This window comes from Streptomyces sp. AJS327 (assembly GCF_013450295.1).
Taxonomy (GTDB): domain Bacteria; phylum Actinomycetota; class Actinomycetes; order Streptomycetales; family Streptomycetaceae; genus Streptomyces.
In genome coordinates this window covers 2,020,902-2,078,572 of record NZ_SKBR01000001.1, presented here as the reverse complement: position 1 = coordinate 2,078,572, position 57,671 = coordinate 2,020,902, and the positions used below count along the sequence as shown (strand labels likewise).

47 protein-coding genes and 1 CRISPR repeat array (2 of these 48 cut by a window edge) are annotated in these 57,671 nt (G+C 72.5%); of the genes, 30 read left to right on the top strand and 17 right to left on the bottom strand.

The window, feature by feature from the left end:
- The 6 genes from E0L36_RS08295 to E0L36_RS08270 form a co-directional block, all read right to left on the bottom strand.
- Nucleotides 1-223, bottom strand: the 5' portion of a protein-coding gene (locus E0L36_RS08295; protein ID WP_180928164.1) for a MazG-like family protein. It extends 86 nt beyond the left edge of the window; only the first 223 of its 309 coding nucleotides appear in the window; it begins with the start codon at nucleotides 221-223; its stop codon lies off the left edge, out of view.
- Between the two features lie 340 nt (nucleotides 224-563).
- Nucleotides 564-1,100 carry a MarR family winged helix-turn-helix transcriptional regulator gene (locus E0L36_RS08290; RefSeq protein ID WP_180928163.1) on the bottom strand — a complete coding sequence of 179 codons (537 nt, stop codon included), beginning with the start codon at nucleotides 1,098-1,100 and terminating at the stop codon, nucleotides 564-566.
- A gap of 55 nt (nucleotides 1,101-1,155) precedes the next feature.
- On the bottom strand, nucleotides 1,156-1,794 hold the full coding sequence (locus E0L36_RS08285; protein WP_180928162.1) for an SRPBCC family protein: 639 nt from the start codon (nucleotides 1,792-1,794) through the stop codon (nucleotides 1,156-1,158).
- A 37-nt stretch (nucleotides 1,795-1,831) separates the two neighbouring features.
- Nucleotides 1,832-4,243 (bottom strand): xanthine dehydrogenase family protein molybdopterin-binding subunit, encoded by a 2,412-nt coding sequence (locus tag E0L36_RS08280; protein ID WP_180928161.1) that lies wholly within the window; start codon nucleotides 4,241-4,243, stop codon nucleotides 1,832-1,834.
- Between the two features lie 5 nt (nucleotides 4,244-4,248).
- Nucleotides 4,249-4,812, bottom strand: coding sequence for a (2Fe-2S)-binding protein (locus E0L36_RS08275; protein WP_180928160.1), 564 nt, complete (start codon nucleotides 4,810-4,812; stop codon nucleotides 4,249-4,251).
- Entirely contained in the window at nucleotides 4,809-5,678 is an 870-nt protein-coding gene (locus E0L36_RS08270; RefSeq protein ID WP_180928159.1) for a xanthine dehydrogenase family protein subunit M, read from the bottom strand. The genes E0L36_RS08275 and E0L36_RS08270 overlap by 4 nt, the downstream gene beginning before the upstream one ends.
- 560 nt (nucleotides 5,679-6,238) lie before the next feature.
- Here E0L36_RS08270 and E0L36_RS08265 point away from each other — a divergent pair.
- Nucleotides 6,239-7,393, top strand: a complete 1,155-nt coding sequence (locus tag E0L36_RS08265; RefSeq protein WP_180928158.1) for a TetR family transcriptional regulator — start codon at nucleotides 6,239-6,241, stop codon at nucleotides 7,391-7,393.
- A gap of 65 nt (nucleotides 7,394-7,458) precedes the next feature.
- Here E0L36_RS08265 and E0L36_RS08260 read toward each other — a convergent pair whose 3' ends face one another.
- Nucleotides 7,459-8,823, bottom strand: coding sequence for an MFS transporter (locus tag E0L36_RS08260; protein ID WP_180928157.1), 1,365 nt, complete (start codon nucleotides 8,821-8,823; stop codon nucleotides 7,459-7,461).
- A gap of 285 nt (nucleotides 8,824-9,108) precedes the next feature.
- On the opposite strand from E0L36_RS08260, the gene E0L36_RS08255 reads away from it, so the two are divergent.
- Genes E0L36_RS08255 through E0L36_RS08205 form a run of 11 tightly spaced genes read left to right on the top strand, consistent with a single transcriptional unit; the run spans nucleotide 9,109 to nucleotide 19,129 of the window.
- Nucleotides 9,109-10,596: an aldehyde dehydrogenase family protein gene (locus E0L36_RS08255; RefSeq protein ID WP_180928156.1), complete on the top strand. Its 1,488-nt coding sequence runs from the start codon at nucleotides 9,109-9,111 to the stop codon at nucleotides 10,594-10,596.
- A 27-nt stretch (nucleotides 10,597-10,623) separates the two neighbouring features.
- Nucleotides 10,624-11,562, top strand: coding sequence for a VOC family protein (locus E0L36_RS08250; RefSeq protein WP_180928155.1), 939 nt, complete (start codon nucleotides 10,624-10,626; stop codon nucleotides 11,560-11,562).
- Nucleotides 11,559-12,356: an aspartate dehydrogenase domain-containing protein gene (locus E0L36_RS08245; protein WP_180928154.1), complete on the top strand. Its 798-nt coding sequence runs from the start codon at nucleotides 11,559-11,561 to the stop codon at nucleotides 12,354-12,356. Before E0L36_RS08250 ends, E0L36_RS08245 begins: the two co-directional genes overlap by 4 nt.
- Before the next feature lie 32 nt (nucleotides 12,357-12,388).
- A complete protein-coding gene (locus E0L36_RS08240; protein ID WP_308416669.1) occupies nucleotides 12,389-13,186 on the top strand; it encodes an alpha/beta fold hydrolase in 798 nt (265 codons plus the stop codon).
- The gene (locus E0L36_RS08235; protein ID WP_180928152.1) at nucleotides 13,177-13,698 is read left to right on the top strand and encodes a cupin domain-containing protein; all 522 of its coding nucleotides are present in this window, start codon (nucleotides 13,177-13,179) and stop codon (nucleotides 13,696-13,698) included. The genes E0L36_RS08240 and E0L36_RS08235 overlap by 10 nt, the downstream gene beginning before the upstream one ends.
- Complete coding sequence (locus E0L36_RS08230) at nucleotides 13,691-14,443, top strand: SDR family oxidoreductase (RefSeq protein ID WP_180928151.1); 753 nt, start codon at nucleotides 13,691-13,693, stop codon at nucleotides 14,441-14,443. Before E0L36_RS08235 ends, E0L36_RS08230 begins: the two co-directional genes overlap by 8 nt.
- Before the next feature lie 20 nt (nucleotides 14,444-14,463).
- The gene (locus E0L36_RS08225) at nucleotides 14,464-15,246 is read left to right on the top strand and encodes an SDR family oxidoreductase (protein ID WP_180928150.1); all 783 of its coding nucleotides are present in this window, start codon (nucleotides 14,464-14,466) and stop codon (nucleotides 15,244-15,246) included.
- A gap of 10 nt (nucleotides 15,247-15,256) precedes the next feature.
- Entirely contained in the window at nucleotides 15,257-16,882 is a 1,626-nt protein-coding gene (locus E0L36_RS08220; RefSeq protein WP_180928149.1) for a thiamine pyrophosphate-binding protein, read from the top strand.
- Between the two features lie 15 nt (nucleotides 16,883-16,897).
- Entirely contained in the window at nucleotides 16,898-17,842 is a 945-nt protein-coding gene (locus E0L36_RS08215; protein WP_180928148.1) for a PDR/VanB family oxidoreductase, read from the top strand.
- Between the two features lie 19 nt (nucleotides 17,843-17,861).
- Nucleotides 17,862-18,086 (top strand): recombinase-like helix-turn-helix domain-containing protein, encoded by a 225-nt coding sequence (locus tag E0L36_RS08210; protein WP_180928147.1) that lies wholly within the window; start codon nucleotides 17,862-17,864, stop codon nucleotides 18,084-18,086.
- A gap of 5 nt (nucleotides 18,087-18,091) precedes the next feature.
- Nucleotides 18,092-19,129, top strand: coding sequence for an aromatic ring-hydroxylating dioxygenase subunit alpha (locus tag E0L36_RS08205; RefSeq protein WP_180928146.1), 1,038 nt, complete (start codon nucleotides 18,092-18,094; stop codon nucleotides 19,127-19,129).
- 251 nt (nucleotides 19,130-19,380) lie between these two features.
- On the opposite strand, the gene E0L36_RS08200 is transcribed toward E0L36_RS08205, so the two are convergent.
- Complete coding sequence (locus E0L36_RS08200) at nucleotides 19,381-19,848, bottom strand: hypothetical protein (RefSeq protein ID WP_219636129.1); 468 nt, start codon at nucleotides 19,846-19,848, stop codon at nucleotides 19,381-19,383.
- 559 nt (nucleotides 19,849-20,407) lie between these two features.
- Here E0L36_RS08200 and E0L36_RS08195 point away from each other — a divergent pair.
- On the top strand, nucleotides 20,408-20,767 hold the full coding sequence (locus E0L36_RS08195; protein ID WP_180928145.1) for a hypothetical protein: 360 nt from the start codon (nucleotides 20,408-20,410) through the stop codon (nucleotides 20,765-20,767).
- Between the two features lie 58 nt (nucleotides 20,768-20,825).
- Here E0L36_RS08195 and E0L36_RS08190 read toward each other — a convergent pair whose 3' ends face one another.
- On the bottom strand, nucleotides 20,826-21,179 hold the full coding sequence (locus tag E0L36_RS08190; RefSeq protein ID WP_180928144.1) for a helix-turn-helix transcriptional regulator: 354 nt from the start codon (nucleotides 21,177-21,179) through the stop codon (nucleotides 20,826-20,828).
- Nucleotides 21,180-21,263: 84 nt separating this feature from the next.
- Here E0L36_RS08190 and E0L36_RS08185 point away from each other — a divergent pair, with 84 nt between their 5' ends.
- Nucleotides 21,264-22,040 carry an SDR family NAD(P)-dependent oxidoreductase gene (locus E0L36_RS08185; protein ID WP_180928143.1) on the top strand — a complete coding sequence of 259 codons (777 nt, stop codon included), beginning with the start codon at nucleotides 21,264-21,266 and terminating at the stop codon, nucleotides 22,038-22,040.
- Nucleotides 22,041-22,143: 103 nt separating this feature from the next.
- Here the strand turns inward: E0L36_RS08185 and E0L36_RS08180 are convergent, their stop codons facing one another.
- On the bottom strand, nucleotides 22,144-23,625 hold the full coding sequence (locus E0L36_RS08180) for an NAD(P)-binding domain-containing protein (protein ID WP_180928142.1): 1,482 nt from the start codon (nucleotides 23,623-23,625) through the stop codon (nucleotides 22,144-22,146).
- Between the two features lie 663 nt (nucleotides 23,626-24,288).
- On the opposite strand from E0L36_RS08180, the gene E0L36_RS08175 reads away from it, so the two are divergent.
- From E0L36_RS08175 to aepY, 4 genes are all read left to right on the top strand, one after another.
- Nucleotides 24,289-30,948, top strand: coding sequence for a type I polyketide synthase (locus tag E0L36_RS08175; RefSeq protein ID WP_180928141.1), 6,660 nt, complete (start codon nucleotides 24,289-24,291; stop codon nucleotides 30,946-30,948).
- A gap of 27 nt (nucleotides 30,949-30,975) precedes the next feature.
- On the top strand, nucleotides 30,976-32,016 hold the full coding sequence (locus E0L36_RS08170) for a ketoacyl-ACP synthase III family protein (RefSeq protein WP_180928140.1): 1,041 nt from the start codon (nucleotides 30,976-30,978) through the stop codon (nucleotides 32,014-32,016).
- Nucleotides 32,017-32,137: 121 nt separating this feature from the next.
- Nucleotides 32,138-32,845 carry a DedA family protein gene (locus E0L36_RS08165; RefSeq protein WP_308416710.1) on the top strand — a complete coding sequence of 236 codons (708 nt, stop codon included), beginning with the start codon at nucleotides 32,138-32,140 and terminating at the stop codon, nucleotides 32,843-32,845.
- A complete protein-coding gene (aepY, locus tag E0L36_RS08160) occupies nucleotides 32,842-33,945 on the top strand; it encodes a phosphonopyruvate decarboxylase (RefSeq protein ID WP_180928139.1) in 1,104 nt (367 codons plus the stop codon). The genes E0L36_RS08165 and aepY overlap by 4 nt, the downstream gene beginning before the upstream one ends.
- Before the next feature lie 82 nt (nucleotides 33,946-34,027).
- Here the strand turns inward: aepY and E0L36_RS08155 are convergent, their stop codons facing one another.
- Both E0L36_RS08155 and E0L36_RS08150 read right to left on the bottom strand, forming a co-directional pair.
- Nucleotides 34,028-34,429, bottom strand: coding sequence for a helix-turn-helix transcriptional regulator (locus tag E0L36_RS08155; RefSeq protein ID WP_180928138.1), 402 nt, complete (start codon nucleotides 34,427-34,429; stop codon nucleotides 34,028-34,030).
- A gap of 108 nt (nucleotides 34,430-34,537) precedes the next feature.
- A complete protein-coding gene (locus tag E0L36_RS08150) occupies nucleotides 34,538-36,100 on the bottom strand; it encodes an MFS transporter (protein WP_180928137.1) in 1,563 nt (520 codons plus the stop codon).
- A 720-nt stretch (nucleotides 36,101-36,820) separates the two neighbouring features.
- Here E0L36_RS08150 and E0L36_RS08145 point away from each other — a divergent pair.
- From E0L36_RS08145 to E0L36_RS08115, 7 genes are all read left to right on the top strand, one after another.
- Nucleotides 36,821-37,582, top strand: a complete 762-nt coding sequence (locus tag E0L36_RS08145) for a hypothetical protein (protein WP_308416668.1) — start codon at nucleotides 36,821-36,823, stop codon at nucleotides 37,580-37,582.
- Nucleotides 37,583-37,693: 111 nt separating this feature from the next.
- Nucleotides 37,694-40,216 carry a molybdopterin-dependent oxidoreductase gene (locus E0L36_RS08140; protein WP_180928135.1) on the top strand — a complete coding sequence of 841 codons (2,523 nt, stop codon included), beginning with the start codon at nucleotides 37,694-37,696 and terminating at the stop codon, nucleotides 40,214-40,216.
- 59 nt (nucleotides 40,217-40,275) lie between these two features.
- Nucleotides 40,276-41,598, top strand: coding sequence for a 3-phosphoshikimate 1-carboxyvinyltransferase (gene aroA / locus E0L36_RS08135; protein WP_180928134.1), 1,323 nt, complete (start codon nucleotides 40,276-40,278; stop codon nucleotides 41,596-41,598).
- Nucleotides 41,595-43,130: a 2,3-bisphosphoglycerate-independent phosphoglycerate mutase gene (gene gpmI / locus E0L36_RS08130; RefSeq protein ID WP_180928133.1), complete on the top strand. Its 1,536-nt coding sequence runs from the start codon at nucleotides 41,595-41,597 to the stop codon at nucleotides 43,128-43,130. The genes aroA and gpmI overlap by 4 nt, the downstream gene beginning before the upstream one ends.
- Before the next feature lie 459 nt (nucleotides 43,131-43,589).
- Nucleotides 43,590-44,465, top strand: coding sequence for a phosphate ABC transporter substrate-binding protein (locus E0L36_RS08125; RefSeq protein ID WP_180928132.1), 876 nt, complete (start codon nucleotides 43,590-43,592; stop codon nucleotides 44,463-44,465).
- A gap of 3 nt (nucleotides 44,466-44,468) precedes the next feature.
- Nucleotides 44,469-46,280 (top strand): phosphate ABC transporter permease subunit PstC, encoded by a 1,812-nt coding sequence (gene pstC, locus E0L36_RS08120; protein WP_180928131.1) that lies wholly within the window; start codon nucleotides 44,469-44,471, stop codon nucleotides 46,278-46,280.
- Nucleotides 46,268-46,954, top strand: coding sequence for an ATP-binding cassette domain-containing protein (locus tag E0L36_RS08115; RefSeq protein ID WP_180928130.1), 687 nt, complete (start codon nucleotides 46,268-46,270; stop codon nucleotides 46,952-46,954). The genes pstC and E0L36_RS08115 overlap by 13 nt, the downstream gene beginning before the upstream one ends.
- A 20-nt stretch (nucleotides 46,955-46,974) precedes the next feature.
- Here the strand turns inward: E0L36_RS08115 and E0L36_RS08110 are convergent, their stop codons facing one another.
- Together E0L36_RS08110 and E0L36_RS08105 are read right to left on the bottom strand one after the other, a co-directional pair.
- Nucleotides 46,975-47,391 carry a helix-turn-helix transcriptional regulator gene (locus tag E0L36_RS08110; protein ID WP_180928129.1) on the bottom strand — a complete coding sequence of 139 codons (417 nt, stop codon included), beginning with the start codon at nucleotides 47,389-47,391 and terminating at the stop codon, nucleotides 46,975-46,977.
- A gap of 124 nt (nucleotides 47,392-47,515) precedes the next feature.
- The gene (locus E0L36_RS08105; RefSeq protein WP_180928128.1) at nucleotides 47,516-47,875 is read right to left on the bottom strand and encodes a helix-turn-helix transcriptional regulator; all 360 of its coding nucleotides are present in this window, start codon (nucleotides 47,873-47,875) and stop codon (nucleotides 47,516-47,518) included.
- A gap of 271 nt (nucleotides 47,876-48,146) precedes the next feature.
- Here E0L36_RS08105 and E0L36_RS08100 point away from each other — a divergent pair, with 271 nt between their 5' ends.
- Nucleotides 48,147-48,539, top strand: a complete 393-nt coding sequence (locus E0L36_RS08100; protein ID WP_180928127.1) for a helix-turn-helix transcriptional regulator — start codon at nucleotides 48,147-48,149, stop codon at nucleotides 48,537-48,539.
- Between the two features lie 364 nt (nucleotides 48,540-48,903).
- Here the strand turns inward: E0L36_RS08100 and E0L36_RS08095 are convergent, their stop codons facing one another.
- Nucleotides 48,904-49,782, bottom strand: coding sequence for a helix-turn-helix domain-containing protein (locus tag E0L36_RS08095; protein WP_180928126.1), 879 nt, complete (start codon nucleotides 49,780-49,782; stop codon nucleotides 48,904-48,906).
- A gap of 159 nt (nucleotides 49,783-49,941) precedes the next feature.
- On the opposite strand from E0L36_RS08095, the gene E0L36_RS08090 reads away from it, so the two are divergent.
- The gene (locus tag E0L36_RS08090) at nucleotides 49,942-51,414 is read left to right on the top strand and encodes an MFS transporter (protein WP_180928125.1); all 1,473 of its coding nucleotides are present in this window, start codon (nucleotides 49,942-49,944) and stop codon (nucleotides 51,412-51,414) included.
- A 313-nt stretch (nucleotides 51,415-51,727) separates the two neighbouring features.
- Here E0L36_RS08090 and E0L36_RS08085 read toward each other — a convergent pair whose 3' ends face one another.
- A complete protein-coding gene (locus tag E0L36_RS08085) occupies nucleotides 51,728-52,180 on the bottom strand; it encodes a DUF397 domain-containing protein (protein ID WP_180928124.1) in 453 nt (150 codons plus the stop codon).
- 22 nt (nucleotides 52,181-52,202) lie between these two features.
- Nucleotides 52,203-52,353: direct repeats of the CRISPR family, unit length 28 nt; unit sequence GGGCCACCCCCGCGTGCGCGGGGAGTAC.
- A gap of 561 nt (nucleotides 52,354-52,914) precedes the next feature.
- Between E0L36_RS08085 and E0L36_RS08080 the strand changes: the two genes are divergently transcribed.
- On the top strand, nucleotides 52,915-53,670 hold the full coding sequence (locus E0L36_RS08080; RefSeq protein WP_180928123.1) for a bifunctional 2-polyprenyl-6-hydroxyphenol methylase/3-demethylubiquinol 3-O-methyltransferase UbiG: 756 nt from the start codon (nucleotides 52,915-52,917) through the stop codon (nucleotides 53,668-53,670).
- 473 nt (nucleotides 53,671-54,143) lie between these two features.
- Here the strand turns inward: E0L36_RS08080 and E0L36_RS08075 are convergent, their stop codons facing one another.
- Nucleotides 54,144-55,541, bottom strand: coding sequence for a peptidase C39 family protein (locus tag E0L36_RS08075; RefSeq protein WP_180928122.1), 1,398 nt, complete (start codon nucleotides 55,539-55,541; stop codon nucleotides 54,144-54,146).
- Between the two features lie 195 nt (nucleotides 55,542-55,736).
- On the opposite strand from E0L36_RS08075, the gene E0L36_RS08070 reads away from it, so the two are divergent.
- Complete coding sequence (locus tag E0L36_RS08070; protein ID WP_374705495.1) at nucleotides 55,737-56,603, top strand: uridine kinase; 867 nt, start codon at nucleotides 55,737-55,739, stop codon at nucleotides 56,601-56,603.
- 485 nt (nucleotides 56,604-57,088) lie between these two features.
- Nucleotides 57,089-57,671 carry the beginning of an AAA family ATPase gene (locus E0L36_RS08065; protein ID WP_180928121.1) on the top strand. It continues 1,427 nt past the right edge of the window, so the window shows 583 of its 2,010 coding nt (coding positions 1-583); its start codon is at nucleotides 57,089-57,091; the stop codon falls past the right edge of the window.

Sequence of the window (57,671 nt, the reverse complement as noted above, 5' to 3'; positions counted from 1 at the left end):
CGGTAACGATCACGTCACACACCTCAGCCTCCACATCCTGCCAGGTGTGGGAGCGACCCTTGCGGGGGTTCTGGCCGGTCGCCCCGATGACGGCCTCCGCGACCTCCCCGGCCTCCTCCTGGATCTTGAGGATTTGCAGGATCCGCCGCTGCTCGGCGGGGAGCGTGCTGTGCGCGTCGAGGCGAGCGGTGAGGCGGACGATGGTGTCCCACGGGTCGGTCACGAGTCCTCCAACGACGGGTTCCGGAACGGGAACCCTAGAACGACCTCGCCCAGCACCCGGCGCCCCGCACGGGGCCACGACACCACCTCGGGGGACAACGGTTCCCGGCCTGCGCGCCGGACCACGGCCGCGCTTCTCCCCTCCCGGGATCCGCCCCCGTCGGACCGGAACCCCCGGGCACGGCGTCAGATCGGCCCCAACCGCGGGCGGTTCGGGCGGAGGAGGCTGTCCCGGGCGGCGGCGTTCCCGGTCCGCCGGTGGCCGGGTGGCGCGGGGAACGCGGGGACACCCGATCGACGGCCACCGTCGGCCGGGGGCTCGGACAGCGGGAACGAGGGCGTCAGGAGGCCACGCCGTCCGGGGTGTCCGAGGAGAGGATGGAGTCCTCCAACTTGCGCAGGAGACGCGCGAGTTGACGGCGCTCCGCCGGGGAGAGCCCGCTGAGCATCCGGTGCTCGTTGTCGAGGTGCTCGGCGAACACCTCGTCGACCTTGGCGAGGCCCGCCTCCGTGAGGCGCGAGTAGACCACCCTGCGGTCGTCCGCGTCGCGCTCCCTGACGATCAGCCCGTCCTTCTCCAGGCGGTCCATGCGCAGGGTGACCCCGGCCGACGAGACGAGTCCCTGGTCGGCGAGTTGCCCGGCGGTCAGGCGGTACGGCTCGCCGGAGCGGCGCAGCGCGGTGAGCACGTCGAAGCCGGCGACGGAGAGTCCGTGCCGGTCTGTCGACGCGACCAGCTTGGCGTTGTACCGAAGGAACGAGCGGTGTAGCCGGGCGAGGACCTCCAGCGGAGAGGTGTCCAGTCCGGGCCGCTCCCGCGACCAGTCGTCGATGACCTGCGCCACGGCATCACGTCGCGCCGCCCTCCGTTCAGCCATCCCGTCCCCTCGACCGCTCCCCGAGTGGGCGCGACGTCCTACGCCCCTGAAAATCCTACTCCTGAAGCGGATTCTTTCCGAACACACGCCCACGGACGACACGGAGCACGGCGATCGTGACGAGCACGGCCACGGCCGGAACCGCGGCCTTCCGCAGGAGGACCGGCAGGGCGGCCGCCCCGAGGTCCGCCGCCTCGGGCTCCCGGTCCGGCGAGGAGAGGGGCGAGTGAGGCGCGGCGGGCGCGGCGACGGCCGGCTCCCTCAGCAGCTCCTCCAGGCGGTCGGCGAACTGGCGCACGAGGCGGTCGCCGACCTCGGTCATGATGCCGCGGCCGAACTGGGCCGGGCGGCCGGTGACGTCGAGGTCGGTGCTGACGCGGACCCGGGTGCCCGCCGGGTCGGCGGCGAGCGACGCGGTGACGGTGGCTGACGCGGTGCCCGCCCCGCGGGTCTCGCTGCCGGTGAGGTCGAGGACCATCGAGCGAGCGTCCTCGTCACGGGTCACGCGGCCCTCTCCCGCGTAGCTCATCTGCACCGCGCCGACCTTCACCCTGACGCGTCCGGTGAAGGCGTCGGCATCGAGCGTGTCGAGGACGGCGCCCGGCATACAGGGAGCCACCCGGCCGAGGTCGAGGAAGAGCCGCCACGCCTCGTCGGGTGTGGCCGGGACGGTGAAGGAGTGGTCGAGTCGCATGGGTGGGTGTCCAATCGTCGGGTGGTGCGGCACCGCGTCAGCGGCCGCTCGTGGGCTGGTCGGCCGCGCGGAGCAGGTCGCGTACGCGGCTCGGGGAGAGCGGGCCGCGCCGGACGACCACGCCGAAGGGGCGCAGCGCGTCCTCGACGGCGTTCGCGAGGACGGCCTGTGGGGCGATGGCACCGCCCTCGCCGAGGCCCTTGACCCCGAGGTCGTTCATCGGGCTCGGGGAGTGGATCTCGTCCAGGTCGGGATCGGGGATCTCGGACGAGGTCGGCACCAGGTAGTCCATGTAGGTGCCGGTGCGGGGCTGGCCGTCGGGGCCGTAGAGCATCTCCTCGTAGAGCGCGCCGCCGATGCCCTGGGCGATACCGCCGGTGACCTGGCCGTCGGCGATCATCGGGTTGACGATGACGCCCGCGTCGTGGACGGCCACGTAGTGCAGGATCTCGGTCTCTCCGGTGTGTTGGTCGACCTCGACGACCGCGGCGTGCGCCCCGCTGGAGACCGCGAAGCCGGGCGGACGGAAGTGCACGGTCTCGCTGAGTTCGGTGCCGTGCCGCCCGTCGGTGGGTTCGGGGGTGCCGGGGAGGGGGGCCCGGCCGGCGAGTTCGGCCAGGGTGAGGGCCGGTCCCTCCCCGGTCCCGGCCATGACGGCGCCCTCGCGCAGCTCCAGGCCGTCGGCGGGGACTCCGAGCCGTCGGGCCGCGGCTTCGATGATCTTCTCGCGGACGAGGCGGCCCGCCCGGTGCGTGGCGTTCCCCGCGTTGACGAGAGCGCGGCTGGCGATGGTGCCGACGCCGAAGGGGGTGGCGAAGGTGTCACCCCCCACCACGTCGACGGCGTCGAAGGGCACCCCGATCGCGTCGGCGGCTATCTGGGCCATGGAGGTGCGGTGCCCCTGGCCCTGCGAGGGCGTGCCGATCGCGAGCCTGACACGGCCACGGGGCGTGATGTCGACACGGGCGGTCTCGAACGGGCCGAGGCCGGTCGCCTCGATGTACATCGCGAAGCCGATCCCGATGTGCCTGCCATCGCGCGCGCCCTCGCGCTGCCGGGCGCGCACCCCTTCGACGTCGGCCTTCGCGACCGCGCGCCGCAGCAGCTCGGGAAAGTCCCCGGAGTCGTACGACTGCTGCTTGCCGGAACGGTCCACCAGGCCCGTGGCGTACGGCATCTCGTCGGGGCCGACGAGGTTGCGCGCCCTCAACTCAGCTGGCTCGATGCCGAGTTCGACGGCGAGACGGTCCATCGCGCGCTCCATCGCGAAGACGGTCTCAGGGCGGCCCGCTCCCCGGTACGGGGTGGCGAAGGTGGTGTTGGTGAGGACACCGACGACGTCGATGTCCACGTGCGGGATCCGGTAGGGGCCGAGGAGGTGGCACACCGAGTTGTAGGGCACCACCAGGCCGGTCATGTTGTACGCGCCGACGTTGACGGTGATGCGGTCGCGGACGGCGAGCAGACGGCCCTCCTCGTCCGCCGCGAGTTCGATGCGGTGGATCTGCTCGCGGGCGTGCGAGGCGGCCGTCAGGTTCTCGTTGCGGTCCTCGCGCCAGAGCACGGGGCGGCCGAGGACGCGTGCCGCGTGCGGGACGAGCATCTCCTCGACGTAGAGGATGCCCTTCTGGCCGAAGCCGCCGCCGACGTCGGTGGCGATGACGCGGACCCGCTCGGGGCCGAGGCCGAGCGTGTGCGCGATGGCCTCGCGTACCCGGTGCGGGGTCTGGGTGTTGGACCAGACGGTCAGCTCGCCGCTGTAGGGGTCGACCTGGGCCGAGATCGCGCGGGTCTCGATGGGCGAGGCGACGTAGCGGTGGGCCTGGAACTCCTCGCTGACCACGGTGTGGGCCGAGGCGAACGCGGCGTCGGGGTCGCCCACGCTGGTGGCCACCGCGACGGCGGTGTTGTCGCGGAGGTCCTCGTGGAGCAGCGGTGCGCCGTCGGTGACCGCGCGGTCCGGGTCGACGAGCACGGGCAGGGGCTCGTAGCGGACGTCGACGAGTTCGAGGGCGTCCTCGGCGAGGTAGCGGTTCTCCGCCAGGACGACCACGACGGGCTGGCCGACGTAGAGGACCTTGTCCGTGGCGAGGAGCGGCATCGGGGTCATCGCGACGTACGGGTCGAGCAGGGTGGCGAGGTCGGGCGGGGTGCGCAGCTCCTCCCTGTTGAGCATGTCGGGCAGTTCGGCCACGTCCTCTCCGGTCCAGACCGCGACGACGCCGGGAGCGGCGAGGGCCGCGGTGACGTCGATCGAGCGGACACGGGCGTGGGCGTGGGGGCTGCGCAGGAAGGCGGCCTCGGCCGCGCCCGGCAGGGCGACGTCGTCGACGTAGCGGCCGTTTCCCCGCAGGAGCCGGTCGTCCTCGACCCGTGGGACGGCGCGGCCGGACCAGGTGCCGCCGGACGGTGCCGGCTGGTGGGGCGCGAGGGGCGGTTGCTGGGACACGCGGGTCACTCCCCCCGCTCGGCGCTGTCGGCGAAGCGCTCGTCCAGCGCCTGGCACACGGCACGGCGAATGTTGCGGTAGCCGGTACAGCGGCAGAGGTGGCCGCTGAGGGCGTCAGCGACGTCCCCCGCGCCCGGCCGCTCGGGCTGTTCGGACAGGGCGGTGGCGGTCATCACGAATCCGGCGGTGCAGAAGCCGCACTGCATGCCGTGGCACTCGTGGAAGGCCCGCTGGACGGGGGTGAGCGGCGCGTCCCCGGGGGCGAGGCCCTCGACGGTACGCAGTTCGGTACCGCCGCACTGCACGGCCAGTGTCAGGCAGGAGCGCGCGGGGACACCGTCGACGAGGACGGTACAGGCGCCGCAGACACCGTGCTCGCAGCCGACGTGGGTGCCGGTGAGGCGGAGCCGGTCCCGCAGGAAGTCGCTGAGCAGCAGCCGGGACTCCACCTGGGCGGTGACGGGGGCACCGTTGACGGTCAGGGAGATCTCGTGCCAGCCGGAGGGTTCGGCGAGTGGCGGCGGCACGGTGTGGACGGCCGCCGGGGCGGTGGTGGGTTCGGGGGTCATGAACAGCGCTCCCAGGCGTGGGTACAGGCACGGACGAGGAGGTGGGCGGCGGCCTCGCGGCGGTAGGCGGCCGTGGCGTGGACGTCGCCGGCGGGATCGAGCCCGGCGAGCGCGGCGGACGCGGCCGCGTCGAGGGCGGCGGCGCCCGCGTCGCTGCCGGTCAGCGCGTTCTCGACGGCGGGCAGCCGGACGGGGACGGGGCCCGCGCCGCAGAAGACCGCGCGGGCCGCGGCGACCGTGCGCCGGTCCGGCGCCCGGCGCAGGGTGACGGCGACACCGACGGTGGCGAAGTCGCCGTGTCTGCGGGCGAGTTCCTCGAAGGCCCAGCCGTCACCGGCTCGTGGCGGGATGACGGTCTCGGTGAGGAGTTCGTCGGGCTCCAGGGCCGTCTGGAAGGTGGCGACGAAGAAGTCGGCGGCGTCGACGGTACGGGTGCCGCCAGGTCCGGCGACCACGAGGCGCGCGTCGAGAGCGAGCGCCGCGCTGGGCAGTTCGGCGGCGGGGTCGTGGTGCGCGAGGCTGCCGCAGACCGTGCCGCGGTGGCGGATCGGCGGGTGGCCGATGTGGCTGATCGCCGCCGCGAGCAGCGGCCAGCCCTCGCGTACGGCGGGGTCGGCCGCGACCCGGGCCTGCCGGACGGCCGCCCCGATGCGCAGGGCACCCGACGCGTCCACGTGGAGCCGGTCCAGGCCGGGGACGCGAGTGATGTCCACGAGTCGTTCCGGGCGGGCGAGGCGCATGCTGAGCATGGGGATCAGGGACTGGCCGCCGGCCAGGACCTTGGTCTCCCGCTCCTCGTCGGCGAGCAGGGCGAGCGCCTCGGGGAGGCTGCGGGGAGCGCTGTAGTCGAAGGGTGTCGGTTTCAAGCGGCTTGCACCATGCCTCTCGGACGACGCATCTACCTAATGCCTGAAATGATTCACACTAAAGTTTCTTCTTGGCAAGAGGGTTCGGGAGATTCGCCGCACTCCCGGTGTGCGACCCGCGGCACCTGTCCCGACGAGGCAACGACGGGCGAGCCCCTCCGCGCACCGCGTCGTGACCCCGCCGGTCAGCCCGGCACCCAGGGCCGCGCCCCGCACGTCGCGGGTGCGTCGGCGCCGCTCCCCGGTCGGCGGCGACCGCCCGCGGAGAGGGAGCACGCGGCGTGAGCGGCCACGGAGGACCGCCTCGCCGGGCATGCCCCGGGGAGACGGCGGCCTTCCGCGCGGCGGAGGTCGTCGCGCCAGGGCGGGGCGGTGGCGGGCGGACCCGAGCGGGCCAGGGCGGGGCGGCGGGCCTCGCGCGACACTTTTGAACGGCCGTTCCAAACAGCCGTGTTGGACCGCCCTGACGAGTCCCGGGGCGTGCCGTGGGCGCGTGCCCCGGACGCGTGCCGCCGGTGCGAACGGCACCCGGTTTATGAACACTCGTTTAATCTGAGACCGTGAACGCAGCGCACCACACCCCCACACCCCCCACACCCCCCGCGCCCCGCCGCGGCCGTTCCCACGACCCCGAGGGGCGGCGCGGCGCCGTACTGGAGGCGGCCCGGCGCCTGTTCGCCGCCCGGGGCTACAAGGACGTGGGCATCCGGGCCATCGCGGCCGAGGCGGACGTCACTCCGGGACTCGTCATGTCGTACTTCGGCTCGAAGGACGGCCTGTTCCGGGAGATCGTCAGCAGTGGGACCGGCGTCACCGAGGGCGTTCTCGACGAACCCTCGGTCGGCCGGGAGGAGTTGCCGCGGGCCCTGGCCCGCGACTATCTCGACCGCTGGGACCGGCTCCACGCGCACGACCCCTGGCCGGCGCTGATCCGCTCGGGTCTCAGCCATCCGCCCAGCGCGGAGCTGCTGTCCACGATCCTCGACCGCCAGGTCAGCGAGCCGCTGAGACGCCTGCTCGGTGGCCATGACGCGGCGGAGGCGCGCATCGCCATGATCCGCAGCGTCCTGTTCGGCGTGATCATGGAGCGCTATCTCTTCGCTCACGAACCGGCCAGATCGGTGCCGACGGACACGCTGGAGCCCCTGCTCGCGGACGTTCTGACGGCGGCGCTGACCGGGCGGTCGCCCGAGCCGGGCCCTGAGCCCGACCCCGGCCGCGAGCCCGACACCGGCGCTGACACCGCGCGCCAGCCGCCGGCTTCCCCCACCCCCGGCGCGTCCGGCCCGGCCGTCTTCGCCGCGCTCAACGAGTGCACCACGCGGTACCGGACCCTGATCGGCCGCGTCGTGAAGCGGCACGGCGTCAGCCTGGCCGCCTTCGAGGTGCTGGCCGCCCTTCGGGCGGCGGGCGCCCCCTACCGGCGCACGATGGGCGAGATCGCCGCGGCCGGCGCGGTCAGCGCCGGCGGTGTCACCCAGCACGCCGACCGGCTGGAGGAGGCCGGCCTCATCACCCGCGAACGAGACGGCCAGGACCGCCGCATCGTGCGTCTGCGCCTGACCCCGGCGGGGCTCGACCTGGTCGGCAGCGTGTCCGAGGAGCGCCGCGGCCAGGAACGGGAGCTGCTCGCGGGCCTGGTCCCGGGTGACCAGCGGCAGCTCGCCGCGCTGCTCGACGGCCTGCGGCGGTCACTGACCAGCCGGCCGACGTAGCGGGCCGGGCCCCCGCGCCCCTGGCGGGAGGCCCGGCCCCGAACATCCCGGCGCACGCCGGGGGTTCAGGAGTTCAGCTCCTCCAGCGTCTTCCCCTTCGTCTCCTCCGCGAAGAGCGCGATCACCGCGCCCACCAGGGCCACGGCACCGAGCTGGGCGAAGACGACCGTCAGGCTGCCGCCCGCGCCGATGATCGCACCGACCGTGATCGGGCCGAGGATCACACCGAGGCGGTTCCACAGGCCGCCGAACGCGGCGCCCTTGGCGCGATTGCGCGTCGGGTACAGCTCGGGCGAGTAGAGGTAGAGGCCCGCGTTGATCGCGTAAACGAAGAACGTCGTGCAGGAGGCGAAGATCGCGACCTGGCTTCCGGACGTGGCACCGGCCAGGGCGAGCGTCACGAGGGTACAGGCGGTGCAGCCGAGTGCGGCCACCAGGGCGGGGCGCCGGCCGACGCGGTCGATGACGAGGGCGGCGACGAAGGTACCGAGAATGCCCGTCACGTTGCTGATCAGCGTGTACACGAGCGCGGTGGTCAGGTCGAGTCCGAAGTTCTTGGTGTAGAGCGAGGGCAACCAGGTGCTGATGCCGTGGTTGACGTAGTAGGCGACGAACCAGAGCCCGGCGAGCACGGTCGTGCGGCGCAGGTAGCGACCGGTGAACAGCTCCCGCAGACGGCCCCGGGAGGTGTCCTCGACGCGGCCCGGGGCCGGTTCCGGCAGCGGTTGCCTGGTGGCTGCCGCGACCTCCGTCTCGATGTGGGCGATGGCCTGTTCGGCCTCCTCGACACGGCCCTGGGAGAGCAGCCAGCGGGGTGACTCGGTGACGTGTCGTGGCAGGGCGGCGGCGAGGAAGACGGGCAGCGCGCCGATCACGAACATCGCGCGCCAGCCGAGGTTGGGCACCACCCATACGGCGACGAGGCTGGCCGAGGCCAGTCCCGCCGGGAAGATCATCTCGTACATCAGGACGAACCGGCCGCGCTTGTCGGCGCGGGAGATCTCGTTGATGTACGTGGCCGCGACGGGGACGACACCACCGATGCCGAGACCCTGGACGAAGCGGAAGAGCGCGAAGAGTTCGATGCCGTTCGCGAACGCCACGGCGAGGCTCGCGAGCGCGGTGATGGCGACACCGAGGGTCACGGTCCGCACCCGGCCGATCCGGTCGCCCAGCCACCCCGCCGCCAGGGCGCCCAGGAGCATGCCCACGGAGCCGGAGGTGACCGCGAAGGTCGCCTGGGCCGTACTGAGGTGCCACTCCTTGATCAGGACGGGCAGCGCCGAGGCGGCGAGGAGCTGGTCGAACGCCTCGAAGAACGTGACCGCGCCGATGAGGAACCTGACCTTCACGTGCCAACGGGATTGCGGTAGTCGTTCGAGCCGGGCGGCTATCGAGCCGAGGTCCGGCTTGTCGGCCAGATTCGTCATACGGGGGTCCTTTCGCGACAACAACGCGAACAGAGGGGAGTCGCGCAGACAGTAGGAGCACTTAACTAAGGGGTCAATGGTTTACCCCTTAGTCATCTTGAATACCGCGCCACTTCCACCCCACGCGATCGACCTCGCATGACGCCCCGACGACGACTTCTCCATGAGGTCTTGCGGGTAAGTATTTAAGCCCTTAGGTTTCTAGTGCTGCGGCGCTTCGGGGCTCCCGCCCCCGCCGCGCCGCCCGCTCCCCCGTAGGTCGCAGACCGCCTGGAGGTCCCGCCCGTGCCTCACCACCTCCCCACCGACATCCTCATCGCGGGCCAGTGGCGACGCGGTGCGGGCGACCCCGTCGAGACCGTCGACCCGGCCACCGGAGCACCGCTCGCCACCGTTCACTCCGCGTCCGCCGAAGAGGTCGACGAGGCGGCGCGGGCCGCCGCGCTCGCCGTCGCCGACCCCGCCTGGCGCGAGCTGCTCCCGCACCAGCGCGCCCGACTGCTGTACCGCGTCGCGGAGTTGACCGAGGAGGCGGCCGAGGAACTCGCCGCGCTCCAGACCGCCGACACCGGCAAGACCCTCGTGGAGACGAGGGCCCTGGCGCTGAGCGCGGCGGGCACCTTCCGGTACATGGCGGCGGCCCTGGAGACGGCCGAGGAATCCGTCACCCCGTCCCGCGGCCCGTACGTGACGATGAGCGTGTACGAACCGGTCGGTGTCGTCGGGGCGATCAACCCCTGGAACTCCCCGGTGGCCAGCGACGCGCAGAAGATCGCGCCCGCCCTGGCCGCCGGCAACGCCGTCCTGCTCAAACCCGCGGCCTGGACCCCCCTCGTCTCCCTCGCGCTCGGCCGCCTGATCCACCAGGCGCTCGGCGAACTCGGCCTTCCCACAGCCCTGTTGTCTGTTCTGCCCGGCAGCGGCGGGATCGTCGGGGACGCCCTCGTACGCCACCCACTCGTCACCCGCGTCAGCTTCACCGGCGGCACGGAGACCGGCAGGTCCATCGCCGCCGTGGCCGCCTCGAAGCTGATCCCGGCCTCCCTCGAACTCGGCGGCAAGTCGCCGACGATCGTGCGCCCCGACGCGGACGTCGAACAGGCGCTGGCAGGCGTGATGTTCGGGATCTTCTCGTCCAGCGGCCAGTCCTGCGTCGCGGGTTCGCGGCTCTTCGTCGCCCGCGAGATCTACGACGGCTTCGTCGCTGAACTCGTCGACCGCGTGGGCAGGTTGCGCGTCGGCCCGGGGACCGACCCCGGCACGCAGGTCGGGCCGCTGGTCCACCACCGGCACCGGGACTCGGTCGCCGCCCACGTCGACCTGGCCCGCTCGGAGGGCGCCCGGGTGCTGTGCGGCGGCCGGGCGCCCGAGGGTGACGCCTACCGGGACGGCGCGTACTACCTGCCGACCGTCCTCGACGGTCTTCCCCACACCGCACGGACCTGCCAGGAGGAGATCTTCGGTCCCGTCCTGGTCGCCCTGCCCTACGAGGACGAGGACGACCTAGTCCACCAGGCCAACGACTCCGTCTACGGGCTCGCCTGCGGGATCTGGACCCGCGACCACCGGGCCGCCTGGCGGCTGGCGCGCCGGATCGAGGCGGGGACGGTCTGGATCAACACGTACAAGCAGTTCAGCGCCTCCACCCCGTTCAGCGGGATGAAGGACAGCGGACTCGGAACGGAGAAGGGCCGCGACGCGATCCGCGCCTACCAGCGCCAGAAGTCCCTCTACTGGGGCACCTCGGACGCGCCCCTCCCCTGGGCCAACTGACCCGCGCCCCGTCGTCTGGAGACACTCATGCCGCACCCATCGCCAGGACCCGTCGCCCGGCTGCGCTCCCTGCGCTACGTCGAACTGCTCACCCCCGCGCTCACCGAGGCCGCCGACTTCTACGAGGAGGTCTGGGGCCTCACCACTGTCGAGGCGGAGCGCGGCACGGCGGCGTGGCTGCGCGGCACGGGCGAGGAACACCACGTCCTGCACCTCACCCGCGCGGACCGCACCGGCCTGGGCCGGCTCGCGTTCGCCGTGGCCACGCCAGCCGAGGTCGACGAGGCCGCCCGGCGCCTGGCGGCCCGGGGGATCACCCCCGTGCTCGGCCCCGGACCGCTCGACCAGGTGGGCGGCGGCTACGGTCTGCGCTTCGCCGACCCCGAGCGGCGGCTCGTGGAGATCAGCGCGCAGGTCGAGGCGGTCGCGCCGCGCGGCCGGGACGCCGCCGTGCCCGTCGGGGTCACGCACGCCGTCCTGAACACCACCGACATCGACGCCTCCGTCGCGTTCTACCGCGACGTGCTCGGCCTGCGGGTCTCCGACTGGTCCGAACACCAGATGGCGTTCCTGCGCTGCAACGCGGACCACCACTGCGTCGCCTTCAACCAGGCCGAGTGGGCCTCCCTCAACCACGTGGCCTACGAGATGAGTTCGGTCGACCACTTCATGCGCGGGCTCGGCCGTCTCAGGCACCACGGCATCGACCCGGGGTGGGGGCCGGGGCGGCACGGCCCCGGCAACAACACCTTCTCCTACTTCACCGACCCGTCCGGCCTCGTGTGCGAGTACACCTCGGAGGTCGCGCAGATCGTCGAGGACGCGTGGATCGCCCGGGTGTGGCGACGTGTGCCCGAACTATCCGACCTCTGGGGCACGGCGGGGCCGCCGTCGAAGGCGATCCGCTCGTCCATGGCCGGTTCACCCGACCCCGGTCCGCTCGCTTCGCTGGAGGCCACCGCATGAGCACGCCACGCAGGGTGGGTCTTGTCGGCTGGGGCGCCATCGGCCGCGTCGTCGGCGCCGCCCTCTCCGAGCACGCCATTCCCGGCGCCGAGTTGACCTGCGTCATCGACAACCGTCCGCTGGGTGACACGGTGCCCGCTCCGCAGCTCTCCTTCGAGGAGGCCCTGGAACGGTGCGACCTGATCGTCGAGGCGGCCGGGCAGAACGTCGTCCGGGAATGGGGTGAGCGGGTCCTCGGTTCCGGGACCGACCTCCTGGTCGCGTCGACCGGCGCGCTCACCGACGAGGCTCTGGCCAAGCGGCTGCTGGCGACCGGTCCCGGCCGGGTCTACTTCACCGGCGGCGCCGTCGGCGGTCTCGACCTTCTCCAGGCGGTGCGTTCCCTCGGCCCTCTCGAACAGGTCCGGCTGACCACCACCAAGCTGCCCTCCACCCTCGAACAGCCCTGGATGGACGAGGGGTTGCGCTCCCGGCTGCGGTCCGCGACCGAGCCGGTCGAGGTCATGTCCGGAACGGCCCGCGACATCCCCGTGAAGTTCCCCAAGTCGACGAACGTGGCCGCCTCCCTCGCCCTCGCCGTCGGCGACCTGGACGCCGTGCGGGTCCGGGTCGTCGCCGATCCCGGGGCACGCCACACCCGGCACGTCGTGGAGGCCGCCAGCGCGCACGGCGCGTACCGCTTCGAGGTCGCGCACCTGCCCGACCCGGAGAACCCCGCGACCAGCCAGGTCGTGCCGTACGCCGTGCTGCGCGGCCTCGCGGCGCTGGCCGGGCGGACGGGACAGATCCTGTGAACCCCGTCCCGACCGCGCCCACGGCGCCCACGGTGTCCGTCCACGTGGAGGAGGCCGGTGACCACGGCCCGCTGCTGCTCTGCCTGCACGGCGTCGGTTCGTCGTCCGCGGCGTTCGCGCCGCAGCTCGCCGAACTGTCCGCGTACGCGCGGGTGGTGGCCTGGGACGCGCCCGGCTACGCCGCGTCGCCCGATCCCGAGGGGCCACTGGACCTGGACGGGTACGCGGACGCCGCGGCCGCCCTCATCCGCGAGCGGGGTGGCGGCGCCCATGTCCTCGGGGTGTCGTGGGGCGGCGTGATCGCGCTGCGTCTCGCGGCCCGTCACCCCGGCCTCGCCGCGTCACTGGTGGTCGCCGACTCCAGCCCCGGCTCCGGCACGGACCCCCGGAAGGCCGAGGGCATGCGCTCCCGCGCCGCGGAACTGGCGGAGCTGGGACCACGCGCCTTCGCCAGGAAGCGCGGGCCCCGGCTGGTCTCCCCCGCGGCGCCCGGCGCCCTCGTCCAGCGCGTCGTCGACACCATGGCGTCGTCCGTGCGGCTGCCCGGATACGCCTACGCCGCCGAGTCCATGGCGACGGCCGACCTGCGCGGGGAACTGCCCGCGATCGCCGCGCCCGCGCTCGTCGTGTGCGGCGATCAGGACCAGGTCACCGGCGTCGAGGGAGCCCAGGCCATCGCCGGCGGCCTCCGCCTGACGGCCCACGTGATCGTCAAGGACGCCGGTCACCTGGCCAACCAGGAACAGCCCGAGCGGTTCAACGCCTGGGTCCTGTCCCACCTCCACATCACCACCCGCATCCCGGAGCAGGAGTCTCAGCCATGCCTCTGACCACCACCGACTACGACAACGGGGGCGACCTCGCCGCGTTCACCGACTCCCTCATCGCCACCAGGGAGTCCCGGATCGCGGACTTCACCACCCTCTCCTTCCAGGAGAAGGCGGGCCCCCAGTACCGTCGCGGCCAGATCCGCTACGTCGGATCGGGCGCCACCGGCGACCACGAGAACGACTCCCGGATCATCCCGTCCGGCGGATTCACCTTCTCCAACATGCTCCTGCCGCCCGGAGCCGAGGGCCCCGAGCACACCCACCACGACGTCGAGGAGGCGTTCTTCGTCCTGGAGGGCCAGGTCCGCGTCGGCATCCACCGCGGCGCCGACCAGGTCGAGTACCGCACCCTCGGCTACCGCGACATGATCGTCGTCCCGGCGGGCGTGGCACGCTCCCTGAAGAACGAGGGCGACACCGACGCCCTGTTCTGCGTCGTCATCGGCACCCGGAAGCCGCGGGTGCCGACGTACCCGGAGCACTCGCCGATGCACGGGGTGACGCGTGACTGACCCATCCGGGGTGACCGGCACCGTCGTCGTCACCGGGGCGGGCCGTGGCCTGGGACTGGCCATGGCCCGCCGGGCCGCCGAGGACGGCTTCCGCGTCGTGATCGCCGAACTGGACCCCGATCGCGGGGCCCGGGCCGCCGAGGAACTTCGCGGCAGGGGGCTCGACGCCCACTTCGTGCGCTGCGACGTGGCCGACCCCGGGTCCGTCGCCCGGCTCGCCGACCGCGTGCGCGACCTGGGACCGCTGTACGGCCTGGTCAACAACGCGGCGCTCGCCAACGGCGTCGGCGGCGCGGAGTTCCAGGACATCGACGTCGAGGTGTGGGACCGCCTGATGACGGTCAACGCCCGCGGCCCCTGGCTGGTGTCGAAGACCCTGTACCCGCTGTTCCGGGCTCCCGGCCGGATCGTCAACATCGCCTCGGACGCGGCGCTCTACGGCTCGCCACGCCTCGCCCACTACATCGCCTCCAAGGGCGCGGTCGTCGCGCTCACCCGGGCGATGGCCAGGGAACTGGGCGACCGGGGCGTCACCGTCAACGCGGTCGCGCCCGGCCTCACCGAGTGCGAGGCCACCGAGACCGTGCCCGGGGAACGGCACCAGCTGTACCGCTCGGGCCGGGCCATCTCCCGGCCCCAGGAACCCGGCGACCTCATCGGCCTCGTCGCCTTCCTGCTCGGCGAGGAGTCCCGCTATCTCACCGGACAAGTGATAGCCGTCAACGGCGGCTTCACGATGAACTGACCCCACAGGAGCGCAGAGTTATGGATCTGGGCCTCGCCGACCGGACCGTCCTGGTCACCGGCGGCAGCTCGGGCGTCGGCCTGGCCACGGTCCGCGCCCTTCTGGCCGAGGGCGCGCGGGTCGCGACCTGCGGCCGGGACGCCGGCCGGCTGGCGAGGGCGGCGGCGCCGCTCGACGGCGACCGGCTCCTGACCGGCGTCTGCGACGTCCGGGACCCCGGCGCCGTACGGGACTTCGTACGGCAGACCGCCGACACCTTCGGCGGCGTCGACGGACTCGTCAACAACGCGGGCCAGTCCCGTATGAAGAACCTGGACGAGTCCACGGCGGAGGACTGGCGCGACGAACTGGAACTGAAGTTCTCCGGCGTCCTCAACCCGCTGCACGCCGCCCGCCCCCACCTCACCGCCTCGGACGCCGCGTCCGTGGTGAACGTCAACGCGGTCCTGGCCAAGCAGCCGGAAACCCGGCTCATCACGACCAGTGCCGCCCGCGCCGGCGTCCTCAACCTCTCCAAGTCCCTCGCCACCGAGCTGGCCCCCGAGGGGATCCGCGTCAACTCGGTCTGCCTCGGCCTCGTCGACACCGGCCAGTGGACCCGACGGCACGCCGCCTCCGGCTCCGGCCTCTCCTACGAGGACTGGCAGGCGGAGCTGGCCGCCGACCGGGGTATCGCGCTCGGGCGCCTCGGCCGGGCCGAGGAGGTCGCCTACGCGATCACCACGTTGCTCTCACCGCTCGCCTCGTACATCACCGGAACCAGCGTCGACGTCTGCGGAGGCGTCGGCCGCTCCGTCCTCTGAGGAGACCCCCATGCGTTACCAGACCGGAGGCGATCTCCTCGTCGCCGTACTGCGGGAACTGGACATCGGCACGGTCTTCGGGATCGTGAGCGTGCACAACCTGCCGCTCGTCGAGGCCGTGGACCGTGAACTCCGCTTCGTACCCGTGCGGCACGAGGCGACCGCCGTCAGCGCCGCCGACGCCTACGGCCGGGCCCGCGGCTCCCTGGGGTGCGCGCTCACCTCGACCGGCACCGGCGCGGGCAACGCGGCTGGCTCCCTCGTCGAAGCCCTCTCGGCCGGTACCTCCGTCCTGCACGTCACCGGGCAGGTCGAGTCGGAGTTCCTGGGCAGCGGCCGCGGTTTCATCCACGAGACCAAGGACCAGCTCGGCATGCTGGCGGCGGTCTCCAAACACGCCGCCACCGTGCCGTCCGCCGACGCGGCCGGCCGCGTCCTGCGCGAGGCGGCCCGCGCCGCGCGGACCGCTCCGGGAGGCCCCGCGAGCGTGGAATGGCCGATCGATCTCCAGTACGCGGCCCAGACCGACACGGCCACGCACCTCCCGGAGGCGGACGTCCCGTCGCCCAGCGACGCGGAACTCGCCGCCGCCGGCGCCACGCTGGCCTCGGCGGAGCGGCCCGTGATCTGGGCGGGCGGCGGCGCGACCCGCGCGCGGGCCCAGCTCGCGGACCTCCTCACCGCGACCGGCGCCGCGCTGCTCACCTCCAACTCCGGGCGCGGAAGCGTCCCCGAGGACGACGCGCGGGTCGTCGGCAACTTCGCGACGGCACCGGCCGGGCGCGCCCTGCTCGCCGACGCCGACGTCCTGCTCTCGATCGGCACGCACTTCCGGTCCAACGAGACCGCCGACTACGGACTGAGGCTCCCCTCCGCGCACCTCCAGATCGACCTCGACGCGGACGCGCTCGGCCGTGTGTACCCGGTCCGGCACGCGCTGCACGGCGACGCCGGCGAGGTGCTGGGGCGGCTGCTCCCCTACGCGAGGCCCGCCGGGCCGGCGTGGACGGAGCGGGTCGCCACGGTCCGCGACGAGGTACGCGCCACGCTGCACGACAGCATCGGCCCGCAGGCCGCCATCTGTGACGCGATCCGGGCCGCGCTCCCCCGCGAGGCCGTCGTCGCGCGCGACGTCACGATCGCGTCCAGCAGCTGGGGCAACCGGCTCCTCGACATGTACGACCCGCGTGACAACGTCTTCCCGCGCGGCGGCGGCATAGGCCAGGGCCTCGGAATGGGCGTCGGGGCGGCGCTCGCCCGCCCCGGCGCGCCCACGGTCGTCATCGCGGGCGACGGCGGACTCGCCGTGCACCTCGGCGAGCTGCTCACGCTCGCCCAGGAGCGGCCACGGCTCACGCTCATCGTGTTCAACGACGGCGGTTACGGCGTGCTGCGCAACATGCAGGACCGGCACGGCGACCGCCGCGCCGGAGTGGACCTCGCGACACCCGACTTCGCACTCCTCGCCCAGGCCTGCGGGCTGCCCTACCTGCGGATCGCGGACCGCGAGCACGCCGGTCCCGTACTCGCAGAGGCCGTCGCCTCGGACGGGCCGACGCTGGTCGAGGTCGATCTCGCGGCTCTCGGCCCGATGAGGAACCCGTTCACCCCACCCGTGAAGATCCCGGTCGTGTAGGGAGGCTCCGCAACCATGACCTCACCCGACGAGCCCCTGATGGACCTCCTCGTACGCCGCATGACGTGGGAGGCCGACGGTGTCCTCTCCGTCGAGCTGACCCACCCGGACGGCGGGCCGCTGCCCAGCTGGGAGCCCGGCGCGCACGTCGACCTCCACCTGGACGGTCTGGTCCGCCAGTACAGCCTGTGCTCGGACCCGCGCACCCCGCGGACGTACCGCGTCGGCGTCCTCAACGAACCGTCCTCGCGCGGGGGTTCGCGCCACGTGCACGCGAGGCTGCGGCCCGGCGGACGGGTCACCGTGTCGGCGCCGCGCAACCACTTCGCCCTGGAGGACGCGGCGGGCTACGTCTTCGTCGCGGGCGGCATCGGCGTGACCCCGATCCTCGCCATGGCCCGCGAGGCGGCGCGCCGCGGCGCCGAGTGGCGCATGGTGTACGGCGGACGCAGCCGCTCCTCGATGGCGTTCCTCGACGAACTCACCGCGCTGGGTGGCGATGTGACGGTCGTCCCGCACGACGAGCACGGCCACATCGACCTGGACGCGGCGCTGGCCGGCCTCCCGGACGGCACACTCGTCTACTGCTGCGGCCCCGAGGCCCTGCTGGCCGCCGTGGAGGCTCGCTGCCCGGCGGAGCAGCTGCGCGTCGAGCGGTTCGCGGCGCCGGTCGTCGAACGGTCCGGGGACGACGCGGCGTTCGAGGTCGAGTGCCGCACGTCCGGGCTCACGCTCTCCGTCGGCGCGGACATGTCGATTCTCGATGCCGCCGAGTCCGCCGGGCTCGACGTGGTCAGCTCCTGCCGCGACGGGATCTGCGGGTCCTGCGAGACCCGGGTGCTCGACGGTACGCCCGACCACCGCGACTTCCTGCTCTCCGAGGCCGAACGGGCCGCGGGCGCCACGATGATGATCTGCGTCTCCCGTCGCGCCTCCGGCCGCCTGGCCCTCGACCTGTAACCCCTTCCTGGAGGCACGTGTGACCACCGCCTGGCCGTACCTGGACGTCCACCAGTCCCGTACGCGCGAACCCACCCCCTACGAGTACAGGCTCGCCGCCACCCTCGAAGAGGTCTTCACCGAGGACGGCCACGAACTGTCCGACGTCGTCCGCGGGCTCAACGCCCGCCAGGTCCACGCCCCCGACGGCGCTCCGTGGACCGAGGACTCGTTCCGCGCCGAGATGCGCCGACTGGGAGCGTGACCCCGATGACCAACCCGACGACCCCGACCAGCCCGGCGGCCGGTTCCTCCGCCGACCACATCTACGCGACGGGCCTGCGCGACCAGTGGCACCCGGTCGTACCGTCCTCGTTCGTCGCGCCCGGCGCGATGCGCGAGGTCACCGCGCTCGGCGAGCGGTGGCTCCTGTTCCGCCGCTCCGACGGCACCCTGTCGATGCTCGCGGACCGCTGCCCGCACCGGGGGGCGCCCCTGTCGCTCGGCAGGCACCTCGGCGACCGGGTGGCCTGCTGGTACCACGGTGTCGAGGTCGAGGGCGACGGCACCGTCTCCTCGGTGCCCGGCCTGCCCGGCTGCAACCTGGAGGGCAAGAAGCTCGTCAGGTCGCTGCCCGTCCGCGAGGTGAGCGGCGCGGTCCTCGCCTACTTCGGCGACGAACAGCACCCGGAACCAGTCGAGTTGACGCTCCCCGAGCCGCTCACCGACTCCGGGACGGAAGCGATCCTCTGCTACGCGGAGTGGAACGTGCCGTGGCGCTACGCCGTCGAGAACCTCCTCGATCCGATGCACGGCGCCTTCCTGCACCACGAGTCGCACTCCATGCACGACGGTGACACGACGGCCAGGTTCCGCATCCGGGAGACCGACCGTGGCTACTTCTTCGAGAAGACGGACCAGCGCGGCGTCAACTTCGACTGGGTCGAACTGTGCCGGACCGGCGTCGACTGGGTCGACCTGTCGATCCCGTACCCGCCGTCGGCCGGCCCCGGGGGACCGTTCGGCATCGTCGGCATGGTCTGCCCAGTCGACGAGAGACGGTGCGGTGTCTTCTTCTGGCGCTACCGGAAGGTCACCGGGTGGCAGCGGGACACCTGGCGCTTCCTCTACAAGACGCTCATCGAGCGGCGCCACTGGGAGGTGCTTGAGCAGGACCGGGTGATGCTGGAAGCGATGCCCGCGGACGCGGACCAGCACGAGAACCTGTACCAGCACGACCTCGGCGTGGTGCGGCTGCGCCGTCTGTACCGGGCGGCCGCCGAGGCCCAGGCCGGCGTCGCGGGCTGACCCCCGCGCGGTACCGGTGGGGGCGCTCCCGCACCGGTACCGCGCGAGGTGGCCCCTGTCCGCGCACCCCCTCCGCCCCTGGCCCTCGCCCCGGGCGGCGCGGCCCGGAACACGGCCAGCGGACCGAGGAGTTCAGCCACCGCCCGTGGTGCGGCACCGGGGCGCGGAGCCGCACCCCCCTCCCGGCCCGGTGAGACGCTCCGCCGTCGCCGGTCGTCTCCGTCCCCGCCGCCACGGCGGATCCCGGGTCGTCACCCGGCCTCCCCGCCGCCCGCGAGCCGACGGCGCCACCAGAGGTCAGAACGCCACTGGCGGTCGGCGAACGGGTCGGGAAGGGTGCGTCCGAGGTACAGGGCGTCCAGAGCGGCCACGCGGCGCTCCAGCTCGGCACGGGCCCGAACAGGCAGCCGCCCGACGACCAGTTCGAGCACGTCCCGGGCATACCGCACGTCGTCCAAGGAACAGCCACGGCAGGAGCACTCCGCGTCCCGCGGATAGCGAGGCCGACGTCCGGGTGGTTCGAGAAACGCCCGGTAACGCCGCAGCGCGCGGTCCGTGACACCGGGGTAGACGTCACAGTCGGCTGACAGCCTCTCCACCCGGTGTATCGCGAGGCTGGTACGGGCGGACAGCCCGTGGATCCGATCCGGCGGCGGGCACTCCCAGACGCGGGGCCCGTGCTGTTCGACGCGCAGGGCGCCAGGCCGGCTACGCGGCATCTGCCTTTCGGTACGCGGTCATGAACGCCATCATGCCAGCCCCCACGTCCCCACGGTACGGGGCGGTCCGGCCCCGGAGTGGACGCCCGCGCGGTCGACAGGGAGCGCGCGGCTCTGGCTTGCCAAACGGTGTACTCCTCCGAGGCGTTGGGGCCGAACGGCGACCGCACGGGTGAGGACTGGCTCGCAGTCGAGCGCCCAGAACTGGTCGCCGGAGTGCTCCTGATCCCCAACGACCAGTCCTCCGACGGGAGAACCTCGAGCGGGACGGCGAGGACGGTGGCGGGACACGTCCCCCGGAACCAGCCGGCAGGGGGGACCATCTGTAATCCGTCGTTCAGCTGGCGAGTCGGCAAGGACATACGAGGATCACGGCGACGGCGACGGCGCTTTCCGGACCGCGTGCACAACGGCGGTCGGCCAGACCTGGTCCCGGCTCCACCGGGCGGAACGCCGGTAGACCGGGCGACGCTCGGAACTCGGTGGCCGCCGTACTCGGGCTGTCGATACCGTCGGACCACCGGCCAGCCGCGTCGGCGGTTGCCTCGTCAGGAGAGCGATGTCCGTGAGTAGCCAGCAGGCAACGACGACCCTGTGGCGTCCCACCGGCCCCAGGGAGCTGGAGCTGGTGCGGGAGCTGGACTGGCTCGCCTGGCCGCCCCGCCTCCCCGAGCAGCCGATCTTCTACCCGGTACTCAACGAGGAGTACGCCGTCAGGATCGCGCGGGACTGGAACGTCAAGCATGACGGCGCCGGGTTCGTCACCCGGTTCGAAGCCGAGTCCGAGTTCCTGCGCAGGTATCCGGTCCAGCGGGCGGGCGGACAGACGATCCTGGAGCTGTGGGTACCGGCCGAGGAGCTTGACGAGTTCAACGCCCACATCGTTGGCCGGATCCAGCTGGTTCACGAGTTCCACTGAGCCGCGGGGGCTTCGCGACGTGGCGGACCGGCCCGGCGCGAGGACTGTCGACGGCGGGTCAGCCCGGGGTGGTGAGGAGGCCGGAGAGCGCGGCGAGCACTGAGGGGGCGACCCGGTAGTACACCCAGGTACCGCGTCGTTCGGAGAGGAGCAGGCCCGCCTCGCGGAGCTTCTTGAGGTGGTGGCTGACCGTGGGCTGGGACACCCCGACGTCGGCGATGTCGCAGACACAGGCCTCCCGGTCGGGGTGGGAGGCGACCTTGGAGAAGAGCCGCAGCCGCACCGGGTCTCCCAGCGCCTTGAACATGGCTGCGGTGACCTCGGCCTCCTCGTCGGTCAGCTCCCGCTCGGTGAGGGAGGGGCAGCACGGCGCGGCCGAGGTGGTGGACACGTGGTGCGCTAGGTTCGACATACGTCAATGTTGACACCGGTTTCACCTCCTGCCAAGATCGATCGATTCGATGTACGTCTATTCAATCGAGGGGGCGTGCCAGGCATGCGTACCGCCGAAACGGGTCAGCGCGCGCGGACGGCCGTCATCACGGGAGCCAGCAGCGGGATCGGCGCCGCGACGGCGCGCACGCTGGCCCGCGAGGGGTTCGAGGTCGTCCTGACCGCCCGGCGCGCCGACCGGCTCGACGCCGTCGCCCGGGAGATCCGGGACGAGGGCGGGACGGTGCGGGTGGTCCCACTGGACGTCACCGACCGGGACGCCGTCCGCGCCTTCGCCGCGCGGGTGCCGGTCTGTGACGTGCTGGTCAACAACGCGGGCGGAGCGTACGGGACGGAACCCGTCGAGCACGCCGACCCCGGCGACTGGCGGGCCATGTACGAGGTGAACGTGGTCGGCGCCCTCCAGGTGACCCAGGCCCTGCTGCCGAGCCTGCGGGCCTCGGGCGACGGCGTCGTGGTCGTCGTCTCGTCCACCGCCTCATTCACCTGCTACGAGGGAGGGGGCGGCTACAGCGCCGCCAAGCACGGTGCCCACGTACTGGCCGAGACGCTGCGGCTGGAGGTGTGCGGTGAGGAGCTGCGGGTGGTCGAGGTCGCTCCGGGGATGGTCCGCACCGAGGAGTTCTCGCTGAACCGCTACCGCGGGGACACGGACCGGGCCGACGCGGTCTACGCGGGCGTCGCGGAGCCCCTGGTCGCCGAGGACGTCGCCGACGTGGTGAGCTGGGCCGCGACCCGCCCGCCCCACGTGAACATCGACCTCCTGGTCGTCCGCCCCCGGGCCCAGGCCGCCCAGCACAAGGTCCACCGCACCAGCTGATCCACTCACCACGGTGACTGGCTGGTCGCGGTAACCGCTGGTTCCGGGCCGTGCCCCTCCCCGCCCGGAGAGGGGCACGGCCACGTGGGCGCGGCGTGCTGGTTCAGCAGGTGGCCGCGCCGGGCGAGTCGAACATCTCAGCGGCGTAGGCGGCCAGTTGGAGGGCGGCGGTGTGGTCGACGCCCAGCTCCGTGGCCGCGGAGAGCACCGCGTCCGAGGCCGAGGCCGAGGTGCCCAGGTGCTTGGCCGTGGCGTGCAGGAGCTGTTCGTGCTGCTCCCGGGTCAGCCCCAGGCGGAGCGCGAGCGCCTCACCTCCGGAGGTCGCCGAGCACACCCCGGTCTCCGGCAGCCGCAGCTCGACGGAGTGGGCGGCCTCCATGTCGCCCGCGAGCGCGGCGGCGATGGAGCGCACCTGCTCGTAGCCGGTGAGCGCGAGGAAGGTGGGGGCGCGGCCGTAGCTCTTCATGCCCACGGCGTAGTAGCCCGGCTCGGGGTGGCCCAGCTCGCGGTAGCCGTGCGGGGTGACGGTGCCGCAGGAGTGCATGTTGGGGTCGATGAGCGGGGCGAGAGCGCGGGGCGCCGACATGATCGGGTCGAGTTCGAGGCGCAGTTCCTCGGTGACGCGGTGGTCGGGCCGGAACCCGGTGGCGGCCACGACCCGGTCGGCGGTGAGGGTGTGCTCGGTGCCGTCCAGGTTCCGGGAGACCAGCTCGACCTGGTCGCGCGTGGGGTCGTCGCCCAGCCGACGGACCGCCCGCGTACGGAAGTTGGCGGCGAGCGTCACCCGGCCGGTCTCCACGAGCATCTTCAGTCCGGAGCCGATGGCGCCGCGCGCGGGCAGTTCGTCATCGCCGCCGCCACCGAAGCTGGCGGCCGGGTCGGCGCCGCGGATCGCCCAGGTGACCGTGGTGCCCGGCGCGGTGTCGGCCAGTTCGGCCAGGGCGAGCAGGGTGTTGGCCGCCGAGTGCCCGGCACCGACCACGACGGTGTGACGGCCGGCGTGCCGCTCCCGGTCGGCGCCGAGGACGTCGGGCAGGCCGTGGTTGATCCAGGCGCCGGCGTCCTCCTCACCGTGGGCGGGCAGGCCGTTGGCGCCGACGGGGTTGGGCTGCCGCCAGGTACCGGAGGCGTCGATGACGGCGCGGGCCAGCACCTCCTCACCGTCGGCCAGGCGCAGGACGAAGGGGGCCTCCTCCCGGCCCGCGGTGCGCAGCCGGTCGATGCCCAGCCTGCTGACGGCGGTGACCGCGGCGCCGTAGCGAATGTGCGGGGCCAGCGCGGGGAGTTCGGCCAGCGGCTGGAGGTACCGCTTGACGAGCTCACCACCGGTGGGCAGGGCCGAGGGCTCCGGCTCCTCCCAGCCGTCGGCCGCGAGCAGACGACGCGCGGCGGGGTCGGTGTTGAACTCCCAGGGGCTGAAGAGCTGGATGTGGGACCACTCCCGCACGGCCGCCGCGGCGGTGTCCCCCGCCTCCACGACGACGAAGGGGACGCCGCGTTCGGCCAGGTGCGCGGCGGCGGCCAATCCGACGGGACCGGCTCCGATCACGGCGACGGGGAGGCGGTCGGAGCTGAGATCAACCACGTGCGGTGTCCTTTCGTGAGGGGCGGGGCGCTGTTCGGACTGCCACGCGGAGTGGGACGAGGTGCCCGACAGCCCCTCGGAATCCGCCGGTTGAGGCCGCGTGGCGTCGCTCGGGGCGCAGCAGGAGCTGACTCTCTGGGCGCCGGTGAGGTCGGCGGGACCGGGCATCGGGATCGACTTCTCTCCTGGCGGTTTCGGCGGCCCCGGCGGCGTCGCGGAGGCGCGCGCATCACAACCGCCTATATAGATGAACAACGAAACAGGATCCAACTTTCGACCCTGCTTCGATGAATGTCAACCTGGGGACACGGTGTGGTGAGCGTCACATGACCTCGCGTTGCGTGGGTGGGTGGGGCCGGGGCAATCTCGACACATGTCGAAACAGCGGGGGTAGCGTCGGCACGGCACACACCAGTGCCACGGCGCCATCGGGGGAGACAACGGCTGTGCCGACAGCCGCGTCCGGTCCACGAACGGTCAGTGCGCTCGCCCCGCACCTGACCCCGTCAACCAGCGGACCGACCTCCTCCGGCCCACTCCCGTCCGACCTCGGTATGGACGCCCGCCACCGGTTCGGCCTCGGCCGATCCGCCACGTCCGTACCGCGGTTCCTTCCGTGCTGCTTCACCAGCGAACGGCTACGCCATGCCCGGAAGGACTCACATGCCTCACCACACCAGCCACCCGGCTGGCACCGCCGTCAGTGAACCGGTCGCCATCATCGGCATGGCCGGACGGTTCGCCGACGCCACCAGCCTCGAACAGCTCTGGGAGATGCTGCTCCGGGGCCGTGACGCCATCACGGACATCCCGCCCGATCGCTACGACGTCGACGCGGTCTACGATCCCCAGCCCGGTACGCCGGGCCGGACGGTGAGCCGCTGGGGCGGACTGCTGCGCGATATCGACGCCTTCGACGCGGAGTTCTTCGGTGTCTCGCCCCGCGAGGCCGACCGCATGGACCCCCAGCAGCGGCTGCTCCTGGAGGTCGCGTACGAGGCCCTGGAGGACGCGGGTCAGCCGCTTCCCCGGGTCGCGGGCACCGACACGGGTGTGTTCGTCGGCCAGTTGGGCGGGGACTACTGGCACCTCCAGTACGACGACCGCGAACGGCTCGACCTGTACGCCATGACCGGGGCCGCCGCACGGGCCATCACCTCGGGCCGCCTCTCCTACGCGTTCGACCTGCGTGGCCCGAGCCTCACCGTCGACACCGCCTGCTCCTCCGCGCTCGTGGCCGTCCACAACGCGGTCCAGGCGATCCGGCTCGGCGAGTGCCCGATGGCGATCGCCGGTGGCGTCAACCTCGTCCTGCTGCCGGAGGAGGGCGTCGTCTACTCCGGCGCCGGGATGCTCGCCTCCGACGGCCGTTGCAAGTTCGCCGACGCCTCGGGCGACGGCTTCGTGCGCAGCGACGGGGTCGGCGCGGTCATCCTCAAGCCACTGTCGGCCGCCCTCGCGGACGGCGACCGCGTCCGGGCCGTGATCCGCGGATCCGCCGTCGGCAACGACGGCCAGAGCAGCGGGTACCTGGTGACCCCGGCCGTCGAGGGTCAACTGGGCGTACTGCGCCGCGCTTACGCCAACGCCGCGGTGGACCCGGCCGACGTCGACTACGTCGAGGCGCACGGCACCGGTACCGGTGTCGGTGACCCGGTCGAGCTGCGGGCCCTGGCGGACGTCGTCGGCCCCCGCCCCGCCGACCGGCGCTGTCTGGTGGGCTCGGTGAAGACGAACATCGGCCACGCCGAGGCCGCCGCCGGGATCGCCGGACTCCTCAAGGCCGTGCTCTGCCTGGAGAACGGGACGGTCCCGCCCAGCCTGCACCTGAGGAACCCCAACCCGGCCGTCGACTGGGACACCCTGCCGCTCACGGTTCCCACCCGGGCCACCCCACTCCCCGAGCGGGATCGGCCCGCGGTCGCCGGGGTCTCCAGCTTCGGCTTCTCCGGGACCAACGCCCACCTCGTCCTCGAAGCCGCCCCCGAGCCGGACACCGGTACCCCGGACAGCGGGACGCCGGAGACGCGCGCCGAACTCCTGGTGCTGTCCGCCCTCAGCCCCGAGGCCCTGGCCGACGCCGCGCGGGCCCTCGCCGACCACCTGGAGGGCCCGGGCGCCCAGCGGAGCCTGCGGGACCTCGCCCACTCCGCGGCGCTGCGCCGGACCCCGCACGACGCCCGCCTCGCCCTTCCCGTCGAGAGCCACGCCGAGGCCGCCGCCGCGCTGCGGGGCTTCGCCGCCGGTGAGGACGAGCCGGGCCTGTCCTCCAGCGACTACACCGACCCCCGGGCCGCGCCCCGGATCGTGTTCGTCTTCCCCGGCCAGGGCTCCCAGTGGGCGGGTATGGGACGGGAGTTGCTGGAGACCGAACCAGTCTTCCGGCGGGCCGTGCGGGACTGCGACGAGGCCATCAGGGCCGAGACCGGATGGTCGGTCCTCGAACTGCTGCGCTCGGCGGACGAGGAACGGCTGGGGCGGCTCGACGTCGTCCAGCCCACCCTCTGGGCGATGGAGATCGCGCTCGCCGAACTCTGGCGCTCCTGGGGCGTCAAGCCGGACGCGGTCATCGGGCACAGCATGGGGGAGGCCGCCGCCGCCCACATCTCGGGCGCCCTGTCGCTCTCCGACGCCGCGGCGGTGATCTGCCGTCGCAGCCGGCTCGCCACGCGCCTCGTCGGCCGTGGCGCCATGGCCTGGGTGGCCCTCCCCTCCGACGAGGCCGCGGCCGCGCTGGGCGGTCACGAGGACACGGTGGCGGTGGCCGCCGTCAACAGCCCGACCTCCACCCTGCTCTCCGGTGACGGTGCGGCGCTGGACCGGGTGCTGGCCGACCTGGACGCGCGCGGGGTCGACAACCGGCGGGTCAACGTGGACTTCGCCTCGCACTGCCCGCAGATGGACGCGCTGCGCGAGGACCTGCTCGGTGAACTGGCGCACCTCACCCCGCGGGCGGGCACCGTTCCGCTGCACTCCACCCTGCTCGGCGAGGTCGTCGACGGCTCCGGTCTGGACGCCGACTACTGGGCGCGCAACCTCCGCCAGCCGGTCGACTTCGTCGGCGCCGTGCGAGGCCAACTCGCCCTCGGTGACACCGTGTTCGTCGAAGTCAGCCCCCATCCGCTGCTCGTCTCCGGAATCCGGGAGACCGGCCGCGTGGAGACCGGCGTGGACGCCACCGCCGTGGGCAGCCTGCGCCGCCACAGCCACGAACGCGGCGCGCTCCTCACCTCCGCCGCCACCCTGTACACGGCCGGGGCCCGCCTCGACCTCGGGAGGCTGACCGGCGGCGGCCGGTACGTGCCGCTGCCCACGTACCCGTGGCAGCGCACCCGCCACTGGATCAGCGGGGCCCCCGCCCCGGCGGCGCCCAGCCCGGCACCGGCCGAATCCGCGCCGGACCGGCCGCGCGGAGGGCATCCGCTGCTGGGCGCTCCGTCGCCCCGGGAGGGCGCCGTCCGCGTCTGGCAGGGCCCACTGCGGCTGGCGGACAACCCCTACCTGCGCGACCACCGCGTCCAGGACACGATCATCCTGCCGGGCACCGCCCACCTGGAACTCATCAGCGCGGCCGCCCGCACCGAACTCGCCCCCGGCGCCCTGTCGGTGAGTGAGGTGCGCTACCACCGCGCCCTCTTCCTCGACGAGGACGGACCCGCGCCCGAGGTCCGGGTCACCCTCACCCCGGGCCCCGACGCCACGCTCCACTGCCGGATCCACTCCCGGGACGCCGAGACCGGCGAGTGGATCCCACACACCGAAGCCACCGCGCGCGCGGTGGACGGAGACAGCCCCCGGCCAGTGGAGTCGCTCGCGGCGATCCGCGCCCGGCTCCCACAGCGCCAGAGCGCCGACGAGTTCTACACGTGGAACGCCGCCCGGGGAAACCAGTGGAACGGCACCTTCCAGGGCATCACCGCGCTGTGGCGGACCGACGGCGAGGTCCTCGCCCAACTGTCCTGCCCCACGGCGCTCCTGGAGGCACTCGCCCACCACCACTTCCACCCCGCGCTCCTGGACGCCAGTGGCCACGCCATGGCCGCCGCGCGCGAACCGACGGTCCCGGGTGACGAGGGCGTCTTCGTCCTCGGCGGGATCGACGAGGTCCGCTTCCACGCCGCGCCGCCCACCTCCCTGGTCAGCCACGCCAGGCTGCTGCCCTCCCCACGCGAGGACTCGTTCGTCGCCGACATCGACATCCGCGCCGACGACGGGCGTCTGATCGCCGAGATGCGCGGACTGCGCCTCCAGTACCTCGCCGGTCACGCCCCCGCCCCGCTCGCCCGCCGTACCCCCGTTCCCGAGGACTCCGTGACGCCACCTCCCGACCCCGGCTCCGCCGCTCCCCCGTCCGCGGTCTCCGGCCCCGCCGTCGACCCCGGTCCCCACGACTCCTGGCTGCACGCCCTCACCTGGGACGAGGCTCCCCAGCCCGCCCCGGAGAAGGACAGCCCCCAACCCGGCGGCTTCTGGCTGGTGCTGACCGACAGCGGCCCCACCGGGCGGGCCCTGGTGCGGCAACTCGACGGCCACGGCCAGCGCGTGGTGGCCGTCACCGTCGGCGCGGGCCAACTGTCCGGGGGCGGCGACCGCTACCGCATCGACCCCGCCAGGGAGGAGCACTACCGCGAGGTCCTCGTCGACGTGGCCCGCTACGGCGAGTGCCGCGGCATCATCCACCTGTGGGCCCTGGACGCCCAGGCCGGTCTGGACGCCACGCCCTCCGAGATCCACCGCGCCCAACTGCTCGCCGCGCACAGCATCCCGTACCTCACGCGGTCGCTGGAGAAGGAGTCCCTCGGCCACCCGCCGCTGTGGCTGGTCACCCAACTCGCCCAGGCCGCGGGGGCCACCGAGCGGGTACGGCACCCCTTCCAGGCCATGCTGTGGGGGCTCGGCCGCACACTGGCCGCCGAACTCCCGGCGCTCCGCCCGCGGCTGGTCGACCTCGACCGGTCCCCCCGGAGCGTGACCGCCCTGGTGGAGCAGTTGCTCCAGCCCGATCAGGAGGACCAGGTCGCCTGGCGCGACGGACGCCGCCTCGCGGCCAGGCTGCGCCCCGCGTCCGCCCCCGCCCGCGCGCCGCGCGCGCTCTCGCTGCCCTCCCCCGGCGTCATCGACGACCTGCGGCTCACTCCGAAGCCCTCCCGGAAACTCGCCCCGGACGAGGTGCGCGTCCAGGTCAGTCACGCCGGGCTGAACTACCGCGACGTGCTGCTGAGTCTGGGCATGTACCCGGGCCAGGACGAGAGTGCGCCGGTGATGGGCTGGGAGTGCGCCGGTACGGTCAGCGAGACCGGCCGGGACGTCACCGGCGTCGCGGTGGGCGACGAGGTCATCGCCTTCGCCGAGGGAGCCCTCTCCACCGAGGTCGTCACGCGGGCCTGCCTCACCGCCCCCCGGCCCGCCCGGCTGACCGCCGCCGAGGCCGCGACCCTCCCGGCCGCTTACCTCACCGCCTACCACGCCCTGCACGACACGGCCCGGTTGGAGCGCGGCCAGCGGATCCTCATCCACAGCGCCACGGGCGGCACCGGGCGCGCCGCGCTCAACGTCGCCCGCTGGAAGGGAGCGCGCGTCTTCGCGACCGCGGGCAGCGACGCCAAACGGCGGCTACTGAGGGACCTCGGGGTGGAGCAGGTCGCCGACTCCCGGAGCCTCGACTTCGTCGACGCCTTCGCGCCGACGGCCGGAGAGGGCTTCGACGTCGTCTGCAACACCCTGGCCGGTGACGCCATCGAGGCCAATCTCTCCCTGATGGCCCCCTACGGGCACTACCTGGAACTCAGCAAGCGCGAGATCCTCGACAACGGCGCGCTGCCGCTGGGCGCCTTCGCCCGCAACCTCTCCTTCCACGCCATCGACGTCGTGCACATGATCCAGCACGCGCCGGAGCGCGCCGGGGCGGTGCTGCGCGCCGCGGCCGCGCTGGTCGACGAGGGTGCCCTGGAGGCACTCCCGCACACCGTCTACCCCGCCGAACAGGCCGCGGACGCCTTCCGGTTGATGGCCCAGGCCCGGCACACCGGCAAGATCGTGCTGTCCTTCGGGCAGCCCTCCCCCACACAGACCGGTCCCCGTGGTGACTCCGTCGCCGTGCGGGCCGAGGGCACCTACCTGATCACCGGCGGAGCGGGCGGCATCGGCGGTCAGCTGGCGCTGTGGCTGGCCGACCAGGGCGCCCGGCATCTGCTGCTCACCGGCCGTGGCCCACTGCCGGAGGAGGACGCGACGCCGGACGGGGACCACCCGCGAGCGGCGGCCGTCGCCGTACTCCGGCGGCTGCGCGAGCGCGGAGTGAACGTGACGTACGAACGCGTCGACGTGGCCGACGCTCCGGCCATGCGGACGGTGCTGGACTCCCGGCGTCGCGCGGGGATGCCACCCGTGCGAGGGGTCTTCCACGCGGCCGGGGTCATCGACTACACCACCCTCACCGACCTGGACGGCGCCGGAATGGACCGGGTACTGGCCGCGAAGGTCTCGGGGGCGTGGAACCTGCACCGGCTGCTGCGCGCGGAGCCGGTCGAGGCGTTCGTCCTGTTCTCCTCCGGTTCCGCGCTGCTCAGCTCCCCCATGCTGGGCGGGTACGCGGCCGGGAACGCCTTCCTCGACGCGCTGGCCCACCACCGGTACGCCCAGGGCCTCTCCGCCACCGTCGTCAACTGGGGCTTCTGGGACAGCGTCGGCATGGTGGCACGCAAGGAGCGGGAGGAGGAACGCGCCCTGCTGCCACAGGGCATGGCCTCCTTCAGCCCGGCCGACGGGCTGGCGCTGCTGGGCACGATCCTGGCCGAGGGCAGGGTGCACACCGCGGTGCTGCCCGCGGACTGGCGGGCCTGGGCACGCGCCTACCCGAGCGCCGCCGAGGCCCCGCTGCTGCGGTGGCTCACCGGCACCGCCCCGGAGGACCGGTCGGCCGAACCCCTCGGACCGCCGCGGGCCACCGAGTTCACGACGGCACACCCGGTCCCACCCGCGCCCGAACCGGCCCCGGAACCCTCGGCGGCTCCCGAGCCCCCGGCCACCGCGCCGGACGTGCCGGTGTCCGGCCCCACGGGGGAGGCCTCCGACGGCGAGTTGGTGGAGTTCCTGAAACGCGAGGTGGCGGTGGTGATGGGGTTGCGGGCTGAACGGGTCCATGTGGGTCGGCCGTTGAGTCGGCTCGGTATGGACTCCCTGATGGCGGTGGAGCTGCGGAACCGGGTCGAGCGCCGGTACCGGGTGCGGCTGCCGATGGTGCAGCTGCTGAAGAACGGCACGATCACCACCGTCGCCCAGGCCCTGGCCATCGAACTCAACTCCGCTGACGTCTCGGCCTGACCGAGCGATGGACGAGGACTGAACCACATGAAGACCACCGACATCCGCATCGCCGGGCTGGGCACGTACATCCCCGAGACAGTCGACGCCCGCGAGGCCGTGGCGCTCGGCCTGTACGACGCCGACGACCACGAGTTCTACGGCTGGACCGGTGCCGCCGTCGCCGGCGAGACACCCGCACCGGACATGGCCGTCGCCGCGGCCCGGCAGGCGATGGAGCGCTCCGCGCTGCACCCGCACGACATCGACTTCCACATCCACGCCTGCGGCCACGAGCAGGGCCCCGAGGGGTGGTCGCCGCAGCACTACATCCTGCGCCACCTGACCGAACGGGACGTGCCGTCCTTCCGGGTGTGGCAGGCGTGCAGCGGTCTCGTCGGCTCGCTGGAACTGGCCGCCTGCTACCTCATGGCCGTCCCCGAACGGACGGCGGCGCTGCTCACCGGCGCCGACAACGTCGGCACTCCGCACTTCAACCGGTGGGCGTTCGGCATCCAGAACGGCGTGCTCGGCGACGGGGCCAGCGCGATCCTGCTGTCCAGGACCGAGGGGTTCGCGAGTCTGCTGTCCATCAACACCGGCTCGACGGCCGAGGTGGAGGAGCAGTACCGGGGCACGGAGCCCCTCTTCCCGCCGTCGCTGACGGTCGGCCGCGGCATGGACTTCAAGGAACGCCTCGCCGCCGCCGGGGGGCTGGAAGAGACCGTCGCCGAGGTCGTCCGCCGCCAGGGCGAGCTACGGACGGAGATCGCCCTGCGCACCCTGGCGGAGGCGGGACTCGAACCGGGTGACGTCGCGCGGGTCTGCCACGTCTTCACCGGCCAGGAGAGCTACCTGAAGGTCATCCTCGACCCGATGGGGCTCTCCCCCCGGCAGGGGCTGCTCGAATTCGGCCGCGAGCTGGGACACATGACGGTCAACGACCAGATCGTCGGCCTGACGCATCTGGTGGAGACCGGGCAGGTCGGCCCCGGGGACCACGTCCTGATCGTGGCGCACGGCGGCGGGGTGTCCATCACCTGCGCCGTGGTGCGCGTCGACCAGCGGCCCGACTGGGCCGCCGCCTGATCACCCGTGCCGTCCGCCGGTCCGGTGCCGCGCCGGCGGACGGCACGCCCGGTCCGACTCGCGTGACCCATCCGACTCATCCGTCCCGTCCGTCTCGTTGACCACCGCCCTGGGGGCACCTGTGCAGGACCTCGCCTCATCACCCCTGCTCGACGCCGAAGCGCTGATATCGGGCTTCGGTCTGCTGGGCATCATGGCCACCGTCTTCGCCGAATCCGGCGTGATCGTCTGCTTCTTTCTTCCGGGCGACTCGCTGCTGTTCACGGCGGGTCTCCTGGTGGCCAACGAACAGATCCTCCACCAGCCTCTGTGGCTGGTGATGCTCGCCATCGCGGCGGCCGCCGTCCTGGGCGACCAGTTCGGTTACGCCTTCGGCCGCAAGGTGGGCGGCGCCCTCTTCCGCCGCCCCAACTCCCGCTTCTTCAAACAGGAGAACGCCGAGCGCGCGCAGGAGTTCATGCGGAAGCACGGCCCCAAGGCCCTGGTGATGGCGCGGTTCATCCCCGTCTTCCGCACCTTCATCCCCATCACCGCCGGTGTCGGGCGGATGAGGTACCGCACCTTCTTCCTCTTCAACGTGATCGGTGCCGTGCTCTGGTCGGTCAGCCTGACCCTGCTCGGGTACTACCTCGGGCAGGTCGCCTTCGTCCGCGAGAACATCGAGGCGATCGTCATCGGAATCGTCCTCGTCTCGGGAATACCGATCATCGTCGAGGGCGTCAGGATGCGGCGCCGCGGCCGAGCCGCTCCGGACCCGCGGCACGAGCCGGCCACCCAGGAGTCCACCCCGCCATCCACCACCCCGGAAACGGAGTTGCCCCGTTCATGATCTCCGCACAGGACTTCTGCGACCTGCTGACCGACCGGGGCTTCACCTTCGCCAGCGGCGTCCCCTGCTCCCACTTCGGCGGACCCATCGCCCTTCTGAGCGACCAGCCGGGGCGCTACGTGCCCGCCCCCAACGAGGGCAGCGCGCTCGCGGTGGCCGCCGGTGCCGCCCTCGGCGGGCACCGCGCCTACGTGATGCTCCAGAACTCCGGTCTGGGCAACCTCGTCAACCCGCTCACCTCACTGGTGATGACCTACCAGCTGCCGGTCCTGACCTTCACCAGCCTGCGGGGATGGCCCGACCCCACGACGGACGAGCCCCAGCACGAGGTGATGGGACCGGCGACGCCGGGCCTTCTCGACAGCCTCGGCGCCCCGCGCCACCTCCTGTCCGCGCATGACGGGGTGGCGGAGTTCGCCACGGTCCTGGAGCGGGCGGAGCGCGATCTGGCCGCCCAGCGGGCGCCGTTCGTGCTGGTGGAGCGCGGCGCCATCGGCAAGGCCACGGCGGCCAGCGCCCCGCACGAGGTGGGACTGCCCGCCTCGGAGGCGATCCGGATCGTCACCGACTCCGCGCCGGACGCCGCGGTCGTCGCCACCACCGGCTTCACCGGCCGTGACACCCACGCCGTCGCCGACGCGCCCGGCACCTTCTACATGCAGGGCTCCATGGGCCACGCCGCGTCCATCGGTCTCGGGGTGGCACTCACGCGTCCCGAGCGGACGGTGGTGGTGCTGGACGGGGACGGCGCGCTGCTGATGCACCTCGGCGCCCTCTCGATGATCGGTGGTGCGGCACCCGCCAACCTGGTCCACGTGGTGCTCGACAACCGGGTCCACGAGTCGACGGGCGGTCAGGCGACCACCTCGGCCACCACGTCGTTCCCCGACCTGGCCTTGGCGGCCGGCTACGCCAGCGGCGCCGTCTGCGCGGACGAGGAGGCGGTGCGGGCGGCGATGGGGCGCGCCCAGGCCGCTCCCGGACCACATCTGGTCAGCGTGCGGACGCTGCCACGGACGGGGACGATCCCGCCGCGCGCGACGAACGCGCTCAGCACGCCGGAGATCCGGGACCGCTTCCAGCGTGACCTGAGGCGGTAACCCCGTCACCCACCGGAAGGGGCCGCCGCTCGCGGGTGCGGGGAACGGCGGCCCCTCCAGGCCGGTGTGGGCCGCCGTGGCCTCAGACGCCCTCCGCCGCGGCGGGCCGCCCGGCGTCCGACTGGAGGCACGCCGCGACGGTCTCGGGGTCGAGGGCCGCGAGACTCGCGAACATCCGCAGTGGTTCGGCGAGCGTCTGACAGCACATCACGTACTGGTTGCTGCGGCCCTTGGGGATCGCCTCGACCAGGTTCTGCTCCCGCAGGGGAGCCAGATGATGGCTGACGAGCGTCTGGCTCAGTCCCGTGGCCTCCTGCAACTCCTTGACGGTGCGGGGACGTTGCGCGATCAGCAGGATCAGCGTCAGCCGTGTCTCGTCCGCCAGCGCCCGCAACTTCGGCGCGAGCATCCGGGCCCGTTCGCGTTCACTGAGCCACTGGCCAGGATCGCTGACCGCCACCCTGAGTTTCGACGGCCTGGCCATCGCGCCCTCCCTCTCACCCGCGGTCCGGCGGACCGGCTCGGAACCAGTTCCGGTGAGGGGGCCGGGCCGGGCCACGGAGTCGATCCTACGCACTGCCGCTCACCGGCCTCAGGAGACGGTGGTGTCGGAGGGGTCGCTCTCCGCGGTGGCCGCGGGATCGGCGCCGTCCTCCTCCTCGGTGACCCGAGCCCGGGGCAGGATGAACGCGGTGGCCAGGGCGCCAGCCGCCGCGACGCCGACCGCTATCAGCAGCGTGGTGGAGAAGCCGCCGACGAACGAGTGCTGTGCCGCGTCCAGGACGCGCTGGCCAGCCTCCCCGCCCAGCCGCTGGGCCACCGAGGAGGCGCCCGCCAGGGACTCGCGGACCGCGTCCCCGGCCTCGCCGGGCAGTTGGGCGGCGCGCGGCAGGTCGTCGCGGTACAGAGTGGCGATCACACTGCCGCTGACCGCGATCCCCAGCGCGCCGCCCACCTGCATGCCCACGTCGGCCACCGCGGAGCCCGCCCCCGCCTGACGGGCGGCGGAGACGACGAGGATGGCGTCGACGGCGGCGGGCAGGGCGATCCCCATCCCGAGACCGAAGACGGCGAGGCCGATGAGGGCCTGCGTCTCGGCGTCGACAGTGAGCCCGGCGAGGACACCCAGTCCCACCGCGCAGAGGAGCAGGCCGGAGACCACCGTCGTCCGCAGTCCGGCGCGCTCCACCAGCTTCGCCGACAGCGGGGCGCCCACCATCATCGTGCCGATGGCGAGCATGCGCAGGCCCGCGCCGAGCGGGTCGAGTTCGAGCACCGACTGGAGGTACTGGGTGAGCAGGTAGAGACCGCTGTAGAGGCCGAAGGACGTACAGGCGATGGCCAGGGCGCCGCCGCCGTAGCGAGCGTTAAGGAACAGCCCGACGTCGAGCATCGGATGGGCGGTCCTCCGCTCCCACACCACGAAGGCGACCATCAGGGCCACACCGGCGAGGAGTGAGGTGAGGGTGACGACGTCGCCCCAGCCGTTGTGCGGGGCCTCGACCAGGCCGTAGACGATCGCGACGAGTCCGGCCACCGACAGCAGGGCACCCACCAGGTCCAGTCCCGGGTGCCCCTCGGCCTTCGACTCCGGGATCAGTTTGGCCCCGCCGATCAGCGCGATGGCGGCGAGCGGCACGTTGATGAGGAACATCGATCCCCACCAGAAGTACTCCAGCAGCAGGCCACTGACGAGCGGGCCGAGCGGCACCCCGACCGCCGCCGCGCCGGACCAGATGCCGATCGCCTTGGCCTGCTCCTCACGTGGGAAGACGTCCTTGATGATGGCCAGGGTGGCCGGCATCATCAGCGCGGCCGAGACGCCCATGAGGGCGCGGAAGGTGATCAGCGTCTCCGCGTTGGACGCGAACGCGGCGCCCAGGCTGGTCAGCGCGAAGGCGCCCAGGCCGACGGAGAGCAACCGCTTCCGGCCGAACCGGTCCGACAGACCGCCCGCCATGAGCAGCAGTCCGCCGAACGCGAGCGCGTACGAGTCGACCATCCACTGTAGTTGGCTGCTGGTGGCACCCAGGTCCTGCTGGATGCTGGGCAGGGCCAGGTTCAGGATGAGGGTGTCCAACCCGATCAGCACCAGGCTCAGGCACAGGATGTTCAGAATCTGCCATCGGCGGGGATGGCCGGCGGAGCCGTTCACTCACTTCTCCTCAGACGCGACGGGTGGGCGCCCCGTGGGGCGCTGGGGCCGATCCGCCGGGAGGGGAATGACGGGCGGATCGGCCACCAGCCGGGCTCAACGTAACAACACCTGTCGCTATCAATAGGATTCGCTGTTGATAACGACGGGCGGAGCGCTCAGGATCCAGCCATCCTCGGCACCGCACCCCGCCCGGCGGCCGCTCCGCGCACTGACGGTGCTGACCAGGGCGGGGAATCCGACGCGCGAGAGAACCCCGCGAGGGGCGCTTCCGGCCGGCCAACTCGCCCGCCACGCACGGGAGTAGCTGATCAGGCGGTAACTCGGCACCGGAAGCGGGCACTCCCGCGACGATCGCGCCACCCGGGGCGTAGATGGCGTGTTCTGTTCCCTGCTTCATCGAAAACGCTCGAATGTTTTGATCGCCATCGATACATTGCTCGGGAAGCAGCACGGGGGCCCACGGTGCCCCATCACGGGGCATCACGGGGCATATCGGGGGGCTGGTAGGACATGCGTACGTCCGGCGGACAGCGACGCGCGGCCCTCTCGGCACCGAACCAGCCGTAGCGGCCCACCACTTCTTTCTTTCTCTTTCTCATCTCACGGGATCCGTGCGTGGCGGCACGGTCCTGACATCACCTCAGGCACGACAGCACGCACGCGAGGGAGCGTTCGGCACGCCTTCCTCCGCGCCCACGGGGTGGGCCGTCACCGGCGATGACGGGTCCAGCCCGCCCGAAAAGTCGAAGGGGGAACACGATGTCCAGCCCTGCCCGGACACGCCTTGCTCTGGTGGGAGACCGGGGCAACCACGAGGAACCGTCCCACCCGAGAATCGACGCGATGCGTGAGCGGTGGGATCTGACCACCGAGTGGATACCGACCACCGAGATCCACGACGCCTCGGCCCTGGAAGGCTTCGACGGCGTCTGGGTCGTGCCGGGAGCCCCGTACGTCCACCAGAAGGGCGTGCACATCGCCGTGCGCCATGCCCGGGAGAACCTGCTGCCGTTCCTGGGCACCTGCGGCGGGTTCTTCAGCGCCCTGATCGAGCACGCGCAGAACGTGCTCCACCTGCCGGAGGCGCTCGGCGTCGACGAGGACCCCGATCGGCTGACACCCCTCGTCACGCCGCTGACCTGCTCCTTCCGCGGGGAGAAGGCACCCCTGACCGTCATGGGGAACTCCCGGCTCGCCGCCATCTACGAGGCGACCGAGGTCGAGGAGGTCTTCCACTGTGAGTACGGACTGACCGACACCTTCATGAACGCGGCCAACCAGGGCGCGTTGCGGCTCAGCGCCTGGGACGCTGACGGCGCGGCGCGCGCGCTGGAGATCACCGGGCATCCCTTCTTCCTGGGCAGCCTCTTCCAGCCCGAGCTGTCGTCCGCCCCGGGCAGCGAACACGTGATCCTCCGGGCGTTCCTGGCCGCCGTCCACGCGCACGCCGCCACGGACGCGCCGATGCCCACGTCCTGACGGGCCCGGGCACCTCCCACGTACTCAGAAAGGCCGGGCGGAGGTCCGCGCGGCCCGGGCACCCACGTGCTCGCCTCGTACTCCACCAGGCGGAAGGATCCCCACGTCTCCATGAAGCACGAGCAGCACGGTCTCTCCCGGCGCGGTTTCGTCCGCGGGGGCGTCATCGGTGGCGCGGGCCTCGGTACACCGGCCCTGCTTCCGGTGATCTCCGCGCACGCCGACGAGTCGCCCAGCGCCCCGGGTGCCCCGCCGGAGCACGGCGGCGCGTCCGGCGCGGACTTCACCGACCAGTCCGCCGCCCTCACCCCGGACAAGACCGTCACCACCGCCTGCCAGTTCTGTAACTCCAACTGCCAGCTCAACGTCGACCTCAAGAAGGGCCGGGTACTGGCGGTCCGGGGCGAGGACGAAGACCCCGTCCAGCGCGGACAGCTCTGCGTCAAGGCCGAGTTGATGCCGCAGTTGGTGTACAACGCGGAGCGTCTGACCCGGCCCCTGCGCCGCGTCTCCGGCGCGAAGGGCTCACCGGACTCCACGTTCGAGCCGGTGAGCTGGGAGGAGGCGCTGCGCACCATCGCCAGGAAGTTCCTGGCCCTGCGCGACGCGGGCGAGGCCCACACCATCGCCAACCGCACCACCGGCCGGATGCCGCGCGGCACCGGGTCACTGGTAGCCCGCGTCTTCGAGATGCTGGGCAGCCCCAACGACACGGACGTCGGGCCGGTCTGCAACGACGCCGGCGGCAACGCCCTGGCGACGACCTTCGGGCTCGGCAACTTCACCAACGGGTACGGCACCGACGGCGCGACCGGCAAGGATGACCTCGGCTCGGCCCGTCACTACCTGTTCCTCGGCACCAACCAGGCCGAGACCCACCCGGTCACCTTCGACTACCTCCTCCGCGGACGGGAGAGGAACGCCGCCACCCTGACCGTCGTCGACCCCCGCAAGACACCGACCGGGGCCCTCGCCGACCGCTGGGTGGCGCCCAAGCCACACACGGACTTCGCGCTGCTCCTCGCGATGCTGCACCACATCGTGGACGAGAAGCTGTACGACGGGAAGTTCGTGAGGCGGTGGGTCGTCGGCTTCGACGAGCTGCGCGCCCATCTCGCCGAGCACCGGTACACCCCCGCGTGGGCCGCGCGGGTCACCGGTGTCCCGGCCAAGGTCATCACGGCGATGGCCGAGGAGTACGCGACGGCGAAACCGGCGGCGATCTTCTGCAACGCCGGTATCTCGCACCAGCTCGGGGCCTTCGACACCTACCGGGTCGCCACGTTCCTTGCGGCGGTGACCGGCAACATCGGGCGGCCGGGCGGCGGTTGCAACTTCATGCACAACACCTGGCCCGGTGACCTGCGGCTGCCGCCGTTGCGCGCCGAGGTCCCCGAGCGGCGCGAGGCCCTGCCGGTCGGCCCCGACTACTTCGCCGAGTCCATCCTGACCGGCGAGCCCTACCGGCTGCGCGCGGTGATGACCCAGGGCAACCCGCTGGTGGCGTCCGCCAACACGACCAGGGTCAAGAAGGCGTTCGCCCAACTCGACTTCTACGTCTACACCGGCCTGTTCATGGAGGAGGCCGCGTACTACGCCGACGTCGTCCTGCCGGTGTGCAGCGGGCTGGAGATGGACGGCGTCTACATGCGCCGCGACGACCGGGCGATCCGATGGCAGGAGCAGGCCGTCGAGCGGGTGGGCGAGTCCCGGCCAGACTGGGAGATCTGGGTGGGTCTCGCCCACGCCCTGGCGGAGCTGGACACCCGCCGGCCCGCCGCCGAGTGGCGCGCGGCCTTCCCGAAGCGGTGGATGAACTACCGGGAGCTGTGGGACGACTTCGTCGCCCACACCCCCGGCGCGGGCGGGATGACACGGGCCCGGATGCGGAAGCGCGCCGAGCCGTTGCGCTGGCCGTGCCCGAGCACCAGCCACCCCGGAGTGAGCACGCTCTACCTCGACCACCCCAGTTGGTACCAGGCGGCCGAGTCGCTGGACCCGGACCACCGCGGCAAACGCTTCCTCACGCCCAGCGGCAAGGTGGAGATCACCACCCCGGCGCTGGAGAAGAAGCTGGCCGTCACCGGGCACGGCGCCCTTCCGGTCTTCTACACCCACCCCGAGGTGACCGGCGGGAACCCGACCCTGACCTACCGCCGCACGTTCGTCACCAACCCCCTCAACCCGCGGGCCGTCACCCACCCCGTCCGGCTGGGCGTGCCCGGGGACGACGCCGTGCACCGAAAGTTCCCGCTGATGGGAATGACCGGCCGGCCCAGTGTCGTGCACTTCGCCGGGGTCACCCAGTGGACGCCGACCGGCAAGCAGCTCAACGGCGTCCGCTTCATCCAGATCCACCCCGACACCGCCCGCCGCTCCGGCATCGCCGACGGCGACGACGTGGTCGTCGAGAGCCCTCGGGGTTCGGTGACGGGCACCGCGCTGCTCTGGGAGGGCATCCGCCGCGACACCGTGTTCGTCCCCAACACCTTCGGCCCCGCCCAGAAGCAGGGTGACCTCTTCGACGCCCCGCGCTACGACGCGGCCAACACGCTCCCCGACGACCAGCTCTACGACAACCTCTCCGGCCAGCAGGCCTTCAAGTGCTTCGCCTGCCGGGTCGTCGCCGCCTGACGGCCCGCCACACCGAGCACCCGCATCACCTCACCCGACCCCACCGCTGGAGGTAGTGCATGTCCGCCGTCCCCGATCCGCGCCGAGCGGCCGACTCCCTCACGGTCCGGACCCTGGCCGGTTTCGACGAGACCGTCCACGTCCTCGGATCCAAGAGCTACACCAACCGCTACCTCGCCATCGCCTCGCTGTCCGGCGAGGAGACCGTCATCGACAACGCGCTGCTCTCCGACGACACCCTCTACCTCGCCCGCGCCATAGCGGCGTTCGGCCACGTCACCTGCGAGATCGACCACGAAGCCGCCCGGATCCGGGTCACCCCCACCGGCCGGGCGATGCGTGCCCCCGGCGAGGAGATCTTCGTCGGCGGCGCGGGCACACCGCTGCGGTTCCTGATCTCCATGGCCGGGCACGCGGAGGGCACCACCGTCATCTCCGGCAACGAGCGCATGCGGGAGCGCCCCATGGGCGACCTGCTCGCGGCGCTGCCCCCGCTCGGTGTGGACGCCGCCGCGGTACGCGGCAACGGCAGCCCGCCCGTCCGGGTAGTCGGCGGCTCCTTCCAGGGCGGCGCCACCTCCATCAGCGGTGCCGTCTCCAGCCAGTTCACGTCGAGCCTGATCATCAACGCGCTGCGGGCCCGGCACGACACCGAGATCACCATCAGCGACGAGCTGATCTCCAAGCCGTACGTGGAGATGACGCTCGCCGCCCTGGCGGAGATGGGCGTGCGCGTCGACCGGGACGGCTACCGGCGCTTCACCGTCCCGGCCGGTCAGCGGGCCCGCGGCGGGCGGGTCACCGTCGAACCGGACGCCTCCGGCATGTCCTACTTCCTGGTCGCCGCCGCCATCCTGGGGTCGCGGGTCGTCATCCCCGGCATCGGCGGCGGATCCCACCAGGGGGACGTGCGCCTGCTGCCGGTCCTGGAGCGGATGGGCTGCCGCGTGGACGTCCGCGACGACGCGATCACGCTGACCGGCGGCCCGCTGCGCGGAATCGACGTCGACATGGAGGCCATGCCCGACGTGGTTCCCTCCCTCGCCATCGCCGCCGCCTACGCCGAGGGCACCACCCGCATCACCAACATCGCCTCCCTGCGCGTCAAGGAGTGCGACCGGATCGCCGCCGTCACCACCGAACTCCGCAAGATGGGAGTCGACGTCGAGGAGCACGCCGACGCGATGACCATCACCGGCGGCACCCCGCACGGCGCGGCCATCGACACCTACGACGACCACCGCATCGCCATGACCTTCGCCATCGCCGGTCTGCGCACCGAGGGCGTCGTCATCAACGACCCGGGCTGCGTCGCCAAGTCCTTCCCGACCTTCTGGCAGACCCTGGACACCCTGCACCCGACCCTGGAGAGCACACGGTGAGCGCCCCCGAACCGGTACGGACCGGCCCGGGCGTCCTCCTGGTACTCGACGGCTGGGGCCACGCCGCCCCCGCCGAGGACAACGCGCTGGCGCTGGCCCACACCCCCGTCCTGGACGACCTGGTGTCCCGGGGGCCGAGCACGCTCGCCGAGGCCTCCGGCGAGGCGGTCGGCCTGCTCCCCGGCACCGTCGGCAACTCCGAGATCGGCCACCTGGTCATCGGCGCCGGACGGCCCCTGCCCTACGACAGCCTGCTGGTCCAGCGGGCCATCGACACCGGCGCCCTGCGCACCCATCCCCGCCTGGACTCCCTGTTGGAGGAGGCCGTCAGCGCCTCGGGCGCCCTGCACCTGATCGGCCTCTGCTCGGACGGGCAGATCCACGCCCACGTCGAGCACCTGGGGGAACTGCTGGCGGCGGCGGCCGCGCACCGGGTGCGGCGGGTGTTCCTGCACGCCATCACCGACGGGCGGGACGTCGCCGACCACACCTCCGCCACCTACCTGGCGCGGGTCACGGATCTGGCCGCCGAGGCCGGTACCGGGGTCATCGCCACGGTCATCGGCCGTGGCTACGCGATGGACAAGGCCGGGAACCTCGACCTGACCGAGCGGGCGGTCGCCCTGGTCGCGGACGGGCGCGGAGCGCCGGCCGCCAGCGTCGAGGAAGCGGTCAACTCGGGCCAGCGTGGCGACGAGTGGATCCCCGCCTCGGTGCTCACGCCAGCGGGGGACGCGACGATCCGCGACGGGGACGCGGTGCTGTGGTGCAACTTCCGCAGCGACCGCGTCCAGCAGTTCGCGGACGGGCTGAGCGACCACCTCCGGGCCACCGGCCGCACCGTGCCCATGGTCAGCCTGGCACAGTACGACACCCGTGCCGCCATCCCGGCGCTCGTGGAGCGGGCGGACGCCTCCGGCGGGCTGGCCGACGAACTCGTCGCGGCCGGGCTGCGCAGCGTCCGCGTCGCGGAGGCCGAGAAGTTCGAGCACGTCACGTACTACCTCAACGGCCGGGACGCGACGGCGCGTCCGGGCGAGGAGCACGTGTGCGTCAGGGAGGAGGGCACGCCCGACTACGTCGCGCGCCCCCGGATGAACCTGGACCGCGTCACCCAGGCCGTCGGGGAAGCCGCCAGCCGGAGCGACGTCGACCTGGTCATCGCGAACCTGGCCAACATCGACGTGGTGGGGCACACCGGCGATCTCGCCGCCACCGTCACCGCCTGCGAGGCCACCGACGCCGCCGTCGAGCGGATCCTGCGGGCGGCCCGGAACGGCCGCCGTTGGGTCCTCGCCGTCGGGGACCACGGCAACGCCGAACGCATGACCAAGCCGTCGCCGGACGGCACCGCGCGACCGTACGGCGGTCACACGACCCATCCGGTCCCGCTGGTGATCGTCCCTCCGCCCGGCGCCGGGCCGGTGCCGTCGCTGCCCGGGTCGGCCTCGCTGGCCGATGTGGCCCCCACCGTCCTGCGCCTGCTGGGGCACCGGCCCGGATCCGCCATGACGGGGAGACCGCTGCTGTGACTCCGGTGCTCCCTCCGCTCGCCCGCCCGACGCGGGCTGGCGCACCGCCGCCCCGTAACGGGGACCGTCTCACCAGATCCCCCCGCAGCCTGCGCGGGCGGCCTCCCCCGGAGGTCGCTCGCGCTCTCTTCAGGGCACCGCCAACCTCGAAGGATCTGAAATGTACACATTCGTTCCCCCGGAGCCACGGGCTTCCACCGCGCCACCGCGTCCCGTCCGGCCAGCCGCTCCCGTCGCTCCCTCCCCAACGACCGTGACGGGGGCGTCCGTTCGCGCCGCGGCCAGCGGCCGGACGGGCCCGCGCCCGCCCGCCGTCGGCGCCGGTGACCCGGACACCTCACCCACGCTCCCCGTCCCTCCCCACGGCCGGCCGTGGTGACCGTCCGCCGGGCGCCGCGGGGCGCCCCGTCCGGATCCGATTCACGCAGCGCGGTCACCCACGAAGGAAGGACCTCAGCCATGTTCACCACGAAGCGCCGTCTCGCGTTCCTCGTCATCCCGGCCCTGGCCGCCATGTCCCTGTCCGGCTGTGCCGACGGCGACACCGGGAACGACGGTGCCCTCCAGGTCAGCGGGTCGACCACGGTGGCCCCGGTGGCCGCCGACGCCGCCGACGCGCTCCGGAAGGACAAGGGCCTGGACATCACGGTCGCCACCCAGGGCGGTTCGGCCGGTGGCATATCGCAGCTCGCCTCCGGCCAGATCAGCGTCGCCCTGAGTTCGAAGCCGCTGGCCAAGGAGGACAAGGCGGCCAACTCCGGTACCGACTTCGTCTCCACCCAGATCGGCGCCGACGCCGTGGGCATCACGATCACCAAGCAGGTCGCGGACGCCGGGGTCAAGAACCTCACCGTGGCCCAGGTGCGTGACCTGTTCGAGGGGAAGATCAAGAACTGGTCCGAGGTCGGCGGCCCGGACCTCGACGTCTTCGTCTACGACAAGGAGCCGGGACGCGGCACGCGGGAGGTCCTCGACACCTACCTCTACGGGGACAAGAAGGCCCCGCCGCCGCCGGAGTCCGGCAAGTTCGCCATCGTCGGCGGCAACCTGGAGACCCGGAACAAGCTGGAGTCGACGCCCGGCGCCGTGGCACCGCTGTCCACCAGCTTCGTCGAGGGACGCGAGCGCCTGGCCACGGTGACGCTGGACGGCACGGAAGCGTCCCCGAAGAACATCGCCTCCGGCACGTACCCCATGTCCCGGCCGCTGTACCTGATCACCGACGGCAAGCCGAAGGGAACCGCGAAGAAGTTCGTCGACTACGTGCTCTCCGCCAAGGGGCAGTCCCTGATGACCAAGCACGACTACCTGACCCTCAAGGAGATCGGGAAGTAGCCGATGCCGAGCGGAACCCTGAACCGGCCTCCCGCCGCGCCGGAGGCCCGAAGCCGCCCCCGCCCGTCGAAGTGGATCTGGAGCTGGCTGCACGCCGGGGCGTTCGCCGTGGCGGCGCTTCTCCTGACGGTCGTCGGGTACCTCGGCGCCGGAGTGGCCGGGGGACACGTCGACTGGGCACGGCTGCTGACCGAACGCGCCTGGAGCCCGGGCGACTCGGTGTACGGCGGCCTGGCGATGATCTACGGCACGGCGGTGGTGAGCGTCCTGGCCCTGCTCATCGCCGTGCCCGTGAGCTGGGCCGCGGCGGTCGCGCTGTCGGAGTACCTACCGCGCCGCCTGTCCCGGCCGCTGCGCCTGTGCGTGGAGCTGCTCGCCGCTGTCCCGTCGATCGTCTACGGCCTCATCGGCATCATCGTCGTCCGGCCGGTCATCGCGCGGATCGCCGACGTACCCGGAGGTGACAGCCTCGCGGCCGCGGGTATCGTCCTCGCCGTCATGATCACTCCCACGATCGTGGCGGTCAGTGTGGACGCGCTCGCGGCGGTACCGGACCGTGTCCGGGAGAGCGCGTACTCGCTGGGGCTGACCCGCCGGGAGGTGGTCAGCTCGGCCGTGCTGCCGCTGGCCCGCTCCGGTATGCGCGCGGCCGTGCTGCTCGGCCTGGCCCGGGCGCTGGGCGAGGCCATCGCCGTGTTCCTCGTCGTCGGCCGGGCGGACGGCCGACTGCCGCAGGGTTTCGGGGAGTTCCTCGACTCGCTGTCCCAGCCGGGCCAGACGCTGACGACGAAGCTCGCCGGGCCGGAGACCGTGCTGGCCGGAACCTCCGGCCCCTATTTCGCCGCGCTGTGCGGACTCGGGCTCATCCTGCTGGCGCTGGTGGCGACCGCGACGATCTGGGGCACCCGGGGCCGCTCCCGCGGGACGTCGGAGGGGCGCACCCCGCGCTTCCGGGGCGCGGCCCGGATGCGGACGCAGCGGGACCGGCTGGCCACCGCGCTGCGGATCGGGGCACTACTGCTGCCCAGCGCGCTCCTCCTCGGCATGCTGGCGCTCCTGGTGACGCGGGGCAGCTCGGCGTTCCATCCGGGCTTCTGGTTCACGTCGGCGACCGGAGCGGCGGGCGGAGGCGTGCGGGACCAGATCGTCGGCACCCTGCTCCTCGCCGTCGCGACGGGTGTTCTCGCCCTGCCCCTCGGTTTCGGCGCGGGCGTGCTGCTCGGCACCCACACGTCACGGCGCACCGCGCGGACGCTCCAGACCCTCACGGTGGTGCTCGGAGGGACGCCGACCATCCTGCTGGGCCTGGCCGGATTCGTGATCCTCTCCAGTGCCATGGGCTGGGGCCGTTCCTGGCTGGCCGGCGCGATCGTCCTCGTACCCGTGGTGGTGCCGGTGATCGCCCTGACAACCTCCGCCCGCGTCCGGAGCATCCCCCCCGAACTCCAGGAGAGCGCCCTGTCCCTCGGGCTGACGCGCGCGCAGTACGTCCGGTCCGTGGTCGTGCCCTACACCTGGCCCGCCACGCTCACCGGTCTGTTGCTCGGACTGGCCCGCGCCGTGGGAGAGACCGCGCCGCTGCTGTTCACCGCGACCGTCTTCTTCGGCGCGCCCGCCGTACCGAACGGCATCGTGGAGGCGCCGGTCCAGGCACTGCCGACGCACATCTTCACCCTCTCCCAGGACTCGGGCGACCCGGCGGCCGTCACCCAGGCCTGGGGGAGCGCCATGGTGCTGGTCATCATCACCGCCGTACTTCTCAGCGCGGCCGTCGCGCTGCGGAACCGCTTCGAGGGGGAGCGATGGACAACGTGATCAGCGTGCGCCGACTGCGCGTGCGCAGCCGGGAGAAGACCCTGGTCGGACCGGTCTCCTTCAGCCTGGAACACGGTTCCACCACGGGGCTCTGCGGACCCTCCGGGGCTGGCAAGTCGACGATTCTGCGCGCGCTGGTCGAGTTGCTCCCCAGCGGGCTGAAGCGGGACGGTGAACTGGAGGTGCTGGGGCGCGTGATCGCGCCCGGCAGGGGGGACGCGGAGCAGCGGGCCACGACGGTTCTCGTGCCGCAGACGCCGGTCGTCTTCGGGGGGAGCGTCCTCGACAACGCCCTGTTCGGCCTCCGTCATCTGCTGCGTGCCTCCCCGGCTGTCCTGCGGGAGCGGGCCGAGAGGGCCCTGGAGGAGGCCGGACTGTGGAGGGAGGTCGCCGACCGGCTCGACGCGCCGGCGCACGACCTGTCCGCCGGGCAGCGCCAACGGCTCTGCCTCGCCCGGGCCCTGGCGCTGGAGCCCGCCGCGCTGCTGCTCGACGAGCCCACCAGCGCGCTTGACGAACGCAGCAGGGACAAGGTCGAGGAGTCGATCGCCGCACTCGGCGGCAGCCGGGCCGTCCTGCTCGTCTCCCACGACCCGGCGCAGGTGGAGCGCCTGTGCGACACGACCATCCACCTGGACCAGCCCGTCGAGACACCGACGGCCACCGTGGGCTGAACGACGCGGGGCCCGCCACCTCACGTTCCACCTCGGCGCGGGGTGCCGGAGCACGAGGGTGCGGCGTCCGAGGACCGCCGCTCCTCGGACGACGGTGGTGCGCCAGCCTGGCCGCGCTGGCTCAGGCTCTGTGTCAGCGCGGCGCGCACCCCGTCGGCCAGCCGGTAGTAGACGAGTCGGCCGTCCCGTCTGCTCTCGACGAGGCCGATCCGGCGCAGCCGTTTCAGGTGGTGGCTGACGGTGGCGAGGGAGACCCCGACGTCCGCCAGTTCGTGCACCGCCGCCTCGGTTCCCGGCCGTTCCGCCAACCGCAGCACCAGGCGCAGGCGGACGGGGTCTCCCAGGGTCTTGAAGACGCCGGACCACCAGGCCATGTCGGCCGCGCTCAGCTCCCAGACGGTCTCGTCGCCAGCGGATCCCGCCCCGTTCCGGCACATTCCGATCTCCCTCCCCGGGCCCCGTCCGGGGGCTGATACCGGTGGGTGTGTCCGGACCCGGCCAGCTGGCGGCGGTGTCCGCGGGGAGCGCCGCCGTGCCGCGGGCCGGGATCCGCCGGGGCGGTCAGACGGGCCGCGACAACAGGCCCGCCATGGCGGACAGCACCCCGGGCGCGACGCGGTAGTACACCCAGCTCGCCCGGCGCTCCGATTCGAGGAGTCCGGCCTCGCGCAGCTTGCGCAGATGGTGGCTGACGGTGGGCTGTGACACGCCCACGTCCTGGATCTCACAGACGCAGGCCTCGCCGCCCGGCCGGGCGGCGATCTTCGAGAACAGGCGCAGCCGTACGGGGTCGGACAGCGCCTTGAACATGGCGGCGATCCGCACCGAACCGGCCTCCGACAGTTCCTCCTCACCCAACGGCTGGCAGCACCAGGACGTGCGGGTGTTCCCCTTGGTGGAGCCCAGAACCGACTTAGACATGGCTCTATGTTGACAGGCGTCTAATCATTTGCCAAGCGGTATGCGGACTCTTCCGGGACGCGAACGGGTGGGGCCGCACGCCCGCCTCGTTCCCGGCGGAGGCCGGGGAGCGCCCTGGCCGGTTCCAGGGTCGTTCACCACCTCGGGACGCCGCCGGGTGCCGCCGATTCCACGGAGTCCGAGGTCCGGGCGCCGGTCGCACGCCAGGTGACGAACGAGACCGGCCAGTTTCCGTCGTGTCAAGTGATCACGCAGGGCCTATGGTTGACGGGTGACTGGCATAGAACTGGGGGCGTCGGGCGACGGGTTCGGCGACGGGATTCTCGAAGGTGGCTCCTGCGGGCCAGGGTTGGACTGCCAGCCCCTGGAGCGCTCGGAGGCCGAGCAGCTGTCGACGATCCTGCGATCCATCGCTGACCCCACACGCCTCCAGCTGTTCCGGCTGCTGGAGCAGGCTCCCAACGGCGAGGCCTGCGTGTGCGACCTGGCCGACAGCCTGGGGCTGCGGCAGTCCACCGTCAGCCACCACCTGAAGATCATGACCGAGGCCGGTCTGCTGGACCGGGAGCGGCGGGGTACCTGGGCCTGGTTCTCCGTCAACCACGACGGGCTGGAACGCGTGCGTTCCATCCTGGATCCGCTCCCCCGGCCCTCGTGCGGTTGATCTCCCCGGTCACGCCCGGGTGTTGACCCGACGAAACCCGACTCACCGGTGCCTCCGGGCCGTCCGCTGACGGCGAGCCCGCCGTCACCATCCGTCAACGACGCGGCCGGGGACGGGCAGAAGTCGAGAAAGCCGTACTGGCCCAGGAGGTCGGGGCGGGTGCCGCCCACGGCGTGGTCCACGGGACGAGGCGGGTGTGCGCTCGCGGCGGGGACCGGGACGGCCCGCGTGGGACGCTGCCCGCGTGGGGCGCTCGCACGCCGCGCGGCCTCGCGGATCGCCGCGGCCCGCGTCACTCTCCACGACGGGATCCGCCAGCGCCGGAAGGAGGACGAGAGCGCCGACGAGATCCACCCGGCCATGGTCACCCCCGCTCAGAAGGTCGTCGGCCTCGTGGCGAACGCGCGGGGTGACAACGCGATTCGGCGCTGGCGGTCCGCGTACTGGACCGTCCATCGGGCACCGCCGACGCCTCGGGCGAAGGGGCGCTGTTGAGGTAGCGCCCCGGCGAAGTACCGACGGTCCGCCGGAACGCCGCGAGAAACGCACTCGGTGTCGCGTACCCCACGGTGTGCGCGACCAGGGAGACGGGCTGGCCCTCGATGAGGAGGGGAAGGGCGGCCCGCAGCCGCACATGGGTCCGCCAGCGGTCGAAACTCATGCCGGTGTCATGGACGAACGCCCTGGTCAGGGTGCGTCGGCTCACCCCTACCGCCCGCGCGTGCGCCTCAAGACCCCGGGGGTCCGCGGGGTCGGCCAGCAGCGCGTCGGCCACGGCGCGTACGCGGTCGTCGGCGGGGTCCGGCACGTCGATAGGCGTGGCCGGCAAGGGGCGTAGCAGGTCCAGCACGACGGCCTCACCCCGCATCCGGGCATCATCGGCGAGGTCCTCGCGACTGAGGTAGTCGATCAGGTGGGCCAGCAGCCCGTCGACGCCGACCGGCGTGGGCTCCGCCCAGTCCTGATCGCATCTGTCCGGTTCGAAGTAGAGGCTGCGCAGCACGGCGCGGTGGCTCGCGCCGGTCCGGTGGACCACCCCGGCGGGCAGCCACAACGCCCGGGTGCGCGGCAGCACCCAGTACGCGTCGTCGACGGCGACGCTGAGCACGCCGTGTCGTGCCCAGGCCAGCTGGTGCTGCGGGTGACTGTGCGGGACGAACCACTGCCCGGAGGCCAGCGGAAAGGTTCCGACGACGATGGCGCCCACCCCGGCCGGGACGGCACCCACGACTGCATCGGTCATACGGCCAAGGCTATGTCCTCAACGCGATACGGCATGACCCCATAGTGCATAGCGGCCAACGCGACGTGACACCTAGCGTCTCCCCATGCCGATCAATCATCCGCGCCACCGGCGCTGCCACCGTTCGCACCAGCTGCCCACGAGGACAGGACGCCCGGCATGACCGCGGGATCAACCCCGGCCGCCACCACTGTCGTTCGGCGCCGGGAGTCCGCGCTGGTGGTGCTGTGCTTCGTGCAGTTCATGCTGATCCTGGACGACAACGTGGTGAGCGTCGCGCTCCCCAGCATGCGCGATGACCTCGGTTTCGACGCCCCGGGCCTGGCCTGGGTAGTCAACGCCTACTTCCTCGCCTTCGGCGGGCTGTTGCTGCTGTTCGGCCGCATGGCCGACCTGCTGGGCCGCAGGCGCGTCTTCCTGACCGGTGTAGCGCTGTTCGGTGCGGCGAGCCTGGTCTGCGGGCTCGCGCAGGAGCCCTGGCAGCTCGTGGCCGGGCGGTTCGTGCAGGGCGCCGGAGCGGCCATGGCCAGCCCCGCCGCGCTGGCGCTGATCACACTGCTGTTCCCCGGCACCGAGGAGCGCGCCAGGGCATTCGGCATCTGGGGCGGCATCGCGGCCCTGGGCGGCACGATGGGTCTGGTGATCTCCGGCGCGCTGACCGGCCTCGCGTCCTGGCGCTGGATCTTCCTCATCAACCTGCCCGTGGCCGCCGCGGCCCTCGCACTGCTGCCGCGTCTGGTCCCCGAGAGCCGGTCCCCGCACGCGGCACGCCTCGACGTACCCGGCGCGGTACTCGGCACCGGCGCCCTGGTGTCCCTGGTCTACGGACTGCTCCAGGCCGGGGAGTCGGGCTGGCGGGACACGGCCGCCGTCGCGCCCATGGCGCTGGCGGTCCTCCTGGCCGTCGCCTTCCTCGCGGTCGAGGCGCGCACCCGGGAGCCGCTGGTGCCGTTGTCGTTCCTGTCCTTCCGGTTCCGCGCCGTCGCCAACGGGGGAACCCTGCTGTTCTCCGCCGCCATGTACGCGATGGCCTTCCTGCTGATGGTGCACCTGCAAACCGTGCTCGGCTATCGCCCGCTCACGGCTGGCCTCGCCTACCTGCCCTACGGCGTCGGCATCCTCGCGGGCATGTGGCTCTCCTCCCGGGCCGTGGCCAGGCTCGGAACGCGCCCGACCCTCGTCATCTCGTTCCTGCTGAGCGCGGCAGGACTGCTGCTGCTGTCCGGCGTGACACCGAGCGACGGCTACGTGTCCGGAGTGCTGCCCGGCATGCTCGTCACGAGCCTCGGGTGCGGAGTGAGTCTGCCCGCCCTGACCGTCGCCGCGCTCACGGGCACCACCAAGGAGGATGCCGGGCTCGGCTCGGCCGTGCTGAGTTCCGTTCAACAAGTCGGCGGCGCCGTGGGGGTGGCCGTACTCGTCGCCCTGGCCTCGCATCGCAGCGACGACCTCGCCGTACGGCACGATCCCCCGCACGCCGCGACGGAAGGCTTCTCCCTCGCGCTCACCGCCGCCGCGGCCCTTCTCGTTCTCGGCGCCGTCCTCATAGCGGCCCTGCTCGGACAGGCTCACCGTCCGGCGCGCACACTCGGCTCCGGAGAGGCTCCGGCAATCCAGGAGAGCCGTACCTAGCCCGGTCAACCTGCCGTGGCTCTCGCCGCACCGAGGCCCGTCGCGAGACCGTGGCGGAGGACGTCCAGGCTGGCCCCGTATGGCGAAGTGGTCGAGAGGGCGGACTCATCGAATGACCCGCGCCCGCTTGGCAGTTCACCGCCAGTCCGACGATCCCCCCCCCGTGCCGCATCCGCATCACGCGCACACCGGACGCCCCAACCATCGGCGCTCACCGTCGACTTACGAACCACACTGGCCGGAAGGTCCACCAACGCCCCGACTGATGCGAACCGTCGGTCCAGACCGCGGAGCCCGGTCTCGTCCTCAGTGATCAGATCAGGCCGTCTCGGACTCCGTCGACGAACTCCGCCCACTGCTCGGCTTCGAAGACGAGGTCACCTCGCTCACGAGCCTTGGTGTCGCGCACGGCGTGGCGGGAAGAGAGCAGGCCCATGATGTTGAAAGGCCCGTACTGGAGCATCGAGAGCGAGGCGTCCAGTGGCATGACCTGGATGCTCACATTGGGCTGCATCCCCACTTCGAGCAGGTAGTTGAGCTGGTTCCGGACCAGCTCGGGGTCGCCCTCTATCCGGTGCAGCGCGGGGGTGTCGATGATGGTTCGCAGCATGAAGTCGCGCGGGTTCGCCAGCAGTTCCTTGCGCTTCATGCGGATCTGGACGAACTGGTCCACTCTCTCCGGGCGTTCGAGCGCGGTGAACATCACCCGCATGTACTCCTCGGTCTGGAGCAGGCCCGGCAGAATCCTGGGCTCGTACGCCCTCACGACGTCCGAGTCCGCCGCCAGCTGGGCCACCCCCGCGTGCGCGGGGAGTACTTGGGGGCCTCCCAGTGGACGCGGTGCAGCGGGGGGCCACCCCCGCGTGCGCGGGGAGTACTCCCGGTCGCGGTCGTCCTGGTCCTGGTGCTCGGGGCCACCCCCGCGTGCGCGGGGAGTACGGTATTTGACCTGGGTGTTCGTCGGCGGATGGGTAGCGGTTCACCCACTTTCCCAGAGTCGGACATCTCGCACATTCAGCCCATCACCGTCTTGGGGTATGGCTCCATGACCGCGCAAACGCCGAACGATGGCGATGGCACCGGTGTGTAGTCTCTCATCAGATTGTTGGCGAAGAACCCCTCCCGGGATTCTGTGGATAGTCCCGATCTCGTACTCGGTGGTGATCCGGGCAGCGGACCAGGCTGGTAGGCGCGACGAGCGGTCGTGTTGTCGTGCCGCTTCGTCGGCGGCGCGCTGTTCCGGCGAGAGAGCCGAGCGTCGGCGAGTGCGGTTCGAGGACGTCGGCCCCGGTGAACCGCGATACGTAACCCGCCCTTCGGCGGTGACCTCTTCGCTTCGCGGAACGACTTCTGTCTGGCACAACAGGACAGACTGGCTCGCAGTTCTCGATCACGTGCGTCAACTAAGGCCACCGACCGTCTTTTTCCAGGCCAAGCACATCGTCAAGACCGGACAGAAATGGCCTGCCAGGGGCAGCGGCGACTGCGTATCTTCACCACATGGCTGACGAAGCTTTCCGGCAGCCCCGGCTGGCCGAGCTCTACGACCCGCTCATCTCCGGGCGCGGCGACCTGCGCGCCTACCTCGATCTCGCACGCGAACTCGAAGCACGGCACGTCCTGGACATCGGCTGCGGCACCGGCACCTTCGCCCTCCTCCTGGCAGACCGCGGAATCACCGTCACCGGCCTCGACCCTGCCCAGGCGTCCATCGACGTGGCCACGACCAAGCCCGGAAGCGCACGGGTGCGGTGGATCCGCGGCGACACGAGCGCACTCCCCCCGCTCCACGTCGACCTCGCGACCATGACCGCGAACGTCGCACAGCACATCACCGACCCCGCGGCATGGCAGGCGACTCTGCGCGGCGCCTACGAAGCCCTGCGGCCGGGCGGGCACCTGGTGTTCGAGACACGAGACCCGGCCCAACGCGCTTGGGACACCTGGAACCGTGCGACGTCCCATCAGGTGACCGAGCTGCCCGATATCGGCACGGTCGAGACCTGGCGTGAAGTGCGGGAGGTGGACGGGCCACTGGTCCGCTTCCACTCGCACTACGTATTCGCCACGGACGGGCAGGCACTCACCTCGGAGTTGACGCTCAGGTTCCGTGAACGGCACGAGGTCGAAGAGGACCTGGCCGCGCACGGATTCAGGGTGGACGACGTACGCGACGCCCCCGACCGCCCCGGGAAGGAGTTCGTCTTCATCGCCTCCCGCCCCGAGAACGACTCACTCCGCACACAGGTCGACTGACCCCACCAGGCCCGGAAGCCACCGCCTCTCGCACCGGCCCGCGAGAAACGAAGTCCGCCGAACCGACCGGCCTCCCCCTCGGCTGACTCACCCTTCATCACCACGACCACGGTCATGCCCGACACGAAGATCAACCGCACAGGACGGAACTGCCGGGAACCTGGTCAATTCCCCCCGTGGCCTGCTGAGCGATGGGCTCAGACCGTCCCACGTCACATGCTTCGCGTCTCCGGCGGCTGGTTGAGCACAGGACGCGATACCGATCCGTGAGGGAAGAGGCCGGGCATCCCGCCAGGAAAGGGAAGGGCAGGGAAGGGCCTGGTCCCTGCCTCGGAGGTGACCCGTGGCCGCGGCTCAGGTGGTCCGCTGTCGGGCGCGAGCGGTGCCCGTCAGGTCGGACGAGGACACCTGCTCGCCCTCACGTCCCCGACCCGGCGGGCACCGCCCCGGCGGCGTGCGCCGCTGAGGAGCCGTCAGACGACGCCCAGCCTGCCCAGCACCTCCTGCTGAGCGGCGGTCAGCTCGGTGGGGAAGTAGAGGTAGCAGACCCCACCGGTTCCGCTCAGCTCCTTGCCGTCGGCGTCCTTCCGCTTGGTGCGGAGCCAGATGTTCTCCCACTGGCGGCGCTTGTAGACCCGCCGGACCGAGGGGTTGTCGGGGGAGGCCGGGTCGTTGGCGATGACGTCGCCGTCCTCGGTGAAGCCGATGACCGTCATCAGGTGACCGGCCGTGCCGTATCCGGCGCCGTCCAGCTCGGACTCGATGAAGGACTGGGAGGTGATCAGGGGGATCCCGGCGGCGACCACCTCCTCCGCCTGGGTGAGGCTCTCCAGGCGGGTGACGACGGCCTGCATGTCCTTGTACGTGGTGGCGTAGGCGACGTTGAAGGGCCAGTTGCCGCAGCCCTGGTACTGGTAGTCGAAGGTGTGGCGGGCCGCGTGGCAGACCTGCGGGTCGGCGTAGTCGGGGTTGACCCACTCCAGCTGTTCCGGGGTGGGCTCGCGGCCCCAGAACTCGATGATCATCTGCGAGGACGTGGGGCTGCACCACGCCTCTCCCCCGCCGTCGTACTCCGGGTACTGGCCCTTGTGGATCTCCTGCGAGTACCGCGGAACCTCCAGCTCCACACCGGCGCCGACGCCGGGCTCGGCAGCGGGGACCTCGTAGCGCGCCGGGACGTCCGAGCTCATCGCGCCGAGGCGCCAGAGCGCCGGAGCGGCGTCGCCGCCCTCGGCGCGGTAGAGGGTGGCGCGCAGTTGGAAGGAGGCGAGGCGCAGGCCGCTGTCCGCGTCGGCGATGGCGAAGGTGTCGGTGTAGACGGCGCTCTTGTCGTCGGTCTGGTCGTCGACGGAGGTGCGGCGGGGGACGTCCTCGCCGTCGCCCGCGGTCCAGACGCCGAGGGTGTAGGCGGGGGTGTCGGTGCCGTCCGAGTAGGTGCCCAGCAACTCGATCCGGACCCAGGTTCCGGCGGGGGTGTGGGCGTTCCAGGAGGCGATGAGTTCGCTGGCCGGGACGGAGGGCTCGTGGCGCGGGGAGGTCCAGGTGGCGTACTCCCAGGTGGCCGTGGTCCCGGTGTGCGGGTCGGTGTACTCGGTGGTGCCCGCGGGAGCGTCGAAGACGACGGCGGGGCGGGACTCGGCCTCCACGCGGGTGCCGTCCGCCGTGCCGGACTCCCAGTCGGCGGCGGTGGACCAGCCGTGGAAGTCGACGTACGTGGCCGCGCGGGCGCCGGGGCCCGCGGCGCGGGGAGCACCGGCCGGGGCTCCGCCGGACGAGCCGGCGGCGAGGGCCGAGGGGGCTGCCGCGGCTCCGGCCGCCACCGCGACGGCGGCGGCGAGGAAGGCGCGACGGTTGGCTGGTCTCCTGATCATGGCGGTGAGTCCCCTAGTCGGTGTGCGGCAGTTCGAGTCACGTCGTGCTGCATACGCCGTGCTGCGCGATGGCGGGTGCACGTCAGCTCTCCAACTATCGCCGTTCCGGGGGCTGACGGACCAGGGAACGGACCACACGGCGTGCCGTGATATTGGCCTGGACCGGTGGCGGCGGCCAGGCCGTACGCTGGCCGGATGGCTGGCTTCCCATCCCCGCGTCCCGGTGGTCCCGCCGTCCCGTCCGGCGCCGCTCCCCTGGCCGCCCCGGTCGAGCCGGGCGGCCCGGGGGTCGTGGCCACCGCGGCCGCGTCGGGGGCGTCCGTGGGAGACCGCCCGGTCGGCGAGGCGGGACCACCGGGCGGAGACGCCCCGGCGGGTCCGGGCGGCGGGACGGAACCGTCGCCGGGGGCGACGGGCGGCGCGCGGGCGGCGGATGCCGCGTCCACCGCGGCGGGGACGCCGGGCGGTGGGCTGGGGGAGCTGGGCGGACTGGCGGAGCTGGCCGGGCTGCTGGGCGGGCTGGCGCCCTCCTGCGGTCCGGTGCGACTGGTCGCAGTTGACGGACACGCGGGCTCGGGCAAAACCGTGTTCAGCACCCGGCTCGCGGCGGCGCTGGGCGGTGCGCCGGTGGTGCGCTTGGACGATCTGGCCAGCCACGCGCGGCTGTTCGACTGGACGGAGCGGCTGGAGGAGCAGGTTCTCGCCCCTCTGGCGCACGGGCGCACGGCCCGGTACGAGGTGTACGACTGGGAGCGGGCCGCCTTCACCGGCCGGGGGGAGGCGCGGCCCGCTCCGGTGGTGCTGCTGGAGGGGGTGGGGGCCGGGCGGCGGGTGGTGCGGCCCTCGCTGGCGTGCCTGCTGTGGATGGGGATGCCGCGCGGGACGGCGTGGGAGCGGGGGATGCGGCGGGACGGACCGGCGCTCTCCGGTTTCTGGGAGCGGTGGACGCGCGCCGAGCGCGCACATTTCGCCGATGACCCGTCGGAGCCGTTCGCCGATTTCGTGGTGCGCGAGCTACCCCGGGGGTACGAGGTGCGGCGGGGGCGGACGAGGCGTCCCTGAGTCCCCGGGAGAATCACGTTCTGTAATTCTCTCGCCCAGGTATGGCCCCGTGGTCAACTGCCGCCCCCGGGACGGCTTGACCCGGGGGCCGGAGAGGAATTACTTTTCCAACAAGCGCCCTGTACTGGACGCCTTCAGACGCGAGGCCCCCGGTTGTTCCCCCGTGACCGGGGGTCTCGTTCTGCGTCAAACGGAATTACCCCTCCGCAGTTCACTCACGCTGAGTAATGTATCGGCCCTCGCCCACATACCGCTCCCCGGACCAGCGCGGGCCTTCGGCACTCTTCGGCCCGCGCCGCTGCGCAGGTACGATGCGAAAAGGGAAGGGAACGCGGGGTCGCCCCACGCGGGGCTCCCCAACTCCCGCCCACAGGAGGAGTATTCGCCCGGCCCCAGGCTGGCGGCGGGGCTGTCCCAGACGATGCCCGGGCCGGACGGCGCCCGCGTCGCGCTGGGTGGCCGGTGCGGACGGCGGGGGACGTTTCATGGGGGACGTGATGGACTTCGGTACGCAGGCCCCCCAGGGCCTGCACGCCCCGGCAGACCTCGCCTGGCTGCGCGCCGTCGACGCGTACACCGTGGGCGGATACGCGCAGGCGGAGGAGGAGTTCCGCACCGCGGTGCGGCTCGACCCGGGGATGGCGGACGCCTGGCTCGGGCTCCACTCGCTGCGCGCCGACACCGCGACGGCGCTGCTGCGGATGCACCGTCACCGGGACCGCTTCGGCGAACAGCGCGCGCGGCACGGCCGCACCCTCAACTCCTGGTACTGGCTGGGCTGGTGGGTGCAGCCGGTGCTGGAGAGCGAGCGCGACCTGCTGCTGGCGCACGCCTCACACTGGCTGGACGGCCGTCATGTGGCGGAACTCGACCGGGCGCTGGCCGACTGCCCTCCGGTGGAGACCGACCAGCAGGTGCGGTTCCTGCACGCCTGCCGGGCGTACCTGGCGAAGGACTGGGACCGGCTGGTCCGGCACACCGAACCGCTGGTCGACGATCCGCTGCTGGGGATCGAGGCGGGCCTGTTCGCCGGGATGGCGCGGGTGCGGCTGGAGATGTACGGGCAGG

Excerpts from the sequence above, each read along its gene's own strand:
- E0L36_RS08105 (WP_180928128.1), bottom strand. The coding sequence starts at position 47,875 with ATGTCTAAGTCGGTTCTGGGCTCCACCAAGGGGAACACCCGCACGTCC.
- E0L36_RS08220 (WP_180928149.1), top strand. The coding sequence starts at position 15,257 with ATGCGTTACCAGACCGGAGGCGATCTCCTCGTCGCCGTACTGCGGGAA.
- E0L36_RS08170 (WP_180928140.1), top strand. The coding sequence starts at position 30,976 with ATGAAGACCACCGACATCCGCATCGCCGGGCTGGGCACGTACATCCCC.
- E0L36_RS08275 (WP_180928160.1), bottom strand. The coding sequence starts at position 4,812 with ATGACCCCCGAACCCACCACCGCCCCGGCGGCCGTCCACACCGTGCCG.
- E0L36_RS08075 (WP_180928122.1), bottom strand. The coding sequence starts at position 55,541 with ATGATCAGGAGACCAGCCAACCGTCGCGCCTTCCTCGCCGCCGCCGTC.
- E0L36_RS08215 (WP_180928148.1), top strand. The coding sequence starts at position 16,898 with ATGACCTCACCCGACGAGCCCCTGATGGACCTCCTCGTACGCCGCATG.
- aepY (WP_180928139.1), top strand. The coding sequence starts at position 32,842 with ATGATCTCCGCACAGGACTTCTGCGACCTGCTGACCGACCGGGGCTTC.
- E0L36_RS08260 (WP_180928157.1), bottom strand. The coding sequence starts at position 8,823 with ATGACGAATCTGGCCGACAAGCCGGACCTCGGCTCGATAGCCGCCCGG.
- E0L36_RS08245 (WP_180928154.1), top strand. The coding sequence starts at position 11,559 with ATGAGCACGCCACGCAGGGTGGGTCTTGTCGGCTGGGGCGCCATCGGC.
- aroA (WP_180928134.1), top strand. The coding sequence starts at position 40,276 with ATGTCCGCCGTCCCCGATCCGCGCCGAGCGGCCGACTCCCTCACGGTC.
- E0L36_RS08155 (WP_180928138.1), bottom strand. The coding sequence starts at position 34,429 with ATGGCCAGGCCGTCGAAACTCAGGGTGGCGGTCAGCGATCCTGGCCAG.
- E0L36_RS08290 (WP_180928163.1), bottom strand. The coding sequence starts at position 1,100 with ATGGCTGAACGGAGGGCGGCGCGACGTGATGCCGTGGCGCAGGTCATC.
- E0L36_RS08125 (WP_180928132.1), top strand. The coding sequence starts at position 43,590 with ATGTTCACCACGAAGCGCCGTCTCGCGTTCCTCGTCATCCCGGCCCTG.
- E0L36_RS08080 (WP_180928123.1), top strand. The coding sequence starts at position 52,915 with ATGGCTGACGAAGCTTTCCGGCAGCCCCGGCTGGCCGAGCTCTACGAC.
- E0L36_RS08285 (WP_180928162.1), bottom strand. The coding sequence starts at position 1,794 with ATGCGACTCGACCACTCCTTCACCGTCCCGGCCACACCCGACGAGGCG.
- E0L36_RS08235 (WP_180928152.1), top strand. The coding sequence starts at position 13,177 with ATGCCTCTGACCACCACCGACTACGACAACGGGGGCGACCTCGCCGCG.
- E0L36_RS08175 (WP_180928141.1), top strand. The coding sequence starts at position 24,289 with ATGCCTCACCACACCAGCCACCCGGCTGGCACCGCCGTCAGTGAACCG.
- E0L36_RS08195 (WP_180928145.1), top strand. The coding sequence starts at position 20,408 with ATGTCCGTGAGTAGCCAGCAGGCAACGACGACCCTGTGGCGTCCCACC.
- E0L36_RS08110 (WP_180928129.1), bottom strand. The coding sequence starts at position 47,391 with ATGTGCCGGAACGGGGCGGGATCCGCTGGCGACGAGACCGTCTGGGAG.
- E0L36_RS08140 (WP_180928135.1), top strand. The coding sequence starts at position 37,694 with ATGAAGCACGAGCAGCACGGTCTCTCCCGGCGCGGTTTCGTCCGCGGG.
- E0L36_RS08070 (WP_374705495.1), top strand. The coding sequence starts at position 55,737 with ATGGCTGGCTTCCCATCCCCGCGTCCCGGTGGTCCCGCCGTCCCGTCC.
- E0L36_RS08115 (WP_180928130.1), top strand. The coding sequence starts at position 46,268 with ATGGACAACGTGATCAGCGTGCGCCGACTGCGCGTGCGCAGCCGGGAG.
- E0L36_RS08225 (WP_180928150.1), top strand. The coding sequence starts at position 14,464 with ATGGATCTGGGCCTCGCCGACCGGACCGTCCTGGTCACCGGCGGCAGC.
- E0L36_RS08145 (WP_308416668.1), top strand. The coding sequence starts at position 36,821 with ATGACGGGTCCAGCCCGCCCGAAAAGTCGAAGGGGGAACACGATGTCC.
- E0L36_RS08185 (WP_180928143.1), top strand. The coding sequence starts at position 21,264 with ATGCGTACCGCCGAAACGGGTCAGCGCGCGCGGACGGCCGTCATCACG.
- pstC (WP_180928131.1), top strand. The coding sequence starts at position 44,469 with ATGCCGAGCGGAACCCTGAACCGGCCTCCCGCCGCGCCGGAGGCCCGA.
- E0L36_RS08095 (WP_180928126.1), bottom strand. The coding sequence starts at position 49,782 with ATGACCGATGCAGTCGTGGGTGCCGTCCCGGCCGGGGTGGGCGCCATC.
- E0L36_RS08200 (WP_219636129.1), bottom strand. The coding sequence starts at position 19,848 with ATGCCGCGTAGCCGGCCTGGCGCCCTGCGCGTCGAACAGCACGGGCCC.
- E0L36_RS08190 (WP_180928144.1), bottom strand. The coding sequence starts at position 21,179 with ATGTCGAACCTAGCGCACCACGTGTCCACCACCTCGGCCGCGCCGTGC.
- E0L36_RS08205 (WP_180928146.1), top strand. The coding sequence starts at position 18,092 with ATGACCAACCCGACGACCCCGACCAGCCCGGCGGCCGGTTCCTCCGCC.
- E0L36_RS08250 (WP_180928155.1), top strand. The coding sequence starts at position 10,624 with ATGCCGCACCCATCGCCAGGACCCGTCGCCCGGCTGCGCTCCCTGCGC.
- E0L36_RS08090 (WP_180928125.1), top strand. The coding sequence starts at position 49,942 with ATGACCGCGGGATCAACCCCGGCCGCCACCACTGTCGTTCGGCGCCGG.